The organism is Alteromonas sp. ASW11-130 (assembly GCF_026183735.1).
In the GTDB taxonomy this organism is placed as follows: domain Bacteria; phylum Pseudomonadota; class Gammaproteobacteria; order Enterobacterales; family Alteromonadaceae; genus Alteromonas.
Genome location: NZ_JAPFRE010000004.1, coordinates 1 through 57,671 on the forward strand (window position 1 = coordinate 1; position 57,671 = coordinate 57,671).

A 57,671-nucleotide genomic window follows, 5' to 3' on the forward strand; every position below is an offset into this window, starting at 1 on the left:
TTTTACAGCAAGCCAGCACAACAATCTTGTCGCAGGCGAAGCAGCGCCCACAAGCAGCCTTGTCTCTTCTAGGGTAAGAGAAAGCCCCGCTAATGCGCAGAAACTAAAGAAACTATGGCCAGGAATTTTCCTGGCCTTTTCAATTAGCATTTGTCTTACCCGAATACTCCTTGGTAATAGTTCGTGCCCATAGCTAGCCTTCTATTAGCGCAAATTGGTTTTCCTCGTTGAAAAAGCCGAAAACGAATCTACGATTCTTGCCCTTTTCATGATGCCCATGAAGCATGTTTTATAACATTCCAAATCGAAATGACATAACGCGCACTATTTTTTGAAAAAAATACGTTCTTGAGTACGGCTTTTTGTACTAAGTGTGGTTGATTTTTTTTGGTGTAAGAGAGTCAGAATCGCTGACTGGCAGGATGAAGCCAGGAGGTAGTGAGAGGTATGAGGTCTGAACTCCACACCCGCAGTCAGCTTAGGCAATAACAGTGAATTATTGCAGTATTTCGACTTCATTAGGTGTTAACAGAATGAAGTGTCAGAATTACGACTCTGACACTAAGAAAGAAGCATTGATTATGCCAACTAATGAAATTATTTATCAGCCTACGTGATATATAGCGAGTTAATGCTAATCGGATAGGTTAAGTTGAGTCTGTCAGTGGGTAATGAGGGGGCAACTTCGGGCAAAATTTTACATTTTCTTGCCAGGCAGGCGGCGATAATAGTCCCTAACCACTGCCGAAACCACGCGTAAACATGTTAGGACATGTACGTTAGCCCTCAAAAGAGAAGTGACTCTATTGAGTCACTCTTTTATTAGTGGGTGTCGACTAACGGGTTGAGAGTGTAGAAGGATGGTTGAGAGGCCAGTAAATTCTACGATTCCCGTTAGCCGACTAAAACGGATTTAGTTTCGTTAAAATAAAAAGAGTAATACCAGTGCAAAATTCAATTTAACGGCACATTTTTACGCTGAGAGCACAGGGTGACGCGTGCCATATGCTCACCCGTTCAATTTATCTTACTATTTTGGAGCAGTGTACCCTAGTTATTCTAGGCATTAATTCAGATATTATTTTAGCCTCGTTAGGCATTATCTAGGCATTATCTATGCCATCTCCCCAAAAATCACGCCAAAACTATCAAATTCAGTTTTATCACGCATACGCAGGTATTTTTAGTTATACCCTTTATTTTCCTAGGTCATCTTCGGCAAAAATCACCATAACCTATTGAAATACCTTTTTTAATAGCTATTTTTTTAAAATCAACAAATGCTTTTATTTAATAAAAACAATTAGATAGTAATTATTTGTGAATTTTAGTTAAATTTTTCTAAAGTTGCTTTAGATAGAGTCGATAACGATAGTCGAGGGGTAATTTAATTATTAAATTGTGAAGTGGATTCACTTCAACCTTGTGTGGTTCGGCCGGAGTAGTGACCGTCTGGATCAGGTGATGAAGGATGAGATGATTAATTTTACATCGTCCGTCCCCAGGAGGTAAATTATGTCAATGTTTGTTAATACTAACGTTTCAGCTTTGAACTCGCAGCGTCAATTGTTCTCTGTAAGTGAAAAGTTAAATACATCTTATGAGCGTTTGTCGTCTGGTTTTCGCATCAATAGTGCTTCTGACGATGCTGCCGGTCTACAAATTTCTAACCGCATGACGACTCAGATTCAAGGTTTGAATCAAGCAGTACGTAATGCAAACGATGCTATTTCATTGTCGCAAACCGCTGAAGGTGCGCTTGATGAAAACACCAACTCTTTACAACGTATCCGCCAATTAGCAATTCAGTCTCAAAACGGTATTAATTCCGATTCAGACCGAGCTGCGCTACAAAAAGAAGTAACGGCCCTAATTTCTGAAATGTCTCGAATTGGGACTGACACAGAATTTAATGGCGTAAACATTCTAAATGGAAGTTATTCTTCTAACTTCCAGGTAGGTGCAAATGCAGGTCAAACCATTACCGTGGACCTAACTAGAACAGGTGGTTACGGCGCTTCTGGTTTAGGCATCGGTTCGTTGGATATCAGTACATCTGCTGGTGCGGCTGCTGCATTGACATCAGTCGATTCTGCTATTTCCCAAATTGGCTCTGCACGTGCTGATTTAGGGGCATTGCAAAATCGTTTTCAATCAACAATTCGTAACTTAAGCACCGTATCAGAAAATATGTCTGCGGCCCGTTCACGGATTCGTGACACTGATTTTGCTACAGAAACCGCTGAATTAACCAGAAATCAGATCATCCAACAGGCGTCTATTTCTATGTTAAGTCAGGCGAAGCAACGCCCTCAGGCGGCGCTTTCGCTGTTAGGTTAATCGTTACCTGTATAATCTGGCTTAAAGTAAAACGGGAGCCTACGCTTAGTCGGCCCCGTTTAGTTGTTTTTAGGTAGTGGGGGTATGAGTCGTGGAACTTGTGAAAACTCAATTGGATCAATCTTTTTCATTGCTAGATAAGGCTTCGTTTAATCGATCCGAAGAGCAAAAAAGTATAAACAATAAAGCGCCAGCTGAAGGTGTTTCACCTGAAAAAACTGCGGATAAAAGTATTCAAGCTATTTCTGAATCTGCCGATAAAAAAACAGGTGAGGGGAATAAACTTGATTTTGAAGCGGCAGCGCAACAAGTTGAAGCCTTTTTGAAAGTGCAAAACCGTAACCTTTCATTTTCGGTTGATGAAGAAACTAACCGCTCGGTAGTAACAGTGAAAGACGGCGAATCTGGCGCAGTAGTCAGGCAGATACCTTCTGAAGAAGTGTTACGTTTAGCAGAACGTATTCAGGATCTCCAGCAAGATGTCGGTAAAAGCGTTGGGGTACTTTTAAATAATAAAGTTTAGTGTGAGGTAAGCTATGTCAATTTCGTCATTAGGTGTTGGTTCAGGCCTTGCGCTTGACGATTTAGTCAAGCAATTACTTGAATCTGAGCGCAAGCCCAAAAGTGATCGACTGAATGCTCGTGAAGAAAAAATCGAAGCAGAAATTTCTGGTTTAGGGGCAATCAAATCTAAATTATCGGAATTTAAAGATGCCATTAAGGCACTAAAAGAAGATAAAGATATCAATGGCCGTGAGCCAACGCTAAAACATCCTAATGAAGATGTCGAGGTGTTTTCAGCAGATGCGTCTAGTTCTGCTACACGAGGTTCATATAAAATTGCTGTTACCGAAATGGCATCTGGTAGCAGAATTGAAACAGCTGATGCAGCCTTTGCCTCAACGTCCGATTCCGTATTAAGCGCAGGTAGTGGATCACTTACATTCAAAGTTGGTTCTACCGGTGATACATTCAGTGTCAATGTGACAGCTGGAATGACCTTATCAGAACTTCGTACTGCAATTAATGATAATGCTGACAACTTCGGCGTCAGTGCCAATATTATTGACACTGGCACAGCCACAGGTGGCGCCAAGCTAGTATTTACGTCAGATGTCACTGGCGCGGGTAATGATTTGCAGATAGTAAACGACAATAACCTGGCTGAGCTAGATAAAGTATCCACCACCGATTCTTCAGAAACGGCAACCTATTTATCGCCCGTTAAAGCAGCAAGTAATGCCAAAGCGACTATTGATGGGATTTTGGTCGAGAGTGAAACCAACAAGTTTGATAACACCATCGCGAACGTTTCGTTTACCGCTAAAGAAGTGTCGCCGATGGCTGCAGATGGCGTTACGCCGCAGACATCAACACTTGAAATTGGATACGATAAAGAAGGGCTTGAAGAGAAAATTCGCAGCCTGGTTGAAAACTATAATGGTGTAGTTTCTGAAATTAAAAAGTTAACCAAATATGGTGGGTCTGAGCTGGAAGACGATGGTATTTTGGCTGGTGACTCACTTATCCGCGGTATTCAGGGCGGTTTAGGTTCAATTATGAGTAGTAATGTTTCTGCATCTGCTCTGGGCGGCCTATTCACCATAGGTGTCGAATTAAATAAAGATGGTGAATTAGAAATCGGTACAACTAACTATGGGTTAGGTACGGGCGAAGATCGCCTTGAAGAAGCGCTGGAAGATAATTTCGACGAAATTGCTAAGCTGTTTACTGATGAAAACGAAGGTATTGCAGTGAGGTTATTTGATTATATTGAGCAATATACTTCTTCAAGCGGTTTGATAAGCTCCCGCGAAAAAGCGGCAAAACAAGATCAGGACCGTGTATATGATGATCGTGAGCGTTTAGAAGTACGCATGATCAGTTATGAACAGATGTTGCGGGACCGCTATTTAGGTCTGGATCAGACCATCTCAAAGATGAACCAGACTGGTTCAGCTTTGTTCGCTATGTTAGGTTAATTTAGAAAGGTGTTGGAGTAGTTATGTCACTTAAAGGTATTAATGCATATAAAAAAGGTAACATAAAGCAGGATATTGCAAATGCAGATCCTCATCGACTGACACTGCTTCTTATGCAGGGAGCGTTAGACCGAATAGCCTTCGCTAAGGGCGCGATGGAGCGTAAAGAACATGCGGTTAAAAGTGAGTATCTTTCACGTGTATCAGCAATATTAATTAATCTTCGTGACACCTTGGATTTGGATGTGGGCGGAGAAGTTGCCCAAAATATGTATGCGCTTTACGATTATATGGTAGATCGATTGACCGATGCTTTAGTAAAGAATGACTTGAAGATTCTTGACGAAGTAACTAGTTTATTAACACCAATCCGTGACGCATGGGTACAAATTCCTCAGTCAGCAAAAGACGAGGCATATGCGGCCATGCAAGAACAACGACAAGCCGTGTGAACATAGACGAATTTAATCACTCCCTTACTCCTCCGGCGCTGCAACAGATTAATGAAAAAATTGCGGCGCTTTTATCTTCTGATGAAGATGATGATCGTGTTACCAATCTCAATCAATTAGCAGATGAACGCGATATTTTTATTCAGTCATACTTAAAATCTTTAACGCCTGAAGATGCAAAGGAATTTGCTAAACAGGAAATAGTGGTTAATGATAAACTAAAAGAAATAGCCCAGGTGATGCGAACGGCGGTGAAAGATGATATTACACACTTTATCCGCAGTCGCTCAGCTGTTAAAAAGTATGAAAAGTAATAAGTAATGCTAAAAAATGTATTTTTTCATGTAGATGAAGATAAAGAAGTACAAAATGCGATAGAGCGCCAAGCCTCGCCCCAAATTCTACAACGTGAAAGAAAAAATCTGGCAGCCTTTCAGCGATTTATGCCTCCCGTTTATGACCAGATTTTCAAAATAAATAATAACCACATTTCAATTCTATGTAACCAACATAGTGAAATGAATATTATAGATACTGCTGAAGGCAGAACGTTTTATGGCTTAAATCCCCAAGCCGAGGTCGCGCAGCAAATTGACCAGTTTAGTCAACGGGCGCTAACATTCACTTTACATGCAGATAAAGAACAGGACATCGGGGAAAGCAATATCTCTGGTATTGATAGCTCTTTAGCGCAAAAGCTGTACGCAAGCCAACCCGCTTCCTCGCATATTCCTGTCTTAGTCGTGCTTGGGATTGGGGGGGCCATGCACTTACCAGAACTGGTTAAGCGATATCAGATTGACCATCTGGTGATTTACGAGCCTGAATCTGCGTATTTTAAATGTTCTTTAGCCATTGCTGATTGGCAAAGTATGCTGACGCTGGCCGCAGAGAAAAACACCGCTATTTATATGATGCTGGGCGAGAACGGTAAAACCCTTGCTGATAATCTAACCGAGCTTTCAAGTGTTGCAAAGTTTGACCAGTTTACGCTTTATAAACACTATAACCACCCAGTGTTTGATGAACTTGTTAACATGTTGTGCGAGCTTTCATGGGAAGCATTTAAAAAACAAACCGTAAAGCCAAAGCCAATAACCCGACCAGAACAGTACTTGGTAGATTTCACTTACCCCATTAACTTATCCGAATGGTCAAGAACAAAGTTAGATATCGCGAAATTTAAGCACAATCTGGCGGCGTTTAAAAAATTCATACCGGATCTTTATGATGAGTTTCAGCACTATTATCCAGAATTTTGGTTTCCTGTAGCGAATGATGATGGGCAGGTGAACATGCTCCATGTTGAAACCATGACCCCTTTTTATAGTGATGACCCCCAGGCGGAAAACGCCAAGAGTATAGAGGTTTTTAAAAAATTTCCGAATAACGATGGCTTAGTACTGAACTTCACTGGCCAAAAACTTAAACCGTATCTGCACTATCAGATGGTGGCTGAAGTAGATGAAGTATTAAAAGAAGTAGAAGAAGAGCAGCGATCTCTACCTGAATCAGTCAAGGCTATTATATTATTTGGCATTGGTACGGGTTATGGGTTTGAACAGCTATCCAATGAAAACAGACTGGAAAAAGTATTTATTTGCGAACCCAATCGGGACTTTTTTTATGCATCGTTATTCGCTATTGATTGGCATGACATTCTCGAAAAAATAGAACGCGAAGATAAACGTATTTATTTGAATATCGGAGACGACGGTACTCATTTAATTGAAGATTTACTGACGCAATTCCATACAGTTGGCCCTTACTTACTGGCAAGTACATTCTTCTATCAGGGTTACTATAACAAATATTTAACTCGTGCTATTCAGAACTTACGAGAACAGCTTCAAGTAATTGTTTCTTTGGGTGATTATTTTGATCATTCTAAATACTGTATCGCCCACACTCGTTGGGGAATGGAAAACGAAATTCCCGTGTTAAAGAGAGACGCACAGCAGTATTTGACCGCTGATGATAAAGACACGCCTGTTTTCATCGTGGGCAATGGCCCATCTCTAGATAACTTAATTGATTTGGTTGAGGAATATAAAGATCAGGCAATCATCATTTCTTGTGGAACGGCTTTAAAAACGTTATATAAACACGGAATCACGCCAGACTTTCACGCAGAAATTGAATCAAACCGCGCCACCTATGATTGGACAGTGCGAGTAGGGGATTTAGATTATCTAAAAAGTATAACTCTGCTAAGTTGTAATGGCATTCACCCTGAAACGTGTGGATTATTTAAAGACGTATATATCGCCTTTAAAGAAGGTGAATCTGCGACGGTAGCGGTTTCAAAGCTATTCGACGAGTTTCCTTATACGAAATTACAACACGCATATCCTACGGTAACTAATTTTGTCGCGAACTTTTTCACTGAGGTTGGATTTACCCAGCTTTATTTGATTGGTGTTGATCTAGGGTTTATCGATGTTAAGCATCATCACTCAAAAATGTCGGGTTATTATTCTGAAGAAGGTGAAGAGTTATTCGATTTTGCCGCGAGTATTCACACTTCATTGCGTATAGAAGGAAACTTCAGACCATTTGTTGAAACAAAGTATGAGTTTAAGTTAGCGATAACCTTGCTTGAAAAAGCGTTAATGAAGGCCAAAGATGTCTATAACTTGAATGACGGCGCAAAAATCCGAGGCGCAAATCCGCTCATCAAGGATCATGTTCTTTTGTCTGGGGCGAAGAATGATAAAAATGCCACCTTAGCGAAAGTTTTAAAAAAATGTTTTCATATTTTACCAACGCAAACATTTATTGAATCTTTTGAATCTACGTTTAGTAAGCCGCAATTGGTTTCAGAAATGAAAGTGTTAATTGAACTTTTTGATGCACCATCAAAAGAAATAGCAGAAATCGAAAGGTTAATTGAAGTACAGAGAAATAAAGCGATATCTTCATATTTTAATAATAAATCCTTGCTATTTTACTATTTGAACGGCTCAATAAATTTTATAAGCAGCGTTTTGATGAAAACGGCAAATTTAAAGGATACTGAATCGGCGCTGCGATTAACCGAAAAAGTAAAACAATGCTGGAGAAACTATTTATCTCAGTATTTAGCAATTTTGGAGCATGCTGAAAGAGACTTTTGTCACATATCTAGTGTCGAAAATGAACGTCGGCAGATATTGTTAACCCATTACTTTGAAAATAATTCAGTATGCATCGATACTCTGCCGGCAGAAAATACGGTATTTACTGAATTCTTTTTTCGAAATATCGGTATTTCGCCGAAGTCAAAATATTCTAAAGATCAAGCGGTCACCCTGATTTGGGAGTATTCTAAGCCCTTCGTAACTTCCTTAAATTCATTAATAATAACGACATCGCAGAAAGAGTTTTTATACCAAATTGAGCGAGGGAAAAAATGCTATTTGTTGCCGGGCGATTGGAGAGAGCCGAAGTTTTCCCCTACGTGCAGTGAGATGCATCGAGCCAGTATGGCGATTATAGCTTCATTTACAAACGAAAAAATTATTGGCTTCTTATCCCCCCTTATGGTCTACGATAAGCGCCAAGTCTCTGAACATTACGACCTTTCCGCTTTGACGGGTTTCTACATGTACCAGTTCGGAGTGCATTTAATAGCTCTTTCTCGCACTACCTTAAATAACGATGAGTTGGTTTTGATTGATGGTACGAAAGCAATGTTAATCCCCAGACCTATTGAAGAAAAAGATTTGGTCAGTTATTTCGTTTCAGAAGAAGTATACTCAGCGACTAAGTGTAAAGTGTCTGATATTTATAATAGTTTGGTGAATAAGTGTGAATAATTTTGACGGTCGTTCCATCCTTATAACAGGCGGAACAGGGTCTTTCGGAAAACGATTCGTAAGATACTTATTAGCGAAGTCTGATCCCATGAAGATCATCATCTACTCTAGAGACGAACTAAAACAATACGAGATGCAACAGAAGTTCAGTGAGCCATGCATGCGCTACTTCATTGGCGACGTCAGAGATAAAGAGCGCCTCAAAACTGCCATGCAAGGTGTGGATTATGTGGTTCACGCTGCCGCCTTGAAACAAGTTCCCGCCGCTGAATATAATCCAAATGAATGTATTAAAACGAATATAAATGGTGCACAGAATGTTATTGATGCGGCCATAGCGTGCAATGTGTCAAGAGTGATTGCGTTATCTACCGACAAGGCAGCCAACCCGGTTAACTTATATGGGGCAACAAAACTTGCTTCTGACAAATTGTTCGTAGCAGCAAATAATATTTCAGGTGCCAAAGGGCCACGCTTTTCGGTAGTTCGTTATGGGAATGTAGTGGGGTCTCGCGGTTCAGTTGTTCCTCTTTATAGAAAAATGATACGGGATGGAGTTGAAAAGCTTCCTGTAACACATGCGGAAATGACACGATTCTGGATTACATTGGATGAGGGAGTTGAATTTGTGGTTAAAAATTTTGACCGCATGCAAGGTGGTGAAATCTTTGTGCCCAAGATCCCTTCAATTCGTATCTTAGATTTAGTTGAAGCGATGAGTGGTAGTCGAGAGCATGAATTAATTGGCATTCGTCCGGGTGAAAAGCTTCACGAGTTAATGGTGCCAGAAGAAATGGCTCATCATACGGTGGAATTTGACGATCATTATGTCATCACCCCAGCTATAAAGTTTTTTGATAAGAATGTAAATTACCTTAAAAACAAAGCCGGAGAAAAAGGTAGGCCAGCAACTGACAAGTTTGAATATCACTCCGGCAGGAATCCCTATTTCTTGTCAGTTAAAGAATTAAAAGAACTGGATAAAGTAACGGAATGATTCCTTACGGTAGCCATGATATTCAGCAGTCAGATATTGATGCTGTAATTGATGTTCTAAAGAATGAGTTCTTAACTCAGGGTTCACAGGTTCCTGCTTTTGAACAGGCGCTATGTGATTACACAGGCGCTCACTTTGCCGTGGCTGCTAACAGCGGCACTTCTGCATTACATATTGCGTGTTTGGCTGCGGGAGTGGGCCCAGGCGACTGGGTATGGACGTCTGTGAACTCGTTTGCCGCGTCAGCAAATTGTGCTCTTTACTGCGGTGCCCTTATTGATTTCGTGGATATAGATGCGCAAACGCGCAATATGTCTATCAGTGCGTTGAAAGAAAAACTCGCGAAAGCTGAAGATACCGGAACATTACCAAAAGCAGTTGTAGTGGTGCATTTTGCTGGAAGCAGCTGCGATATGAAAGCTATCAGCGCTATTACCGAACCCTATGGTATTGCGCTCATAGAAGATGCTGCTCATGCGTTAGGAGGCGAAGACCACCAAGGTAATAAGGTAGGACGATGTACTTATTCAGACATGACTATTTTAAGCTTTCATCCTGTTAAAGCTATTACGTCTGCTGAAGGTGGCGCTGTTACCACGAATTGCGAGGGCTTAAAGCAAAAACTCAAACTTTTTGCCTCCCATGGGATAACACGTGATTCTAAAGTGTTGAACACGGTGGATTTGGCTAAAGGCTGGTTTTATGCCCAAATCGAGTTAGGGTATAATTATCGACTAAGCGACTTACATGCTGTATTAGGTAAGAGTCAATTGGAAAGGTTGGATACTTATGTCTCAGCCCGGTTTGAAAAAGCGCAGTATTATCATCAACGACTGTCTTCGCTACCCGTTAAACTTCCAATGTTAGACGTAAAAAGTGCCTGGCATTTGTATGTGGTAGAGCTAACTGAGCACAACCGACAAACTGTTTTCAATGTTCTTCGTGAAAACGGTGTTGGGGTTAATGTGCACTATATTCCTATCCATTTGCATCCTTATTATCAAAAGCTTGGGTTTAAAAAAGGTCAATTCCCAATAGCAGAGCGGTATTATAACAATGCGTTAAGTTTGCCTTTGTATCCAACTTTATGTCAGTCAGATCAGGATTATGTAATTGCTCAGCTTGAAAAGGAATTGACATGAACATAGCCGTTATTCCAGCCCGGGGAGGCAGTAAGCGAATTAAAAATAAAAACATCAAAGCTTTTGCAGATAAACCTCTCATAGCCTATTCATTGGAAGCGGCAGTTAAATGCAAGCAATTTGATGAGATTATTGTTTCAACAGACTCGGATGATATCACTGCTATTGCCAAAGAGTGGGGGGCAACTTATATAATTAACCGCCCGACCGAACTGGCTGACGATTTCACCGGTACTACGCCCGTTGTTCAGCATGCTATAAAAGAATACGAAAGCGAACATCAAGCGGTTGAATTCGTTTGTTGTATTTATGCAACTGCACCTTTTTTAAGTGCAGAGTATTTACTGAAAGGCTTTGAACAGCTTAAACAAGATAAACAAAAACAGTTCGCATTTTCAGTGACTACCTTCGACTTTCCCATTCAAAGAGCCATAAGACTTAAAGACGGGGGAGTTGAACCTATTGACCATACACAAATAGGCAAACGCTCGCAGGATTTGGAAGAGTGCTACCACGATGCGGGGCAATTTTATTGGGGCCGCAAAGATGCATTCTTGTCAGGCGCCCATACTTTTGCACATCACAGTATACCTGTCATACTTCCTAGGTACCTTGTTCAGGATATTGATACGCCAGAAGATTGGCAGCGTGCTGAACTCATGTATAAGGCATATATTGAAGGATAACCATGGCTGAGAAGATACTCGTCATCAGAATGATGGAAAGCTACGACGTTGCGGCAATTGGTATACCAGCAGTCAGGCATATGAAACGCTGCTTTCCCGATGCTGAAATTCACTTTCTTACCTTCGCAGAAGGAAGTGAAATTATGCAGCTAGCTGAACCTGAATTGACAGTATTGGGTTTGGATAAAGCCGATTGGCCAGAGAATTTTGTTGCTGCGATGGAAGTGTTTCTTGAATTGGCTGAAATAGTTAGTTCCCACAACTATACGGAAATTATCAATCTCGATACGTGGTTTATGCCTTGTTTTTTAGCGAGATTCCTAAAAGATGCCGGTGCGCCCGTAATAGGTAATACACTTAACAGATCAGTACAAGATATTATCGATGATTTTAAGCAGCAGTCATTGTCGTCTGATTATGTCAATATCACTGAGAAGTATATCCAAAGTTCTTGGTCGGGTATGCATTCGTGGTTTGAAAACTGGTGGTTACACGGAGAACCGCCTGAAGGAGGGTATCCCGAATACTATTTACGCCGGTGCTGCGGTTTCGCCGATATAGAAATGGACAGACAAATTGACGTTACAGCAGACCCTCAAATAGCCTCGAAGCCTGGTAAAACTATAGCATTGGCGGTGGACGGTGTCTCTTCTACCGACTGTTATCCTGCTTCCACCGAGCTGGCGTCGAAGCTAGAAGAAAAGGGATTCAATGTATACAAAGAAGTTGATGGAAGTGACAGCGTTAAGCAGAAGCTTAGTAAATTAAAAGCCTGTGACTTATTAGTTTCTATCCCTTCGGGAGCGCAATGGTTCGCAGCAGCAGTCGATGTTCCCGTTTTATTGATCAGTGGTCACATAGATCCTCAGACAATTATGCCCGACTATGCGACAGATGTGAGCGACCAACCTATATCTGTGGATAATCTGGTAGAGGGCATAACTGATATTGTAGAAGGAAAGACAGATGCATGATACCCGCATAGGGAAGCGGTTTATAGGTCCTAGTGAGCCTCCGTTCATTATTGCAGAATTAAGTGGTAACCACAGTCAGGATTTTGACTTGGCAAAAAAGATGGTCGAAGCGGCGGCCAAATCGGGGGCTCATGCAATAAAATTGCAGACCTATACAGCCGATTCCATGACACTAGACATAGAAAACGATGAATTTGTCATTCAAGAAGAAGACAATTTGTGGCGCGGTGAATCGTTACACGCCTTATATAAAAAAGCGGCAACGCCTTACGAATGGCATGAGCCATTATTTAAATTGGCTAACTCGCTTGGAATGGTGGCCTTTAGTTCGCCTTTCGATGCAGACGCTGTAGATTTTTTGGATAATTTAAACGTTCCATGCTTTAAGATCGCCTCTTTTGAGTTAACCGACATTCCTTTGATAGCCTATGCCGCCAGTAAGGGAAAACCCTTAATAATGTCTACCGGGATGGCAAGTTTGCAAGAAATTGAAATGGCTGTCGCATGCGCTAAACACAATGGCTGCGATGATATTATTTTATTAAAGTGTACTAGTACCTATCCTGCCGATCCGGGTAATTCAAACTTAATGACAATACCTAACATGCGTGATGCCTTCGGCTGTCAAGTCGGGCTTAGCGATCATACCGGTGGCATTGGTGTGGCCGTTGCCTCTACGGCGTTAGGCGCTACCGTCATAGAAAAGCATTTTGTACTTGACCGTAACGCGGGAGGGGTCGATGCTGCGTTTTCTCTAGAACCCGCCGAACTGTCGCAGCTTGTCACCGAGACTGAACGCGCATGGCTGGCACTTGGGCATGTGCGCTACGGCGCAACGGGTGCAGAAGAAAAATCTAAACAATATAGACGTTCGGTGTATGTGTCTCGTGATATGGATGCGGGGGAAAGCTTTTCAGAAAAAAATCTTAAAGTAGTTCGCCCCGCATTTGGTTTAGCGCCCTGCCATTTCGCCTCCCTAATGGGAAAGAAAGCCGCGACAGCGTTAAAAAAAGGCACAGCCCTGAAGTGGGAGCAGGTTGTTTCTTGAGACCTTTGTTGTTTAGAGTATTGGCATCTGAAAAAACTGGAACCGGCCATCTTATGCGAAGTCTGGCGCTTGCTCAGGCTGCAGAAAGTTGTGATATTCCAAGTATCTTTTTATTAGACACGCATGCCAGCCTAATTGCGCGCAAAAGGCATGACTGGAATTATCAAATTATTTCGGTTCCAGCAAATTTATCAGTATCGAACGAAGGTAAATGGATTGCAGAGCAAGCTGATGAACACGATGCAGCAGCGCTTATATTCGATGGCTATACTTTTTCCCCTGATGTTTTAAAAAATAGCCATCATTCCAACCGCTGTGTGGTGTTAATGGATGATGGCATGACATCCTTGACCCATTTAGCCGATATTATCGTCGACCCGACAGCCAAAGAAAGAACATCAACCGAACAGCAAGTATTTTGTTACGGAAGTAAGTACAGGTTACTGCGAAGAGAGTTTACCACTCTTTCACCGAAGCTTATTAAAGAAAGAAATGGCATTGCGCTAAACCTTGGCGGAAGCGATCCTAAAAACCTAACAATTCACCTACTAAAAGCTATTTCTAATCGCCTTCCTGATGTGCCTATTCGAGTCGTGACAGGGCCAGCCTATTCTAGATTGACGGAGTTAGACAGTTGTGTAGCAAGCTTACCCAATCCAATTCAACATATACATAACTGTCAGGACATGAGTGAAGTGTGGAATAACGCTAAATTAGCTATTAGCGCAGCGGGTGGAAGTCAATTTGAGCTGGGGGTATGTGCCACCCCTTCAATCTTGGTAGTTGTTGCGAAAAATCAGAAACAAGCGACAAAAGCAGCCACCATGGAAGGATGGGCAACAGCGTTTGATTGCATTAAAACCATTCCCATCGATGCAATTGCTAAGCAGGTTCAAACTTTGTTGGACGCAGATCTCCAAGCCATGTCAGATAGAGCTAAGGGGTTATATGATGCCGAGGGGGCAATGAGGCTTTTAAACAATATTGCAGAATACGAAAATGATTAAGGTTTTTGACTCGGCGAAAGGCCCTGTAATTAAGGGATATCAAATTTGTTTAAGACCCGTTGTCGAAAGCGATCTAGCCACTCTTCAGGCATGGCGCAACAGCGATGCGGTTCGTCAGCAAATGCTCTCGACCGAATTAGTTTCGAGTGAACAACAGCAAGCTTGGTTTAATAAAATTCAGCGCGATGACTCACAACGACATTGGGTAGTAGAATACAAAGACCAAGCCATTGGAGCGACGAATATTAAAGCCCGTTTTCATGGCGAGACGGTAGAACATGCAACAGTTTTAGAACCTGGACTTTATATTGGCCATCCTGATTATCAAGGCAACATTATTGCTTTTGCACCTACCCTTGCATTGTATGACTATTGTTTTTCACATCTATCGGTTGAAACATTTTTTGCGGTTGTAAAGGCTGAAAACAGAGCGGCGCTTAAGTATAATCAGCAACTAGGCTATGAAGTCATCAAAAATGCAGAATTAATTGATTTAAACTTGCAAAAAGAAGAGTTTGAACGGCACACTGCGTTACTTAGGCGGCTGCTATCGAGACCGTCAAGTAAAAACCGATAAGGTCTAAATTGTGGATAATAACGAAAAACTAAAGCAAGTATTCTGTCAAGCATTGGGCATTGAGGCTGATCAGGTAACCGATAGTTTAACCTATAATACCATCGAAGAGTGGGATTCAACCGCGCACATGATCTTAGTGGCAGAGTTAGAAGATACATTTGATGTCATGCTGGATACCGACGATATCATAGACATGAGCACAGTCGGTAAAGCAAAAGAAATTTTGGCAAAATATGAAGTCCAATTCTAACGTAAGTCCCCTCTCTGGTAAGTCTGTCCTAGTAACCGGGGCAACAGGTGAAATCGGACAGGCGATTGTTGCTTCGTGTCTGAGCCTCGGTGCTGCTGTATTCGCTAACGCCCGAGATGAAGATAAACTGGCGCCGCTGCTCGAAACCTGGTCCGGTAAGGTTATACCACTTATATACGATGTGACGGATGAAAGAGTGGTGAAAGAACAGTTTCGTCAGATTCAAAAGATGCAGATGCAGTCGGATATAGGGCCATTGCATGGACTAGTAAACAACGCTGGTGTAATGTTTGAAGCGCCTATTACGGTTAGCTTAATGGATAAGCTAAAAGAGCAGTTAAATATTAACTTTTTAGCGCCGTACCAACATATGCAACTAGCCTGTCGACTAATGGCGAGACAGCGAAAAGGCTCAATTGTTAATATACTTTCACAAGTCGGCGAACTGGGGAGCTCAGGAATGAGCGCGTATGCCTCAAGTAAAGCAGCGCTAAAAGGAGCCACTGTTTCCCTCGCGAAGGAACTAGCTCCTGTGGGAATTCGTGTAAATGGTGTCGCGCCTGGTTTCATCGAAACGGCTATGACAAAACACTATGACCAAGAGAAACGCGATAATGTCACGCAGCGAATTGTAATGAAACGCACAGGTAAACCTGGGGATGTGGCTAAAGCCGTCGCGTTTTTGTTGTCGGAACAATCTTCTTACACAACAGGGCATATTTTACCTGTTGACGGAGCCTTTACTCCATAATGGCGCTACCGCTTTTTAATCGTACGCTAGATAGCTTTGGTGAACGACTTGCGTTAAAAAGTGACACTGAGTCGATATCCTACCTAAATCTGCAAAATAAAGTAAAGGATCGTATTCGAACGTGGCAATCTCACTCCGTCACTAGTAGACCGCTGATCCTGTTAAGAATGGCGAATAGCATAGAGAGCGTGGTGAATTACTTGGCCTGCCTTTATGCACATTATCCATGCATATTGATAAACCAAAGTGCACCAGAGGAAGTCATTAACAGTATTCGAAATGATTTTTCTCCTAATTTTATTGTCGTCGAACGTGACTGTCGAGTGTCATCTTTAACTCAACATACCTTAGCTGAGGACTTAGCGCTTCTACTATCTACATCAGGTTCGACAGGCAGTAAAAAATTCGTGGCGTTGTCTTATAAAAATTTAATCGCTAACACACAGTCAATATTGGGCTATCTGCCAATCGAGCAATCTGATACGACGTTAGGTTCATTGCCTTTATCTTACTCTTACGGGTTATCTATTTTACATACTCACTTAGCAGTAGGAGCCTGTATCCGCTTTACTGAACTGACCGTAATGGAAAAAGGTTTTTGGGAAGTGCTGGAGCACGAAAAAATCTCGTCATTAAACGGGGTACCGAGCTGGTATGAAATGTTGTTGCGTTTACGGTTTGAACAAAAAACCTTACCCAAGCTGCGCTATTTAACCCAGGCTGGGGGGAAGCTCAACAAGCAGTTGGTGTTAAAGTTGGCTGGTTATGCAAAAAATAATAACAAACAATTTTACGTCATGTATGGGCAGACGGAAGCTACGGCGCGCATAGCATACTTGTCACCGAAAAAACTTCACGTAAAACCAAACAGTATTGGGAAGGCGATTTCAGGCGGAGAACTTACCCTTTACGATGACAAAAATGCCAAGATTTCTCAGCCTCAAAAGGAAGGTGAATTAGTATATCGAGGGCCCAACATTATGCTGGGCTATGTAGATTCCGCAAAGGAGCTGGGTAAATTTTTCCCGCAAGAATCATTGCCTACGGGTGATTTAGGCTACTTTGATGAAGACGGTGATTTCTTTATTACCGGGAGATTAAAACGAATGATTAAGTTATTTGGCGAGCGCTGCAGTCTTGATGAAATCGAGGCCCGTCTAAATTCCGCAGGGTTTCCTGTACGATGTATTGGGGAAGATAACCTACTCGCTATTTGCACCCTCTCAGACAGTGAAAAAGAAATAAAGCAGTACGCAATTAAAATGCTTCGTACTTCCCCAAAAGCGATAATAACTTATCGATGTGAACAATGGCCGCTGTTAGAAAATGGCAAAATCGATTACACTGCATTGCAACGACAAGTGTTAGCAAAAGTCTAAGGCCTAAGTGTTTTCGTAAATATTAGAGCCAGCAACTGATCAACTTTTACTAAAAATAATTATACCAGAGTGATTGAATGTCAGAACTTTCCTACCGGCACAATCTGGACACGCTTTTTGAGGCAGGTTTTTTTTCACTAAACCAGTCGCAAAAATCCACAATCTTACTGAATTGCTTCCGCTATTTACATGTTCATCATGCCGCGCGCTGTGAAGAATATCAGCGTATTTCTGCCCTAATGTCATCAGATTTAAAGGGGTATGAAGACTTGCCATACCTTGCCGTACGATTGTTCAAGCTGCATGAATTAAAAAGCATTCCAAATATTGACGTGTTTAAAACTCTTACCTCTTCAGGTACCACGGGGCAGATACCCGCACGAATATTTCTAGATAAAGAAACCAGTGCCAGGCAGAGCAAAGTGCTAGTCAATATTATGCAGCAATTCATAGGTAAACAGCGTTTACCTATGTTAATCATCGACTCACCCAGCAGCCTAAAGAACGCAAAGTTTTCTGCCCGCAACGCCGGTATCCAAGGCATGGCGTTCTTTGGAAGGGAACATGCTTACGCTCTTCATGAAGACATGTCGCTCAATCTGGAAGTAGTCAATCAGTTTGTCGAAAAACATAAAGATAAACCTGTTTTACTTTTCGGTTTTACATTTATGGTCTGGCTGAATTTTATTCAGGCGCTAAAAAAACAAAAAGTCCAGCTATCTTTTAACGAAGGTAAACTCGTTCACAGCGGTGGCTGGAAAAAGCTAATCCAGCAACAAGTCAGTAATGACATATTCAAAGAAACCGTATATCAGGTAACACAGATTGAAAAAGTACATAATTTTTATGGAATGGCAGAGCAAGTGGGGAGTGTGTTTGTTGAATGTGAAAAAGGATATTTGCACGCCCCCCCTTTTGCTGACCTCATCATTCGCGATCCCTATACATTAAAACCTATGTTGAACGGGGAAACGGGACTCATTCAAGTGTTATCAGTGATCCCAACCAGTTACCCCGGTTACAGTTTACTAACTGAAGACGTGGGGACAGTCTTAGGGGAAGATGATTGTAAGTGCGGAAGATTGGGACGTTATTTTCGTGTTGAGGGCAGATTACCCAAAACTGAGGTGAGAGGATGTAGTGATACGGCAGGTGTTAGTCATGTCTAAATCGAAAATCTTTTATCTTGCCAATGAAAAAGACGTATCTAAATTGCCGGTAGTCGGTCAATCGTGTGACGACGTGCTAAACACTCAAGCACTTGCTTTTACTTCCGTTTTATCCCGACACCTGCTCAACGATAAATTTAAAATGCAAAGTGAGATAGTTGCCTTGGGATTTTGGCTGCGAAAATCTAATCTTGCGAAACAGTTTACATCCGCTTCCGTGGGAACAACGAAGCCAATTGGTTTAGTGGTTCATTATACGCCAGCAAATGTAGATACTATGTTTGTATACAGCTGGATATGTTCGTTAGTTATGGGAAACTGCAATGTTATCCGTTTAAATTCAACCTTGTCTGCACTGCAAAATTTTTTACTTGAGGCTATCTTTGACGTATTAAGTAAACCTGAGTTCGACGAATTAGCCCTCTCAAATATATTTGTTCAATATGACCGAAATAACGAAGTTGTGGCGAATTCATTAAGTCAATTAGCTGACGGCAGAGTCTTATGGGGAGGGGATGAAAGCGTCCTATCGATTCGTCGCCTGCCTATTAAGCCACGCTGCCGAGACATTAGCTTCGCCGACAGATATTCAGCCAGCCTTATTGACGGGGACGAGTTATCTAAAGAAGATATTCAGAAAATAGCTGAAGGATTCTATCGAGATTTACATCCATTCGAACAGCAAGCTTGTTCTTCGCCAAAGATTGTATTTTGGCTGGGAGAAAAAGAACATTTTGATTCATTCTTTATCGAAGTGGATTCCCTGTTTAAAGAAAAACCGGCCATTACACTAAAGAACGAACAACTTATCACACAACAATCATTGGCGTTAACAAACAGAGTAGAAAGTTGTGATGTCTACAATACGCTATCCGTGGTGACAGTGAATGCACAGTTTCCTCTAGATATAAACATTCATACAGGAAACTTTACCCTTTGGGTAGTCCCTATTTCTCAACTCACAGACCTTGAGCGTTATGTTGACGAGAAGCTTCAAACATTAACATATGCTGGTATTGCGCAAGAAAAATTGATTAAGTTTCTTATGAAGCCGTCGATAAAAGGAATTGATAGAGTAGTACCCATCGGAAACGCGTTAGCATTTTCGCAGATTTGGGATGGGTATGGACTAACTAATCAGTTGACACGGCGAATAGAAGTACAATGAAGTTATCCGTCTTAGTTCCAGTTTATAATTTAGAACACTATATAGGTCCTTGCCTTAAATCTATTTGCGAACAAGTTGTGAATTTTGATTATGAAGTCATCGTGTGTGATGACGCTTCGACAGATAATTCGCCGTCAATCATCAGCTCTTACGCATCCACCTACCCTCAAATTAAGCCAATATTAAAAGATAAAAACGGGGGCCTGCCCAATAATATGCGCACCCTACTTAGTGCAGCAAAAGGCGAATATATAGCGTATTTAGATGGGGATGACCTAGCGCTTCCGGGCAAACTACAAAAACAAGTTAACTATCTGCAGGAAAATCCCGATTGCTCCATGGTATATCATGAGTCGGATATGTTCGATTCAGATAGTAACGAGTCGCTCAAACTATACTCGCAGGAGTTTTATAATTGGCAATACATACCTCAACGGTCGAGTATTGAGCATCTCGTAAAATACGGTACATTCATGCAGGCAAGCAGTGTAATGTTTAAAAACCACTCTCGACTTACTGATACCGTACCGGATAACTGTAATATTATTCTGGATTACCCTTTTTATATTCTCAACGCTGGTTACCTCAACGCGCATATCGATTTTTTACCCGAAGTTTTAGGGAGATATCGTGTTCATCAGGCCAGTTTCGGGGCGCAAACTCAAAAAAGTGCCACACGGAGAGAGCAGTGTTTAGCTGATATTATGGCTGCGTGCGAATTAGCGCGCCAGTTTGGGGTAGATGAAGAAATTGTAGAAGCAGGTGTTGCTCATCATCAATTTGCCACAGCCTTGTTTTTTCTATTCAAGAAAAACTTCGATAGATTCAACCATTGGATTGTTGTTTCGGCCGCCAACCAAAAATTTTTTAATGATAAACATGCGTATTGCTGGCAATTAAGAGCACAGCCAGAACAGCTATTACGACAGTTACGTGCGGGAAAAATAACATGAGTAGTTACGACGCTATTGTTGTGGGCGCTGGTATTTCAGGAGCGGTTATCGCTGAGCGTTTAGCTTCGCAGCAAAATAAGAAAGTACTCGTATTAGAGCAACGAAACCATATTGGGGGCAATTGTTATGACTATAAAGATGAGAATGGCATAATAATTCATCAATACGGCCCACATCTTTTTCATACTAATAAACAAGAAGTCTGGAACTATTTATCTCAGTTCACAGAATGGTATCCATACGAACATAAGGTACTTAGTTCAGTGGATGGAAAGTTGGTGCCAATTCCGTTTAATTTCAGCTCTCTTGAAAAAATGTACTCTTATACAAAGTCAGAAGAACTTAAGGAATTATTGCTAGAGGAATATGGAGAAGGAGCCCGTGTAGCCATCTTGGATTTGATGAAATCTACTCACCCTCAATTGAACGAACTCGCTCAATTAATCTATGACAAGTTTTTTGTAAATTATACGACTAAGCAATGGGGTGTAAAGCCAGAAGACATATCACCGCAGGTCACTGCGCGAGTTCCGATTGTTTTATCCTACGACGATAGATATTTTCAGGATAAATGGCAAGCTGTGCCGATGAACGGCTATACCGCTATGTTTGGGAAAATGCTCAGGCATCCCAATATAACGGTTAAACTTGAAACTGATGCATTAGACTACATAACTCTCCAGCACAATCAAATATACTTTAAAAATCAACGCTTCAAAGGGTTAATGATATATACCGGAATGCTTGACCGTTTGTTTGACCTTGTTAAAGGGGAGCTTCCCTACCGCTCTTTAAAATTTCAGTATGAAACTCATGCTTACTCTCAGTACCAATCGGCGACCACGGTTAATTATCCCAATGACTATGCCTTTACACGCATTACTGAGTTTAAACATATTGTCCCTGTAGATTCTGCACATACGGTAATAGTGAAAGAGTTCCCAGGAGACTTTAATACTTCTAACGCAGATTTCAATGTTCCGTACTATCCTATGTTTAATAAAGAGAACGCTTCAAGACATGCAGAATATAACAGGTTAGCAGAGCAGTTTTCTAATCTGAAAATCCTCGGACGTCTAGCCGATTATCGCTATTACAATATGGACGATGCGGTTGCCAATGCGCTTCATATATATGAAGCGCTTAAAATATGATCGATTACTTCTTCATTTTTTAGTAACACCATAAAAAGCGCGGATATTGTTTAATAGCATAATAGGTTATTTGCAAGGAAATGGGGATTTAATCTCCAGCTGTCCTGATGCCATCAGTAAGCGGAGTAAGATAAAAATAGGCATGAGCGATAGGGCCAATTGTCTAACTGTACTGCAATATGCCGTACTTCATTTGATTAAAATAGACATACTCGAAAACGGTTCAGTATAGGTTCTGGCACCAATTAAATAAGGTGTTTTTATGAGAAAGGTCATTTCATTTAGCCCTCTTCCACTTTGTAATTATTATGTTCAACGTGAATTTTGCTCTGCCTACCCATTAAACTGATTACACAAGACAACAACTTTGTTAATTTGCTCGTCATTCAGTGTTGGATCAATTGGCAAACTAAGTATGGTAGATTGCAGCTCTACTGTTACAGGTAGATCTAAGTCACTAAACTCTGATAAAGCTTGTTGTTTATGAGGAGCTATGGGATAGTGAATGAGAGTCTGTACCCCATGAGTTGCTAGCCAATTTTGAAGCTTATCTCTGAGCGAAGTTTTGATTACGAACAAATGCCAAACGTGATCGCTCCATTTCTTTACTTTTGGTAATCTGATAAGGGGATTATTTATTTCTTTTATATATCGACTTGCAATTCCCCGTCGTAACTCAATATCAGTATCTATACGCTGAAGCTTGACCTTAAGCATGGCTGTCTGGATAGCATCTAAGCGACTGTTATACCCTTTATATTTATGGATATACTTGTTTGCTGAACCATAGTTACCTAACGCTCTTATTACATCAGCTAGCTCCGTATCATTGGTGGTTACTGCACCACCATCCCCCAGCGCTCCTAGGTTTTTTCCTGGATAAAAGCTAAAAGCCGCCGCGTGTCCTAAATTTCCCGCTCGTTTTTCCCCCTCGCCAGCTCCATGAGCTTGAGCCGAATCTTCCAGCACGAGTAGTCCAAATTTATCGGTTAATTTTTGAAATAGATTTATATCTACTAACTGTCCATAAAGGTGAACAGGTATGATCGCTTTACTTTTGCTGGTTAACGCGTTTTCGATTGCTTTCTCAGAGATTAAAAACGTGTGGGGTTCAGGTTCAACAAAGATTGGAACTAAACCTGTATCTATAATCGCCAGTATCGTAGCGATGAAAGTATTAGCGGGTACTAGGACCTCATCCCCGTTTTTTAACTTTCCTAGCGTTTTCCATGCGACAAGCGTTAATTTCAATGCATCAAGTCCGTTACCTACACAGATACAATGTCTTACGCCGCAATACTCGGCAAACGCGTTCTCGAAATCATAGCCCTCTTCACTATTTAAATACCAACCGCTCTTAATTACCCTTTTACAAGCATCGATTAACTCGTCTTCATCTCTGGCATTAATGGCCCCTAAATTTAGAAAAGGAACTTTCATTGATAATATTTCCTTGTAAGCTCTATACAGTCTACTTGTGAATTGTATTGGATCCACGGAAGGACAATACTAATACTGTTCTACATTGACCAAATTTGCCCTAGTTGGCAACCATAAGGTTGCATGTCATACTTTATTTTATCTATTGAAAACTAAATAATTTCTATAATATCACGGTAATTTCAATGCCAAAGAAATTTCTAAAGCGGCTTAGTTAATTTGGCAATATGCAGTAGGAAATATGAAAATCTTAAAAAAATGCAACAAAGAAAGAGTAGTGATATTTGGCACAGGAACTGCGGCTAAAAATTTTGTCCCATTGGTAAGGTCAAGATTTGAAATTGTTGCTTACATGGATAACGATGAGACTAAACATGGAATTTTCATTAATTCAATTCCAGTGCTACCGCCATCCGCCATTTCAACTGTTCACATTGATAGTATTATTATTGCCAGTGATTTTTTCGAAGAAATTTATCACACTCTTAAAAGCCAAGCACATTTCGAAAAAATTCCACTTATCTACTATCGTTCAATTATCATCCAAAAGCCATTGCTAAAAAACTGGTGTGATTCATTCAGTAACTGGTGTCTTACTCTTATCTGTAGGATCCCTATATTTGCTTCAGCTCTGATACGTCCGATAATACGACCTTTGGGTTATGACTTACTGCCGACAGCAAGCTTAGATGTAAGCGATTCAAACAAAGTTCAAACATTTCGACAAGCTGAAAAACAAAAAATAGCTGGACCAAAGTTTATTGATCGGCCCCAAGTATTCTCAGAAGTTATTATACCCGAAGTCGCTGCGTATCGATTTAAACAAGCCCAACTATCGCTAAACTCGAGAGCCTTTGCTATTGCTAATGAAAAGTTAGTTATTGAAAAAGTACATACGGTAAGCAAAAAGCTAGCTAAATACAGTAAAGGTCACGTGGTCCATCATTTTGAAGATAAACGCGCTTTAATAAAAACTAGTGTAAGCCGTATTGTGGATAAAGGGATTCTTATAAATGGTTATTACGATTTAAATTACTATCATTGGATTGTAGAAATACTTCCGCAACTAGAATACCTGAAAGAACTCGATGAAATATTCGCTAATTATCCGCTGATAATTTCCCACATGGCATTTAAGATTGAGTCTGTTAGAGAAATGCTTTCACTATTCAATCTTCCAAACCCAATCATCGAAATTACATCACTAGAAAGTTTGCGAGTTAATGACCTGTTAATAATCAATTCACCCAATAGATGCTGTCCAGCAATACTTGGTGCAGCATGGTCTCTGCCTGAATATATTTACTACCGCCGCGACAGCTTGTTTTACATGAGAGACCTTGTACTAGGCCGATTAGATAAAAGTTGTATAACAAAAGTGAAGCGCATATTTTTAGCACCCTCACTAAAACACAGATACTATAATCAAGAAGAAATTTTTGCCCTTTTTGATAGATACGGTTTTAAAAAAGTTAACCCAGAAAAAATGAGTATTAGTGAACAGGCTTCGATATTTAGCCAAGCTGACTATATTGTCGGTCCAACTGGGGCTACGTGGACAAACCTTCTTTTTGCAAAGCGAGGTGCTTCAGCTTTATGTTGGATGGCAGAAGAGTGGGGACACTTTTCTGCATTCTCCAATCTCGCAAATATTATTGAAGTAGACCTTAGTTATCTGACTTATAAAGCGGGAATAAATGACGATGAAAGTCTTTACAGTAAAAGCTATAGTCTCAATAGTAGCGATGTTAAATTATGGCTAGACCAACAAACTTTTAAGGCGGAGAAAGTGGATGGATATTAAACTTGTCCAATTAAAAAGTTGTGGTGATGAGCGAGGATCTCTTATTGCACTTGAAGAACAAGCGAATGTGCCCTTCAAAATTAAACGTGTGTACTACATGTTCAATACAGGAGAGAATGTACGTCGAGGCTATCATGCCCATAAAACCCTCAAACAGGTAGCGATAGCAGTGCGTGGCTCTTGTAAATTTTTACTTGATGATGGCAGTGAAAAAATTGAAGTTACACTAAATCATCCAGCCCAGGGACTCATTATTGAATCGTTTGTTTGGCGAGAAATGTTTGATTTCAGTGAGGACTGTGTGCTGATGGTGTTGGCCGATCAAATCTACGATGAATCTGATTATGTGAGAGATTATAACGATTTTTTAAAAATGGTAGAGGAAAAATGAAACCTTTCTTTCATCCAACAAGTGACGTCCAAAGTAAAAATATTGGTAACGGTACGCGAGTTTGGCAGTTTTGTGTAATTTTACCAGAGGCAAAAATCGGAGCAGATTGTAATATTTGTTCTCACTCATTGATCGAAAATAAGGTGACGATAGGCAACAGGGTGACCATCAAATCAGGCGTTTTTATTTGGGATCATATTACAATTGAAGATGACGTTTTTATTGGCCCTAACGTTACCTTTTGCAATGATAAATTTCCTCAATCCAAAAATATAAACTTTCAGGCGTTGAAGACGGTTATTAGAGCTGGAGCATCAATAGGAGCAAATGCAACGATTTTACCCGGTTTAGCAATTGGTAAGAACGCAGTTATAGGGGCGGGAGCGGTTGTAACCAAAGATGTGGAGCAAAGTTCTACCGTAGTGGGTAATCCAGCGAGAATAGTAAACATGGGAGTGTAAGAGTTTTTTTAGTTAAAGCGCGAGTGATTGAAAATTAAAATTTTATACGTTTTGAGTGTGTAGACATTCTTATTGTTTTAATATCATGAATAAGCAATTTCAGGTTTTATAGTCAATAAACAATAGACACGTAGTTCAGAAAGACTCTCTTTGGTCGGTAGCATTTTGCAAAGAAGATTTTTTAAGCTTATAGCCTATATTCTCTTTCTTATAGCAAACTACGTCTTCATCTATAATAACTGACCTCTTTTACCTTTAATTGCAGTATTTATTGGGTCACCCGTTTTATCTAATCTAAGAATAAGTTCGAAGAATTGGAGCACTGCTTCACAATTAAAAAACGATTTACGTTCCGTTTTCTTTGCAAGTCGATATTGCAGACGAATAGTTATAGTATTGTTGAATCTATGACAAAAAACGGTATGAGAGTTGTAGGCGCTATTTTTTCTGTGGTATAGAACCGGTATCAACTGTAGTCAGATTACACTATCATTAAGCGCCCAACTTGCTCTAGCATGCACAAATTGAGAGGTTAAGTTTGATTCCTTATTATGTACCAACAGTGCCGCAAATAGAGCTATTGACTATGTACCTTCAGGAAGTCCATGAACGTAGGTGGTTTACAAACTTTGGTCCCCTGAGCGAAAAGCTTGGTTTAGAACTAAGTAAATTTCTAGGACATAGCCACCTTTTACCGGTTTCAAGCTGCACTAATGGGCTAATGACTTGTTTATGGATGTTGGGTTGTAAAAAAGTTGTAACCACACCATTTAGTTTTGTTGCTACTTCCTCCTCGTTAAAATGGATGAAAATTGAGACGCACTATGTCGATATCGATCCCAAAACAAAAAATATTTGTCCAATCGCATTAGAACATTTTCTATCGAAAGGAAATGTGAATGTCGACGGAATTGTTGCGACACACGTGTATGGCAACCCTTGTGACGTTGATGCAATTAAACGAATCGCTCTTCAATATGGTATACACGTTATTTATGATGCGGCGCATGCGTTTGACGTAAATGTACGTGGAAAATCTATTTTGTCCTATGGTGATTGCTCGGCTCTAAGTTTTCACGCAACCAAGCTTTTTCATACTGTAGAAGGGGGGGCAATCGCATTAGCTGGTCACGCTGAATTCGAGGAAGCAAGAAAAGCCGTTAATTTTGGTATCGACAGAAAAGGGGAAATTGAGAATGTAGGTATCAACTCGAAAATGAGTGAATACCATGCCGCTGCAGGGCTTGCCCAGCTAGCGAACTTTCACAAAGTAAAACACCATCGTATCGCTCTCTATAATCGTTACTTGAAACATTTTGAGGGTAGAGTTGGCTTACAACAGTGGCATAATGAATCAGCGCCTAATGGAGCTTACATGCCAATTTTTCTCAATACTGTTCAGGAGCGAAAATTTGTTATTCAATCCTTAGAGCGTAATAATATAGGCTTCCGGTTATATTTCTCGAAAAATCTTAACTGTTCGTTGTATAGCTATGGAAAATCCCCCCCCACACCCAATGCGACTAATGCATGTGATACAGTTATATGTTTACCTTTATATTATGACTTAACCTTAGAACAGGTGGATGATATCGCTAAAGTCGTATTGAAGGCATTACAATGATTCTTGCGGCTTTTCAACCTTATCTCTTGCCCTATATCGGTTACTTTAAGCTTATTGAAAGCGCAGATGTCTTTGTTGTACTTGATAATGTTTCTTTTAGGAAAAGGAGCTTTATAAACAGAAACTCAGTCCTTTTGGACGAGCGAGAATACCGGTTCACTGTCCCTGTACAAAAGGTTAGCCAAAACCGAAAAATAAATGAGCACGAATATTTAAATGATGGTGGATTGGTTAAACTTCTGCAAAGGGCATATCCTAATAGTTCGAAATTTCCACAACTAACAAGACATTTAAAAGATTTAAATAAATGTAGCGTTAACACGAGCATTACAAAGAACGTGGCAGAAGTGAATACGGCATGTATTAAAGAACTTCTCTCGATTTTAAAGATTGATACAGAGGTAGTGAGCTCCTCATCACTTAATTTAAATAATACGACTGGAAGCAAACGAATTATTAATATTTGTCATCACTTCGGAGCATCTAAATATATAAATCCAGTAGGGGGAAAAGAGCTCTACAATAGTGATGACTTTGCAGCAGCAGGAATCACCTTATCACTCCAGAACTTTCATGAGAGTTTATCCCCTAGAGAATGCCTTTCGATTGTGGATTTACTATTTGAGTTTGGGGTAGGTGCCACAATAAAACGCCTCGAGGAGCTGTGATGATAAAGACATTAAAAAACTATGATGTGAATGAGCTCGAGGAAGAGATTTATGCTCTACAGCAAAAAGGCCACGTCTTACATCTTAAAGCAGGAAGTGCAGCCCATAATAGTACTGATTGGTATAATTATTTAAGTTCTCTATCATTTTTGTCTCCAGATCGCCGGCATTTTGATGAAGGTAATAAGTTGAACGAACGTGATTGGTGGGAGATTAAATATGATCCTACTAATGAGCACACCTATGCATATAGCAAGACAGCTCAGCCCTTCCACACCGATAATGCATGGTTCGCAAATCCGCCTGAAATAAATTTTTTCTTTTTGCAAAAACAGGCAAAGTCAGGTGGGCAGCAGCGAATTTATCCAATTCAACGTTTAATCGATGACCTAAATTATTACGAACCAGGCCTATTGAATGACTTGACGCAGGTCGAAGTCGTTATTCGTAAAGGCGAAGAACTTAAAGGACACAAAACGCGAATTCTAAATCGATTAAAGAATGGAACATATAAAATTTATTGGAATTACTATAGGGTGATTAGGAGCTCTGATGCAATAGACAATATGTGTAACGCGTTTTTTAGGTTTCTCGATTCTCAAATAAATTCATCATCAGTTGAAAGCATACCATCCGAAACTGGTGATGCTTTCTGTTTTAATGATAGCTTGCTGTTACACGCTCGTGACGCATTTGAAGCACACCATAAAGGTGACCGAATTCTTTTGCAGTCTATGTGGTCGATTAGTGAAAGATAACAAACGTAAAAGTTTTTTGTACCTAAATAACTAAAGCTCAAAGAGGTCCAAGCTTTGGAACAGCTTGCTAAAGCCCCGGATGTCGACCTGATTTTATTAAAATATTATTATTTCGATACGCTATATTTAACTCAGCAAAGATACTGTTTAAATTTAAATGAAAGAGTTTGCGAAGCTGATTTGCACGTTTGAACTGTTGAAACATTGTTGAGTTCTTAGCACATAGTCAAACAGTATATCTCGATCTTCTGTGATCTGAAGTCTTTTTATATCGTCAAGTTAACGAGATACTTTACGCCTATACATAACAGGCATAATTGACTCTAAGTAATTGCAGCGAAACATAACGTGATGTTTAGCGTGTGAGCTTTCTATTCGTGTAAGCAATTCGCAAGATGGCTATTTATTGAGTAGTTATGTAGAGGCTGATATTGTTTTGCAAACCGAGTAACATGATAGGCTAAAAAGTACCTAAATATTTTCTCAAAGTTCGATGTTTGCACTTTACGAAAACCTTAAACTAATAAATTTATTGTGTGAATTCGGAAAAATGTATTTTGATTACAGGTTATTATCTTAGTGAAACGCCTTTTACATATTTTTTACCATTCTCATCATCATAACCGACCTGTTTACGATATGTTTCAAAAATTCTCTGAATATGGAGAATTTACTTCGGACTATGTCTATTTCGACCGAGATGGTAACTTCCCGGAACAAGTGTTTCTTAAAAATAAGAAAGCTCGTTATTTTGAGACAAACGGCGAAATGTTACCTTGGCTGAGGAAAGTTTATAAAAATTATGAAATTTTGGTCTTCCATGGCCTCTTCAATGTAACCCTTTGGGATTTTTTTGCAACTGAACCAGAAATAGCTGGCCGTTCGGCGTGGGTCGTTTTTGGGGGAGAAATCTACGAGGGGTTAGCGAATCCTTCCGTTGAACGTTTAAGGTTAATGCGAAAAACGACCCAAAATCTCAAGTACATTCTGACGTTTACGACACAAGAAGAGCGGATTATTAAAGAGCAGCTTAATCGTAAAGGAAAAATTGGCCGTTATGTTTATTTACAAAATTGGTTAAAGGCAAGCAAGAAACTAGATAAGATGGCAGAGAATGACTCGAGACTTTCTTTATTAAAATCAAATGAAAAAATCGCACTCATAGGTAATTCGGGAACCACCTCAAATGAACATCATAAAATATTATCTGCGCTTGGTCAGAACAAATTCGAAGGGGTTCTACTTATTCCACTGGTATATGGGGCCACCGATGCGTATAGAAAGGAAGTTATAGACTATGCGAAATCAATTTTCCCAGAAAAAAAAGTTATCGCTCTTTGCTCAGCTTTGCTCAACGATGAGTATTTAACACTTTTAGCTTCTATAGATTATTATTTTTTCGGACACTTACGACAACAGGCTGGACAGCATTGGTTCGCCGCCTTGGCTTCTGGAACTCCTATTTATGGAAATCCAGAGGGGGCGAGCTTTAAACATTTTTCATCTTTAGGTTTTCATATTGGGAATGTATTCAAACCTGATTTTTCAGAAACGTTTTTAGCGTTGTTTAAACGCAACGAGATAACCTATCGAAAACAATTTAATACGCAAAGCTCTTATACTCTATGGAAACAAGCACTTTCTCTGTAAATTTTGTATGTCAGGTATTGTAGTTCACATTATTTAATATTAGCAGCGAATGCTTTAAACGTTTCCCAATATCGTTCTTGACTAAAATAATCGGTTATAGAATGAGTAGTGCTTTGAGCCTTCACTGACTCGCGTTCCCAATTCCCTAATACAAAATTAAGAACTTCATCTAATTCATCAGTATTTGAAAAAGAGAAATAGTCCAGTTCATCAGTAAATGGCCTAGGGTACGTGCCACTTTCTGAGACTAACCTAGCTCCTAGACCAATAGACTCGAACAGTCTCGCATTACTTTTATAGTTTTTAGCAAATTTTGCATAACTATTTACCACTATTTTTGAATCAGCGATTAAGTTGTACAACTTATTCGCGAATACTGGTGGCTCGATGAGATGTTGATAGGTCTTCAGCTCCTCTGGTAGTTTGTTTCCAGGAAAATCGAGGCAAACTTTGATGTTGTCATTTCCCTTACTTTTTCTCTCAAGTAAATAGATAACTATATTATCCCTTTCTAAAAATACACTCTTGGAATATTGACCATAGAATAGGATATCGATAGGCCGATCCATATTTTTCGCAAGAGATGACCAACCCGACGGAATCTGTGGTTGAAGTTCTAAAGCATGCAAATTTCTTGATTTCCAATACTTTACAAAGGGCTTGATTAGCGATATATGGCCATCGTATTCAGGGTAGGTTTCTGGATTGCTTCCATTTTGAGCAAAAGCGTTCCAACATAAGCATGTAATACGATTACCAAATCGACGTCTAATTTCTGTAATAAAGCTCTTGTCGATAAAAGGGGAGTGGTCATAGATCACATCTGGTTTTATTTTTTCTATTTGAGCAAATCGAATATCATTCATACTAGCCTGATTTGCCAGTCCATGTTCTTTTGCCCATTTACGTTGAAGCCTACGATAATCCCACAGCGTAAAAAAATTGGTATCATGCGCATGAACTGGAACAAGCACGTAAGGCGCATAAAATCCGTCAGCCAAAATTTTCTTGTGAAGCTGTACTGAATTCATCTCTGAAAGCTCAGACTTACAAATTTCCCCCTCGAACTGTCGAGGATAAGAAGGATAAACGTGAAGATTCTGATAAACGTTCATAACAAGATTTTAGCGCCCCCAAGTTTGTTAAATAGTTTTTATTTTTGCTACTCGATGCTTTTCTAAATTTTCAATAAGCCCTATCCTAATTTGAAAAATAGAAGTCAAATTATTTTAATCTACTACGTCCAGAGCTGATCTAATTGCACCATTTTTGTTACTTAGTTGATAACAAGGTACCGCTTATCAATGACATAATGAATATACCAACAAATCGGGGCCGTTAAATACCGTAAAAAAAATCGATAAATTTCACCTTACCTATCGTGAGATTTATTTTATCAGCATGTGAAAACAGGAAGATAGTAAATATTAGAAAAAATCTTTTGGATAATAAATCCACCTTACGCATCTATACGTCTTCATTAACTAGCCAAACTAAATAAATATGTAGAATTCCCTATTCAAAGGGGTAGCTATGCAACCCGCTCCTATCGTCAAATATAAAGCAATCGGTTATAGTAAGCCAAAAGCATTGAAAACCGGTCATTTCATGATGTGGAGTTTAAATTAATGCAGACGTAAGTCTATTTTTTATAGTTAGGCTAAAGGTCAATTCAATAACTAATGAGTTTTATCATTTCTATGTAGTTTTCAGAAATTCCAACGAGACACTATTGACGACCATGCCCGACAAATTAAGAAAAACCAGACAATTTATTATAAATAAAACTTTGATCATATGAAAAATATCTTTATCTATGGTACTTCAAGTGCAGCATTAAAATCGCTGCCAGCCTTGGCTTTAAACTTTAAAATACAGGGATTTGTAAATAGTGAAAAACAAAAATCTGGTGGAAACCTAATTGGCTTGCCTGTTTTCCACGTAGATGATTTGGTAAACGTGAGCTATGACTTGATTGTTATTGCTAGCTCATTTGTGGAAGAAATTGTTACGACACTTGAAGAAAAGAATATTAAAAAATATGCAGTTTTCTCAGATCTTTTAAAAGTGTGCGAACAAGGACAAGACTACGACAGGGCCATTGATAATATTGCGAGGGCCAATAAGGAGAGAGAGCTAATAGCCCTCCCGCACGTGAAATTAGAAGAAAAACACCTCTCTGGAGCTCAGTTGCTTCCACACCGTGAAGCTTTACTTAAGCGCCTTCCCAGAAATGGAGTAGTCGCTGAATTGGGCGTAGCAAATGGTGATTTCACAGCTTCAATCTTGCGGCATGCTAGTCCTAAGAAATTGTACTTAGTAGATATTTGGGGTACCGATAGGTATAGCGAGAAAATGTACGAAAGCGTTAAAAATAGATTTTCAAAAGAACTGGATAGCGGTGTTATAGAAATTATTCGGCAGCCATCACAAGATGCTGCAGATTTTTTTCACTCTAGATCATTAGACTGGGTTTATATTGATACAACGCACGCTTATCTTCAGACAAAGTGCGAGCTTGAAAGCTATTCGACGAAAATAAAGGCTGGAGGCTATCTAGCCGGGCATGATTACACACAAGGTAATTGGATTGACAACTTTAAATACGGGGTGATAGAAGCAGTGCATGAGTTTTGTACAAATTTCGATTACAGAATTGCTTATTTAACTATGGATCAAGCTGAATGCCAAAGCTTTGCAATTAACAAGCTTTAGTTTTTTTTGGCGATCATGGTCCCCATTAAAATTTATATCAAGATATTCTTTTTGTAAGAAAATAAATCCAAATTTTAAGGTTATATTTCGAATTGATAAAGCGAGAGGTCGAGCTATTCAATTAGTAGGTGTATTGGGTGCTATATGTACATCATCTTCAAAGGTGCCAAAAGATGCGATATTAATATGGGCATTCCGCTAGCCATCAAGAGGTCGTTCGTTATTTTCAGTTATCCAATGTTCGTCGCGACCCTTATATGCGGGTGATTTCAATAAAACATATCGCAAATTTGGCTAATCTATCAGGATCAATTCCCTGCAAAATTCTAACAATCAAGCTTCTTATGGGGATTCGTTTTCATTTGAAGTTTTCCTACTTTAGCTTTGTTTTCGCTGTAAAACTAAAAAAAGTACATTAATTTTTGGAGGGAGGCCAAAAGTCGCAAAAGAAGAGCCTAAAACTGTTTGACTCAAAGGAGCAAAGCTTCCTAACGTATCATTATTTATTCTTCGCAATGCAAAAGTATACCTTCGTTAACTAGTTCGCCTCGCTAGCATCCGCTCCCCTCGTGGCAATATTATTAGCATTTAAAATCAGTCTGTTATTCAGTTTTTACAAACACTGAGATTGGCTATCTCAATGATGTTTTTCTTTTTTTCTGAATATTCCTCGGTGAATGACCAATCTTGATAATGCAACTTAATCACGTGCCTGCTAAACTCTGTTTTATTAAGATTGGAGTAAGTACAATGATTAATTTCGATCCCAGCCCAAATATGAACATGCTTCAGCAGATTCAGGAAAAGCAAACGAACCTGATGGAGAAGCTTGCTTCGGGCAAGAAAGTAAATAGTGCTGCTGATGGCGCAGCTGCCCAGCAGATCATTGACCGCCTTACTTCTCAGGTTGAAGGTAATCGGCAGGCTATCAATAACGTTTACGACGGCATTTCATTGTCCCAGGTGGCTGAAGGTGGTGTAGCGAACATTAATGATGATGTTCAGCGTATCCGCGAGTTGAGTATGCAATCGGGTAGCGGCATATTGAATGATGCTGACCGTAAAGCTATCCAATCTGAAATCACCCAGTTGCAAGACAACATCACGCAAACCACAGAACAAACTAATTTTGCTGGTAAGCCATTGTTAACTTCAGACAGTGACAACAATTTCCAAGTCGGAGCCAATAGTGAGCAAAGCATTAGTGTGCGCTCGCAGGATATCTCTGCGCAGTTGAGTGATGTACTTAATATTGATGTGTCAACGCAAGCTGGCGCATCTGCCGCATTAGATACAACTGATGCTGCTATAGAAAATTTGAACGATTACCGTGCAGAATTAGGTGCAACGCAAAATATGTTGGAAGGCACTGCGCGTAATTTGGGTAGAGCAGATGTGAATGCCGCAGAAGCACGTAGCCGCATTCAGGATACTGACTATGCACAAGTTGCAGCTGAAGCTGCATCAAATGATATACGTGGTCAGGCTGCACTCTCCGTTCAGGCCCAAGCTAATCAGCAACAAGGTCAGGTTCTGGCTTTGTTAAGTTAAGATAGAGCTTAAGCAGAAAAGCAGGGCGACCTGCTTTTTTTATGCCTTACGAATAGTACTTTTGTTGGGCGATTTATCTTTATTTTATTTGTAATGAAAACTACCTTTTATATTATTATCGAGAATTTGTTCAAATCTTCAGCGGTGTACACATAAGACAGTTGTGTTTGGAACTTTTGCCGCTACAATCATGAAGATGCGCTAAACTGTTAATAATAAAAACGCGTTGTTGGGGAATTGATGAAGGATATTTTGCTCGTTAGTGATAACGGCGACCTTTTAACAAGCTTTGAAACTATCGTTACCTTCATTGGCGAAACCAGTCGACAATGTAGTTTGGCGGAGTGTAAGAAAACATTGCACAATCAAACGCCGCCAGCCGTTTTGATAGATTGCACTGATCCCGATAAAATTGAAAATTTAATTAAGCAATACCCGCATACTCCTTTTATCGCTGTGACTGATAAGGGGGGCGAAATTTCAGATCACCAAAACTTAGTTAGCGTGATTAGTTTACCTATAACGTATCCCTTACTGACTCAGGCGATCCATCGTTGTCAGGAATACACTCGCGGTAAACCATTTCAAACCAAAACACCTGGAACGAAAACGCGTCTTTTCAGAAGTCTGGTCGGAAGAAGCGAGCAAATCCAATACGTGCGGCGATTGGTGGAACAAGTTGCGCCTACTGGCGCTACCGTACTCATTTTAGGCGAATCGGGGACCGGCAAAGAAGTGGTGGCGCGTAACGTTCATTTTTTGTCAGATCGTAAAGACGGGCCGTTTATCCCTGTTAACTGCGGGGCCATTCCGGGTGAACTGTTAGAGAGTGAATTATTCGGGCATGAAAAAGGCGCGTTTACGGGGGCCATCGGTGCCCGTAAAGGACGCTTCGAATTAGCCGAGTCAGGTACGCTGTTTTTAGATGAAATAGGCGACATGCCGTTGCAAATGCAGGTCAAATTACTAAGAGTTTTGCAAGAGAAAACGTTCGAGCGGGTAGGGGGAAATTCTCCAATTCAGTGCAATGTCAGAATAATCGCGGCGACCCACCGCGACCTTGAAGAGATGATAAAAGAAGAACGTTTCCGCGAGGATTTATATTACCGTCTGAATGTCTTTCCTATCGATAGCCCGGCCTTGCGTGAAAGAAAAGACGATATCCCTTTGCTTCTTCAAGAGTTAATCAGCCGCATTCAAGGCGATGGGGTTAAAGGCGTGCATTTTACTGAACAGGCTATTGCGTCGTTAATGGAACATCCATGGAGCGGTAACGTACGTGAACTTTCTAATCTGGTAGAAAGGTTGAGCATCCTCTATCCAGGTCAGGTGGTCGACGTACAGGATTTACCCCCAAAATATCAGTATGGCGATGTGGAGCCTTATCAACCTGATTACCCTGAAGAGTTACTTGAGAGAGACGCATTTAATGCACTATTCGCAGAAGCGGCCCATGCGGAAGATGGCGAGTATTCAGACGACGATACGCAATCCGCTGGAACTGTTCTGCCTGAACCCACCGGTTTACCAGAGGATGGGGTCAATTTAAAAGAATACCTTTCCGACCTCGAAATCAATCTGATAAAACAAGCTTTAGACCAACAAGATTGGGTCGTCGCTAGAGCGGCCGACAAACTCGGTATGCGTAGAACTACGTTGGTGGAAAAAATGCGCAAATATGAAATAAGCCGTGAAGAGCATCTTTCGTCAGATAATTGACAGTTTATCCATCATTCAAAATTCGTAACTACCTAATTATTAACATATAAATAATGGCATAGCTCCTGCTATATACATCCTGACGCATTTTGCGTCTGCAATTTGACGAGGATGGCATGGCATACGAAAGCAGTTTTTTCGGCACCCCACTACATGAGCAGCATTCGCTCACCCAACGCTTTTATTCGGTTGATGATGCAACTGAACACGCAGACGAACTTTCTGCTGTGGAAGAGGTTGAGGCACTCCGTCAACAGGCGAATCGTTTGTCCCACTTGTTGCAGGTCTTACCCGCTGGCGTGGTCGTACTGGACGGGAAAGGTATTGTTAGACAAGTTAATAGTCAAGCAGTGTCTTTGCTGGGGGAACCTCTAGAAGGGGAACTTTGGCGCACTATTATTAGCCGTTCGTTTAAACCTCAACCTGACGATGGTCATGAAGTATCACTTATTGACGGTAAACGCGTGAAACTTTCAATTACGCCGTTGGTAGACGAACCCGGACAGCTTATTGTTATCACCGATCTAACGGAAACCCGTCAACTGCAATCTCGTGTCAGTCATATGCAAAGGTTGAGTGCGTTAGGAAAAATGGTAGCGTCTTTAGCCCATCAGATAAGAACGCCACTTTCTGCGGCAATGCTTTATGCCTCTAATTTAACGCGCAAAGGTTTACCTGAAGAATCACGTATACAGTTTGCGTTGAAGCTAAATGCGCGTTTAAAAGAATTGGAAAGTCAGGTAAACGATATGCTGCTTTTCGCTAAATCTGGGGAAGAGCAAGTTGTTGCACCGATTTTACTATCAGACTTGATGCAGGCCATACAGCCAACCGCAACGACTATCACTGATACAGCATCTCAAGATTTACGTTTCGCAGGTTTTGAACAACGCATTCAGATAACGGGAAACCTGACAGCGCTGCAAGGAGCATTGTTAAATTTGATTGAAAATGCCAGCCAGGTATCACCCAAACAAAGCCGTATCAAAGTCTATGCAAACATTGACAAAACAATGCTGAATATTTGTATCGAAGATGAAGGGAAGGGGGTCCCTAAGTCGCTTTTTAACCGAATTTTTGAACCCTTCTTTACCACCAAGAGTCATGGTACCGGGTTGGGATTAGCCGTTGTGAAATCAGTAACCACCGCTCATAAAGGTCAGTTATCAGTTGAAAATACAGAATCCGGTGGAGCACGTTTCACTGTGTCGCTGCCTTTCGCATACATTGAACAAGCGCAATTCAACCGTCTTACAGGAGAACAAGTATGAGTTATAGTACTGTCCTAATCGTCGAGGACGATGCCGGTTTACGTGAAGCATTAATGGATACACTGCAATTAGCGGGGTATAACTTGGTTTGTGCGGAAAGTGCTGAACAAGCCATGATTGAATTGAGTAGTCAGCCCATTGATTTAGTGGTCAGTGATATCCAAATGGGTGGAATGAACGGACTGAAGTTACTAAAAAATATTAAAGCAAAATTTCCGCAAATGCCGGTTTTATTGATGACCGCTTATGCAACTATCGATGATGCAGTCCAAGCCATGCGCGATGGAGCAACAGACTATTTATCAAAGCCATTCGCGCCAGAAGTGCTCATTAATTTGGTTAGCCGCTATGCTCCTGCTGAAAAAATAGAATCCCGTACACCTGTCGCTGCCGATCCAACCAGCTTAGAATTATTGAGCTTATCACGCAAGGTCGCTAAGTCTGAAGCAACAGTAATGGTGCTGGGTCCAAGTGGCTCAGGTAAAGAAGTGCTATCGCGCTATATTCACGACCAATCACCCCGCAGTGAGGCCCCGTTTGTTGCCATTAACTGTGCCGCTATCCCCGAAAATATGCTGGAAGCCACTTTGTTCGGATACGAAAAAGGTGCATTTACAGGTGCGGTTCAAGCGTGTCCGGGTAAATTTGAACAAGCCCAAAATGGCACCTTGTTACTCGATGAAATTACCGAAATGGATTTATCGTTGCAAGCTAAGCTTTTACGCGTGTTACAAGAAAAAGAGGTTGAGCGCCTCGGTGCACGTAAGACGGTTAAACTCGATGTCAGAGTTATTGCCACCAGTAACCGCGACTTGCGCCAGGCAGTCGCTGCCGGTGAATTCAGAGAAGATTTGTACTACCGCTTAAATGTATTTCCTATCGTATGGAAGCACCTGAGTGGAAGGCCAGGTGACATTGTGCCGCTGGCCGAACACTTGATACAACGACATACGCAAAATCAGGGGGGCGGAAAAATCAAACTGAGCGCCGCGGCAAGAAATAAACTAATGCAATATACCTGGCCCGGAAATGTCAGAGAGTTGGAAAACGTTATCCAAAGGGCATTGATACTTTGTGAAAGCGATACTATCGACTCTTCACATCTAATGCTGGAAATGGCGGCATCTTTAGCCAGCCACACTCCAGACAATCTTAATCCGATTGACGACGATGCCAGCCGCTTAGGTAACGAACTTCGTCACCAGGAGCATCAGATTATTCTTGATACTCTGGAGTTATGTAATGGTAAACGTAAGGATGTGGCTGAAAAGCTTGGTATCAGCCCGCGAACGCTTCGCTACAAGCTAGCGCGTATGCGAGAAGAAGGTATTGATGTACCCGCCTAACTAGGGCTTAAAGACAATGGATGTCGGAAAACCTACTATTCCCCATTCGCCGCGCTAATCGCGGCTCTTTTTTTGTTTTGGATAAATACTGCACACGCCGTCATTTTTTTGGCTTAATTTAAACGTTTTGGGTGGAAATTAATTTTAATCTTGGCCTGGTAATTGCTGAACTTGTACTAACTACCGTAATTTCGCCAAACGGCAGTCACAGCAGTGACAGTTAAATCTTCAGGAGTGGTCATGGACATTAAAGCAAACAGTTTGTATCAAGAAATGCAGGCAATGATTTCTCAGGCACAACTTCCCGTACATGAAGCCCCCAATATTGTTAAGCAGCCCGAAAGTGAATTTGGCGCTATGTTAAAAAATGCGCTCGAGGGCGTTAACGATGCGCAGATGCAATCACGAAATATGCAAAAGCGCTTCGAAATGGGTGACCCATCGTTGAGTTTGGCAGAAGTGATGATAGCGAAAGAAAAGTCGAGCATCGCTTTTGAAGCGACCTTGCAAGTACGCAACAAGTTGCTCGATGCTTACAAAACCATTTCTAACATGCCAGTTTAAAATAATTTAAGGTAGTAATAAGATGGCTGAAGCAACTGGCACCAACCTCGCCGTCCCCGACGAAACGGGCGGGGGTAATAACGAACCGGAGAACAAGTCCGGTTTCATGGACACTCTTGGCAGCGCAGATATGATGCGACAAATCGCGCTGGTGGTGGTGTTGGTAATCTGCGTAGCTATTGCCGTATTCATTTTGATTTGGGCACAAGAGCCTGACTACCGCCCTATGGCAAAGATGGAAACAGAGGAGTTAATTGAAACCCTCGACTACATGGATGCCAACCAAATCGATTACAAACTTGAAGGCAATTTGATCTTGGTGCGCAACGACGAATACCAGGATATTCGTTTGGGTATGGCTCGCCAAGGTCTGGTTCGTTCCAATGACACTGGCACTGATATTATTATGCAGGACATGGGCTTTGGGGTAAGCCAGCGGCTGGAAATGGAGCGTTTAAAACACGCCCGCGAACAGCAAATCGCCTCCACTATTCAGGATATGGATAGTATACAAAAAGTGCGCGTCTTACTTGCCATGCCAAAAGAAAATGTGTTTTCTCGTCGAGAGAAAAAAGCCAGTGCTACTGTGGTGTTAACTGCTAAACGCGGTTCAGTGATCACGGGCGAAGAAGTGGATGCTGTGGTCGATATTGTAGCGTCCGCTGTACAAGGGATGGAGCCAAGCAAGGTTACCGTTACTGACAGTAATGGACGTTTGCTTAACTCAGGTTCGCAAGACTCAATGAGTGCCAGAGCCCGTAAAGAATATGAAATCGAACGTAAGCGTGAAGCTGAATACTTAGAAAAAATTGACGCTATTCTTATACCAGTCCTTGGTATCGGTAATTACACCGCACAAGCTGATGTCACCATGGATTTTACCGCCATGGAGCAAACACAACGTACCTATAACCCCGACCTTCCAGCAGTCAGAAGCGAAATGACGGTTGAGCAAAACAGTACGGGAGGAGGGGCCGTCGGGATTCCAGGAGCACTGAGCAATCAACCACCTGCAGCTTCTCAAATTCCTGAAGATGTCACGGGGCAAAGCGCAAATCAATACGTCGCTTCCGGCCGAAACAGCAAAGAGTCTACTCGTAACTATGAACTGGATACCACGATCAGTCATACCAAAAAACAGACTGGCATTATCCGTCGATTAAGTGTTTCAGTTGCGGTAGATCATGTTCGCACAACTACTGAAGATGGCACAGTGACCAGTGAACCACGTCCGCAAGAAGAAGTGATCAAAATTCGACGGTTACTTCAGGGAGGAATTGGTTTCGATGTCGCTCGTGGGGACTCACTGGAAGTGGTCAGCGTACCCTTTACGCGTCTTGAAACCGGTGAAGTTGAAAAAATACCTTTCTGGGAAGACCCCAACTTATTACCTATAATTAAACTGGTAATGGGAGGGCTGGTAATCATCGTGCTGATCCTCGCGGTTATTCGTCCAATGCTTAGAAGACTAATAAACCCTGAATCAGTTAAAAGTTCGGAAGACTTTGATGCTGATGAACGTCTTGACCTGGGCGATGATACCATCAGTATGTTGACGCAAGAGTTTGACGAAGGTCAGGTAGGATTTGCTGCTGACGGCTCTCTCATGTTACCAGATTTGCATAAAGATGAAGATGTACTCAAAGCCGTTCGGGCACTAGTAGCCAATGAACCTGAGCTATCAGCTCAGGTTGTGAAAGGCTGGTTATTGCAGGACGAGTAGGAGAATAACGTGGCAGAAGAATTAGCTTCTCAGCAAGAACCGCAAGGTTATGATGTCAGTAAATTAGAAGGACTGGAAAAAGCCGCTATTTTGCTGCTTAGTCTTTCAGAAGAAGATGCTGCACAGATACTGAAACACCTTGAACCAAAACAAGTTCAAAAACTTGGTTCAGAAATGGCTAAAGTCGATGATATGACACAAGCCAAAATCACCGCTGTTCACAAGCATTTTATCGAAGAGATTCAAAATTATAGTACCATCGGCTTCCAAAGCCAGGACTTTGTAAAACGTGCGCTGACCGCAGCATTGGGTGAAGATAAAGCGGCTAACCTGATTGATCAAATCATGATGGGAACAGGGGCGAAAGGTCTTGATTCACTCAAATGGATGGATTCAAAACAAGTCGCCAGCATTATTCGCAACGAACACCCGCAGATCCAAACGATTGTTCTATCCTATCTAGAACCAGAGCAAAGTGCCGAGATTTTGGCTCAGTTTCCCGAAAAAGTGCGTCTTGATTTATTAATGCGTATCGCGAACCTGGAAGAGGTTCAGCCAGCAGCCTTACAAGAGTTAAACGAAATTATGGAAAAACAATTTGCTGGCCAAGCCGGTACACAAGCAGCCAAGATGGGCGGCTTAAAATCAGCTGCTGATATTATGAACTATTTGGATACTGCTATCGAAGGGCAGTTAATGGATGCTATTCGCGAGCAAGACGAAGAAATGAGTCAGCAAATCCAAGATTTGATGTTTGTATTCGATAATTTAGTGGATGTAGATGACCGTGGAATACAAGCCATTCTTCGTGAGGTGCAACAAGATGCCCTGCTTAAAGCTATTAAAGGGGCAGATGAAGAGCTTAAAAATAAAATCACGAAGAATATGTCCAAACGTGCGGCTGAAATGCTCGTTGATGACCTTGAAGCCATGGGCCCAGTACGTATTTCCGAAGTGGAAACAGCCCAGAAAGAGATTCTTTCTGTCGCCCGTCGCTTGGCAGACTCAGGCGAAATCATGCTTGGTGGCGGCGGAGGAGAAGAGTTCTTATAAAGGAACACGCTTAACTTATGCCAAAACCTAATCCGTTCGCCACGCAATCTTCTGACGCAGTAAAGAAATGGGACTTACCTTTCGTAGAAAGTACTAAAACCGAAGAGGAAGAGAAACGCACCAATGCGTTAAACCGAAGATCCGACTGGAAGTATGAGCCACCCGAGGAAGTTGAAGAAGAAGAAATTAAACCACCCACTGCCGAGGAAATCGAAGCTATCAGGCAGGCTGCCTACGATGAGGGTCATCAGGAAGGAAAGCAAATCGGGTTCGATGAAGGCAAATCTGAAGGCTTAGAGGCTGGTCAAAAACAAGGTTATGATGAAGGTTTCGCAGCGGGTGAAAATGAGGGACTGGAAAGTGGTAAACAACAAATTGACGCTCAAGCTAATGCTTGGCAACAGTTAATTGAACAGCTAAATTCACCGCTAGGGCAGGTAAACGAAGACGTCCGTAAACAACTGGTAAACCTGGCCCTGACCTTGGCACGTTCAGTTATACGCACCGAAATTAAAACCAACGACGACGTTATTTTTCAAGCGCTTTCAGAAGGTTTGAAAGCGCTGCCGATTAACGAAAAGCAATACCAATTACAGATGCATCCCGATGATATTGCTCGTGTTAAGTCCCACTATTCTGACGAAGAAATTACCAGCAAAAACTGGCAGCTAGTTGAATCACCTTCAATGCAACCCGGCGGTTGTGAAATCATCACCACGCAAAATGCCGTAGATGTGTCAATCGATCGTCGGGTGCGTGATGTTATTGAAAAGTTCATGTTCGAGCAGGGTATCAATAGTGAGTGAAAACCTGGCTGACTATTTTTCTGCGCTGTCGAAACAGGTGCCTCACCCTCCGATTGTGGCGGCGGGGAAGCTAGTCCGAGGTATTGGTTTAACTCTGGAAGCGATCGGCTGTCAGCTACCAGTAGGTAGTCAATGTAAAGTGCAAACAGTCGATGGCGAAATAGAAGCTGAAGTCGTCGGCTTTGGCGACGATATTACCTATCTAATGCCCACCGAGCCCGTGAGGGGAATCGTACCTGGCTCTCGGGTTGCGCCGTTAAATCGAGAAAGCGGGCTTGCTGTGGGAATGGGCTTGCTAGGCAGAGTGGTAGATGGCAACGGACAACCAATGGATGGATTAGGTCCAATAGAAGCTGAAGCTCGCGTACCCACTATTAAACCAGCGATGAATCCGCTTAATCGCCGTCCTATTGAAAACCCAATGGATGTCGGTGTGCGTTCAATCAATGCATTAAACACTGTCGGCATGGGCCAGCGGATGGGCCTGTTCGCGGGAAGTGGTGTGGGGAAAAGCGTATTGTTAGGTATGATGACCCGAGGCAGTAAAGCCGACGTAGTCGTTGTAGGCTTGGTGGGAGAACGGGGACGCGAAGTAAAAGAGTTTATTCACGAAATACTGGGTGATGAAGAACGTAAGCGAGCTGTGGTGGTCGCTGCGCCAGCGGATACGTCACCGTTAATGCGGCTAAAAGGATGCGAAACCGCCGTTACAATTGCGGAGTATTTTCGTGATCAGGGTTTGAACGTATTGTTACTTATCGATTCGCTTACTCGTTATGCTATGGCGCAGCGCGAAATTGCGCTGGCTGTGGGCGAACCGCCCGCGACCAAGGGGTATCCACCATCGGTTTTTGCAAAGCTACCTGCATTAGTGGAGCGGGCAGGTAACGGAGGCGAACATCAAGGATCGATTACGGCCTTCTACACCGTATTAACTGAAGGTGACGATTTACAGGATCCCATTGCCGACGCCGCCAGAGCCATTCTTGATGGGCATATTGTACTGTCTCGGGCACTGGCTGATAGCGGACATTACCCGGCCATTGATATTGAAGCTTCAATCAGCCGTGTAATGCCAATGGTTGTCAGTGATGAGCATCTACTGCTGGCAAGAAGGATTAGACAGGTTTATTCAACGTATAAACAGAACAAAGATTTAATTGCGATCGGCGCGTATGCAAAAGGCTCCGATCCCCGCATTGATTTAGCTATTCAGGCAGAACCGGTAATCAATACGTTTTTACAACAAGGTCATAAAGAAGTTATTTCTTATGATGAGTGTTTACAGGGGATGATGGCACTTGCTAAAGGACTGGGACAATCTCAGTAAGTGACGAGTAATCTATGAGTCAACTTAAACTCGTTGTGCAAATTGAAGAAGAAAGAGAGCAAAAAGCCGCTCAAGCATTTCAGCTTGCCCAGCAGAATGTCAATGCGCAAAAACAAAAACTGCAGAATCTCCAACAGTACCGAATGGAATATTTACGTCAAATCCAAAATAATGGCAAAGGTGGCGTAACCGCTCAAAAGTATCACCAGCACCTTTCATTTATCGGTAAGCTTGATAAAGCATGCGAACAACAACTTGGTGTTATATCTAGAGCTTCTTTGGTAGCAGACGATCGAAAAAAACAGTGGGTAGAACAACAAAAACGCCGTAAAGCAGTGGAAATGGTGATTGAGAACCAACGTATAGTTGCCGAAAGAAAAGAAATGCGTAAACAGCAAAACACCATGGATGAATACGCTGCGCAGAAGTTTTACCGTGCGCAGCGGGAAAAGTACTGAGGTTCCAAATCTTAAGTGAGCTAACGTGTTCGTGTAAGACTATGCGTTTTATCGTGTAGGTATTGATATAGAAACCAGCTAAATTACAGGGCAAATTCGTTTTTAAAATTTCAACGGGGTTTCCGTAAAGAAGGATGGGAATCTTGTAGGAAGGAGATTTTTTTGTGCTTCTAAATGCATAAGCTGGGGTTAACACTAGCGCAGGAAAACACCGAGCAATAAGATGCTTTTTCAGCAGCGTTCCCTATGGAATAATACGATACCTACGTTTCCTGTGTTCATAGAACGCCACAGGGGAACGCTTGTCGTGCTTTATAACACAATGAATTCTAGCCATTTTCTGCTCTAAAAATCTATCTTAAAGAATTGTTCTTTATTAACACTTTAGCCATGTGGAACAAATCTTGCCATTCATATGGAGGTATCGTCATTTTTAGTTGATTAACCTTTGTTTTAAAAGGTAATCAAGAGGTGTGAAAGGAAATATTATGCAACAAGTTGCCACTAAAGGTTCACAAATTGCCGCTTTGCCGATTGACCTGGAAGTGCAGTCTTCGCAACGGGTCAATAACAATGATCACTTCAGGCAGGCACTTGAACAGTCGGCTAACCGGAATGCTGAAAAAGATAAAAAAGGCGAAGTAACACCTATCTGGAAGGCTCCGGAACAAAAACCACGTGCTTCAAAAACGGATCAAATTGTTTCTGAACGACCCGAAGTCTCCAAAGCAACTATCGACTCGCATAAAAAAGTCGAAACTAAATCAATTACCCCGCCTAACGCTGAGCAGGTGAATGCTAAGCCTAAAAAGAACGAATTAGAAGATGAAAACAATGATACCAATTGGCTTGAGTTGGTTGAATCGGTGAAAGAATATAATGACAACCCGGATAAAGCGGCATTAGCAAATGTCGCTGATACAGTGTCGGGCGATGATATTATTCTCTCTGACGAACTGGCAGCAAAGATCGAAGCTTTATTAGCGACTTTAGGAGAAGATAGCGCTATTTCAAATGACGAAATGTCTATTCTTTCAGTTATTCAACAACAGTTGAATGCGAGGGATACGGAAGCTGAAAACCCCGTCACTTTACCGTCACTGTTAAATAATATATCGCAAAGCTTAAATGAGATGGTTACCAAAGCAGTGGACGCAGGGAATAATACGGAGTCGCCTAAATTAACATCGCTAGCCGCAGCTATGTTGGCCTTGCAGTCTTCTCAACCCGAAACCGCTGACGATCCTAAAGCTGTTTTAGCACCTCAGGATGGGGTTAAATCCGCGGCCGATTTGGAAGAAACCGCTAAATTATTGATTTCGCTAATGCAGTCAGAAAAAAATAATGCGGCTAATACATCACCCAAAACCAATGATCTGTCTTATGAGAAGATGACCTTGTCGCAGAATGCAGAAAAGCTTTTACAGAACATGCAAAAGCTTTCTGATAAAGGTCAGGGTGAAACCGTAGAGGCTATAGCTGATAGAGTATTAAAGCTGCTACCTCCCAATGCGTCTGAGCAACAGCAGCAAACTGTTAAAAATGCCGTTATCGCCGGCCTTAACGAAATGAACGCTCAATTAGCGCAAGGACGTGAACCTGGTATTAGCTTACAAGATATGATTGCCGGTGCGCTGAGTGAAGCTAATATCCAGTTTGATAATTCGGTGAAGCAACAGCTGGAAGGCCAGTTTACGTTACTAAACAATGCCATGCAAACCGCCCAACAAACCATGGTCCAGGATACTGACAGACAGACAATAGCGTCTATCGATACCTCGCTTCGAGAAAACAGCCAAATTCGCAGCGAAATGTCTAAAGCACAGCAAGCGGCCGATGGATTCGATAAACCAGTCAATTTACAACGCGCAGAAGGTCAGCAACAGCTAAGTGAAAAAATTCGCTGGATGATTAACAGTAGAAGTAGTTTGGCAGAAATACGTCTAGATCCCCCTGAGTTAGGAAGCATGCAGGTTCGGGTAAATATTTCTGGTGACACTGCCAACGTAAACTTTGTAGTGCAGTCGCAACACGCAAAAGATACGTTAACGGAGGCAGAGAATAGATTGCGCGATATGTTGGCTGAGCAGGGTATTACATTAGGTGAATCATTTGTCCAGCAGCAGGGTTCTCAGCAAGAAAATGCAGAAGGGGAGCATGGCGGTAGCGGGCACCGGGGTGAGTCATCTGAAGATGAAGAGCAGTCATCGGCCGTGGAAATGAACGTACGAAAGCGCGACACGAACGGTATTGACGACTATGCTTAATAAAACTTTCTCGATTCAATGATTGCCATTTACTGGTGAAACTTGATAATACGCCCTATGAAATTTAATGAGTAAAAAGCATGGCGGAAGAAGAATTACAAATTGAAGAAAGCGGTGGCAAGAGCAAAAAGATGATAATTATCATCATTGCTGTGGTGGTTATTTTAGGTGGCGGAGCAGCTTATTTTTTCTTGTTCGCAGGTTCGGATGCGCCAGTGCAGGAACAACCTGATATGGCACAACTGCAGAACGGTCAACCGGCAGCACCAAAAGCCAATATCGGCACCGCGCTTTATGTGGCCATGCCCAGACCGTTTGTTTTTAATGTACCAGGCAGTGGCCGCGACCGTTTAGTGCAAATCAAAGTGCAACTAATGGTTAGAGGTTCAGACAATGAAGAAGTAGCGAAGTCTCATATTCCATTAATCGAGGGAACACTTCTTCAGGTATTTAGCAATAGCAGCGCTGATGATTTGGTCACTGAAGCTGGAAAGATTACGCTGCGCGAAGATGCGTTGAGCGAAGTTCAGCGAGTAATGAACGATATATCAGGCACGAATGTGGTTGAACAGGTGTTGTTTACCGGTTTCGTAATGCAGTAAAAAGGGTATTAAGTGAGCGATTTATTATCCCAAGACGAGATCGACGCCCTATTACACGGCGTTGATGACGTTGAAGAAGAGGACGTTAGCGAAGGCGAAGGCGGTGATGCGTCTGCGCTTGAATACGACTTCTCATCACAGGATAGGATTGTGCGTGGCCGCATGCCTACGCTGGAAATCGTTAATGAACGTTTTGCCCGACATATGCGAGTCAGCCTGTTTAATATGATGCGGCGCTCAGCTGAAGTGTCAATTAATGGTATCCAAATGATTAAGTTTGGTGAGTACATACATACGCTGTTTGTACCGACCAGTCTTAACATGGTACGTTTTCGTCCACTCAAAGGAACCGGTCTGATCACCATGGAAGCACGTTTAGTGTTTATTCTGGTAGATAATTTTTTTGGGGGCGACGGGCGTTATCATGCCAAAATTGAAGGACGTGAATTTACCCCGACGGAACGGCGTATTATCCAAATGCTACTGAAGATAATCTTTGAGGATTATAAAGAAGCATGGGCCCCTGTAATGGACGTATCATTTGAATATTTAGACTCTGAAGTAAACCCCGCCATGGCGAATATTGTCAGCCCTACCGAAGTGGTGGTAATCAGCTCGTTCCATATTGAGCTAGATGGCGGGGGGGGCGACTTTCACGTGTCGTTGCCCTATTCAATGCTTGAACCTATCAGGGAATTGTTAGATGCAGGTGTTCAAAGCGATAAAGAAGACACCGATCTACGGTGGAGTAAAGCGCTTCGGGATGAAATTATGGATGTGGAAGTGGCGTTAACCACTCACATGCTGGATACAGACGTATCGCTGAAACAAATAATGGAATTTAAACCGGGTGATATTATTCCAGTTGAAATGCCCGAATATATCACCGTATTAATCGAGGATTTACCTACTTTCCGCGCTAAGTTGGGTCGCTCACGTGATAATCTTGCGCTAAAAATTACGGATAAAATCCCAAGACCTACTTCGGTTAAATCTGAACTTCAGCTTTTAACTCGTGGGGGTCGTGTTATTGATAATGACGCTGAGTTGCAGGTGCTGGAAGAAGATCTCTGAGCACGAGACATATGAATGAGGTACTCCTATGAGTGAAGAAGATGGCATGGACGACTGGGCAGCCGCGATGGCTGAACAGGCGGAATCTGAAGATGAGCAGGAAGGTGAAGGCGATAATGTTCAGGTAGCCGAACTGGATGAACTTAAAGAAGATGCGCCGATTACCCAGGAAGAAAAAAAGAAACTGGATACCATCTTAGATATTCCCGTTACTATTTCGATGGAAGTCGGGCGTAGTCAAATTAGTATTCGAAATTTATTGCAACTGAACCAGGGGTCAGTTGTGGAATTAGATCGGGTCGCCGGTGAGCCATTAGATGTATTAGTTAATGGCACGTTGATTGCTCATGGAGAAGTAGTAGTAGTCAACGACAAATTCGGGATTCGGTTAACAGATGTCATTAGTCAAATCGAAAGAATCAAAAAGCTCCGGTAAAAATCATTTCCTATCAAGAGGTTGCGTATTGCTGCCTCTTGGTTTTTCTTCAACAGCTGTTGCGCAAAGCACGCAATCCATTACCAATCCCACTTCGGTACTGTCAATTTTTCTATCACTTTTATTGGTCGTCGCAATTATTTTTGCGCTGGCGTATGTGATGCGACGGTTTAATGTCACTCATTCCAGCAATGGTCAGTTAAAAGTGGTCGCTAGTATGATGGCGGGAGCAAAAGAACGTATCATGGTAATAGAAGTGGGCGATGAACAACATCTTGTTGGCATCACCTCACAATCAATTTCGCATCTGAGCAAGTTAGAAAACAGTATTCAGAGTCAGCAGCCGGCTGATAACCCGGGCGCGTTATTTAAGCAGAAACTGGTCAGCGCCATGGCCGGTAAATTAAACACCTCGTTGAAAGAGGAAAAGCATCATGGCTAATGTGCGTTTCTGGTTCGGCTTTGGACTTTTCAGTTGTTTGTTGTTCTTTGCAGATTCAGTATCGGCACAACAAGGTATTTCTGCGGTAACCGTTACCACTAATCCCGATGGTACTCAGGATTATTCGATGACGCTGCAAGCGGTGTTCATTATGACCGCGCTCAGTTTGATTCCTGCGTTTATCATGATGATGACCTCTTTCACGCGCATAATCGTGGTATTGTCAATTTTGCGGCAGGCGATAGGCCTGCAACAGTCACCTTCAAATCAAATCTTAATTGGTGTAAGCCTGTTCTTGTCATTATTTATAATGTCACCTGTATTTGAGGAAATTAATGAACGCGCATTACAGCCATATTTGGATGAGGTAATGACATCTAAAGAGGCATTCGAGCAAGCTAAAGGGCCTATGCGGGCTTTTATGCTTTCGCAAACTCGTGTCAGGGACTTGGAAACTTTTGTACGCATTGCTGGTGATGAAGATAAATATGAAGAACCTGCTGATGTACCCTTAACCATCCTTATCCCAGCATTTGTCACCAGTGAACTGAAAACAGCCTTTCAAATTGGCTTTATGCTATTCATCCCCTTTCTGATTATTGACTTAGTGGTCGCATCTATATTGATGGCAATGGGGATGATGATGTTATCACCTATGATTGTTTCACTGCCTTTTAAACTCATGTTATTCGTTCTGGTCGATGGCTGGAACCTGATTTTCGGCACCCTGGCAACCAGCTTTGGTATGGGTGTATAGGAGGCGACTATGTCACCAGAGGTCTTTGTACAAATTCTTCGAGAAGCCATGTTTATGGTGATTATGTTGGTTTCAGCGGTGATTGTGCCTAGTTTGATCGTGGGCTTAATTGTCGCTGTCTTCCAAGCGGCTACGTCTATTAATGAACAAACCATGAGCTTTTTGCCACGCTTGCTGGTTACTCTACTGGCGCTAAGTTGGGGCGGAAACTGGTTAGTACAACAGCTAATGGACTTTACTTTCCATATGGTTGATCAGATACCGCAAGTAGTCGGTTAGTGAAGAGTTAAGCGTCATGGTCTATGAATTAGCAGTAATTAACCAGTTTTTAGCAGATATGACGCTTCCTTTCATGCGCATCAGCGGTATGTTTGCCACCATGATAGGCATGAGTGCCAAGTCAATTTCTCCGACAGTTCGCGGCTTACTAACCATATTAATCGCATTCATTATTATGCCGGTCGTCCCCCCTGTGCCGATAGAAAATCTGGTTAGCGTAAGTACCTTCATCATCATTGCAAAAGAAATTTTAATAGGAATTGGAATCGGTTTTGTTTCGATGATGGTATTGAATACATTTGTTCTAGCCGGTCAGATTATCGCCATGCAAACCGGCCTGGGGTTCGCTTCTATTGTCGATCCGGTAAACGGGATCAATGTGCCAGCAGTGGGTCAGTTTTATCTTATTTTAGCCACCTTGCTGTTTTGGACCCTCGACGGCCATCTGGCAATGATTGAGATGGTTGTTATCAGCTTTGAAGCCTTCCCGATAGTAGGCTCATGGTGGACAGGGCAACAGTTGCTCGACATTGTCCATTGGGGGAGTTGGATGTTTATTGCTTCAGTAACGTTGTCACTCGCGCCTATTGTTTCACTACTTATTGTTAATCTGGCTTTCGGTATTATGACCAAAGCCGCACCGCAACTGAATATTTTCAGCATCGGTTTTTCTATCGCGCAGATGATGGGATTGACCATTATCTGGATCACCTTGTCGAACTTCACCATGCACTTTAACGAATTATGGGAACGGGCGTTGCAATTCATGTGTGAATTGCTTGCTGTATGCCCGACTTAAAAGGAGGCAGCCATGGCTGATACCGACGATAAAACGGAAGAACCCACACAGAAAAAAATTGACGATGCCCGTGAAAAAGGGCAGATAGCGCGTTCGAAGGAACTATCGACCACATTAGTTTTAATTTTTAGTGGTGCGATGTTTTTAGTCATTGGCGGACAGCTCGCGGCTTCTCTTTATTCCGTTGCTCTGCGTATGTTCACCCTATCCAGAGATGAAACCTATGATACCACTCATATGTTCGGCGCATGGGGCGATGCACTGACAGCAGTAGCCTTCCCGGTTATTATGTTTCAAATAGTCGCGATGATTGGCGGTATCTACGGTAGCATCGGGGTAGGCGGATTCAATTTTTCCTGGCAATCTGCCGCACCTAAGTTCAATAAGCTTAATCCGCTGAACGGTTTGAAACGCATGTTCGGACCAAATGGGTTGGTAGAGTTACTTAAGTCTATTGCTAAGGTTTTTGTTATTGGCGGGTTAGCGTTGATAGCCATGTTGTATTACGAGGAGGAGGCTATCCACCTGGACATGGAAGCATATCCGGGAAATTTTTTTCATGCAATGGAGATGATTGCATGGGCTTTTTTCATTATGACACTCGGTATGATACCTATTTCTCTTATTGATGTGCCATATCAAAAGCACAAACATAATAAAGAATTAAAAATGACCAAGCAGGAGATCAAGGACGAGCACAAAAACGCTGAAGGGGACCCCCAAACAAAAGGTCGTATTCGCCGATTACAATTCCAGGCTTCAGCGAAACGGATGATGCAAGATGTACCTCAGGCTGATGTGGTTGTCACTAACCCGACTCACTATTCTGTTGCGTTGAAATATGACGAAGAGGGCACCCGTGCGCCAGTTGTTGTTGCCAAAGGTGCCGATGAATTAGCTATGCATATTCGTAAAATTGCGACGGCTAACGATGTACCTTTGATTCCCACCCCTATGCTAACGCGAGCAATATATTACTCCACAGAGGTCAATGCCGAGATTCCACAAAAGCTGTTTATGGCAGTCGCACAGGTACTCGCCTACGTGTTCCAGTTAAAAGCATTCAAAGCTGGAAAAGGTAAACGACCTAAACCGCTTAAGCGAGACTTACCAATCCCTACTGAACTACGCAGATAATGTTTAGATCAGGGGATAACATGGCACAGTAGTTGAAGAGTCATTTGCACACCGACAGTAAGTGTCAAAATTCTGATAGCAAAAAAGTGAGAAGTCAGTTCGATGGAGTTATCCGGTTATCTGCAACGGTTTAACAAAAACCAAATGCAGCAATTCGCCAGTGGTCTAGGCGCCCCAGTCGTTCTTCTGGCTATTATGGGTATGGTTATTTTGCCCATGCCGCCCTTCCTTCTGGATGTACTGTTCAGTTTTAATATTGCGCTTTCATTGGTCATCATCTTAGTAGCGGTACTCACCAAACGTCCAGTGGACTTTGGTATATTTCCGCTGGTCTTATTAATCGCAACGGTACTTCGCTTAGCCCTGAATGTCGCCTCGACCCGGGTCGTACTGCTATATGGTCACGAAGGGGGGGATGCTGCGGGTAAGGTAATCGAAGCGTTTGGTGAAGTTGTAATTGGTGGCAATTTTGCTGTGGGTATCGTGGTCTTTGCTATCTTACTTATTATCAACTTTAAGGTCGTTACCGCAGGTGCTGGCCGTATTTCGGAAGTAAGCGCACGCTTTACGCTTGATGCCATGCCCGGAAAGCAAATGGCTATTGATGCAGACTTGAATGCTGGTTATATCGATCAAGACCAGGCCCGCCAACGGCGAGAAGAAATTACCGCGGAAGCAGATTTTTACGGTTCCATGGATGGTGCCTCCAAATTTGTGAAAGGCGATGCCATCGCCGGCTTATTCATTATGTTAATTAATATTGTGGGTGGATTATTTATTGGCATGATTCAGCACGGTTTGAGCTTTGGCAATGCCCTTGAAGTTTATACCATCATGACGATAGGGGATGGTTTGGTCGCGCAAATCCCGTCGTTGTTACTATCGGTAGCCACTGCCATTATCGTGACGCGGGAAAACGAAGACCAGCAAATGGGTGATGAAATCAGAACCCAGTTAGGCAACCCGCAGGCTTTAAGTATTGCTGCTGTGATTTTGTTTGTGATGGGTATTGTACCAGGCATGCCACATTTAGCTTTTCTCAGTTTCGCAGCCATTGCGGGTGGCTACGCGTTTTGGCAATCCAAACGTATAGGTGCGGAGGAAGCAGAGAAAACGGGTAAAAATACGCCGGCAGCTAAGGCTGGTAGCGTTAATACCGATGACTATATCGCGCCAGAAGTAAAAGAGTTGGGATGGCATGATGTACAACAAGTAGACACTATCGGCTTAGAAGTGGGTTATCGTCTTATACCTTTGGTTGATAAGTCTCAGGGCGGCGAGTTACTGACACGTATTAAAGGCGTCAGGAAAAAACTTTCACAAGAGCTGGGTTTCTTAATTCCGCCAGTGCACATCAGGGATAATTTAGATCTGGACCCTAATGCCTACAATATTGCTATGCTCGGTGTGACCATTGGCGAAGCACAAATAAGTCATGATGAAGAAATGGCCATTAATCCAGGTCAGGTGTTTGGTAAATTGGAAGGGCGTACTACTCAAGATCCAGCATTTGGTTTAGATGCAGTATGGATTAAGCCTAATCAACGTGAACATGCCCAAACACTCGGGTATACCGTAGTTGATGCCGCTACGGTGGTGGCGACGCATCTTAGTCAATTGCTTACCAATAACGCATACCAGTTGCTGGGCCATGAAGAAGTGCAGCAATTATTAGATATACTGGCAAAAAATAATCCCAAACTGGTTGAAGGTTTAGTTCCTGATTTATTGCCATTAAGCACTGTAGTTAAAGTGTTGCAAACCTTGCTATTCGAAGGTGTACCTATCCGTGATATGCGCACCATTGTACAAACCTTAAGTGAGTTTGCACCCAAGAGCCAGGACCCTGACGTACTGGTATCAGCCGTGCGCATTTCGCTCAAGCGGTTAATCGTACAAGAAATTTGCGATGGCAAGCAGGAAATACCTGTCATAACTCTGGCGCCAGAACTGGAACAGATGTTGCACCAGTCATTACAAGCCGGAGGAGAAGATGGCGCAGGCATTGAACCAGGACTGGCTGACAGGATTCAGCAGTCGTTGCAACAAGCCAGTCAGCAACAGGAGTTAGCAGGGGAACCATCAGTTCTGCTGACGTCTGGAATGCTACGTCCAGTCTTATCTCGCTTCTTGAAGTACTCAGTTGAAGGACTACATGTATTGTCCTATCAGGAAGTGCCGGATGATAAACAAATTAAAATTGTTAGCTCTGTGGGTCAATAATATGACGCCATTAAAGAGGCGAGGTTGCAGTGAAAATTAGACGGTTTTATGGCAAAGACATGCGCGAAGCGCTAAATAAAGTTAAAGATGAGCTGGGTAGTGACGCCGTTATCATGTCCAATCGTAAGGTGGCTGATGGGGTAGAATTAGTGGCCGCTTACGACAAAGAACCAGATGTCAAGTTAGGTAATGTAAGACGCCGTAACGATGATACGTCCGCTAAAAAAGGTAAACCAACACCTTCTCTTAGCGAAATTATCGGTGATGATGGTCCCGATAGTTTACGAGCCTTACTGGAAAAGCAGCAATCGGGTGCATCAGAGTCAATTAAAACCCACCAGCCAGATACAAGTTCGGTGGCTCCGGAACAACCGCGTCCAATTTCAGCTTCTTCAAAAACAGTAGCGAAAGAAAATTATTTAAAATTTGATAATGATTTAATTGATACTATGCCTGAACGCGATAGTAGCTTTGGTCAAAGAACTGCAGATAGTGCAGATTTGGCAGGTATCAAGGATGAGATTGAATCTTTACGAAATATTCTTCAGTATCAGCTGGCCGAACTCAAGCAAGAAAAGAAGAGCCGCCATCTACCCACCCATCAATATTTACTACACAGCCTCACGCAGATGGGGCTTAGTGAATCATTGGCCGAACAATTGATTAATTTTACTCCGGCAGAATACAGTGAGCGTGAGTCCTGGGTCTATTTACTCAATTTACTTGCCAACAGATTACAAATAGCTGGGAATGATATTTTACGCCAAACAGGTATTGTTGCTCTTGTTGGCCCTACAGGTACAGGGAAAACTACCACAGTGGCGAAGCTGGCAGCGCGGTATGCACAGCGCCACGGCAGCGATCAGGTGGCCATGATTACAGTGGATACTTATCGTATTGCCGCATATGAACAATTGGCGACTTATGGCAAAATCATAGGGTGCACCGTACGCAAAGCTCAATCTAGTGAAGAATTAGCCGAGCAGTTATTTCAGTTACGCCATAAGCGACTAATCTTGATTGATACGGCTGGCTTTAGTCAGCGCGACAGTCGATTAATTAAGCAGCTTGCTCAATTTGATAATGGCCAGATGCAGCCTGTGAGAAAATATTTGGTCGCGCAAGCCAATACTCAATACGCCGCCATGCAGCGGATTGTCGATGCATATCGTAGAATTAAACTGGACGGTTGTATATTTACTAAACTAGACGAATGTTACAGTTTGGGAGAAATATTAAGTATTGCTGTGGAAAATCAGTTGGCGGTGAGCTATGTTACTGATGGACAACAAGTTCCTGAAGATATTAAAATTGCCGATGCAAAATCTCTCGTATCTGCTGCCGCAAAGCTTTATAAAAAGTATGGTTTGAATCATACTACAAGTAATCAAGTGGTTAACGCAGCACGAGCAGTATGATCGACGATCAAGCGAGTAGCTTACGAAAGATGAATCAATCTCGACTTATAAAAGTGATAGCCGTAACCGGCGGCAAGGGAGGGGTAGGTAAAACTAACATTACCCTTAACACAGCCATTGCGATGGCCAAGCAAGGTAAACGTGTCATGGTACTTGACGCGGACCTTGGCCTGGCTAATGTGGATGTGATGCTAGGGTTACGGGTAGAAAAAAACTTATCCCATGTTTTATCAGGTGAATGTACGCTTGATGAAGTGTTAGTGACCGGCCCTTACGGCATTAAAATTGCGCCCGCAACTTCGGGTACTCAGGCAATGACAGAATTATCGCCTACTGAACATGCCGGTTTAATTCGCGCGTTTAGTGAATTGCGTTCGCAAATCGATATTTTAATAGTCGATACGGCGGCCGGTATCTCTGACATGGTTTTAAGCTTTTCCAGAGCTTCACAAGACATTATGGTGGTCGTGTGTGACGAGCCCACTTCATTGACTGATGCCTACGCCCTTATCAAGATCCTCAACCGCGAGCATGGCGTATTCAAATTCAAGATTGTCGCTAATATGGTGAGAGACATTAGAGAAGGTCAGGAATTATTCAGTAAACTTTCAAAAGTAACCGGGCGGTTCTTAGATGTTGCATTAGAGCTGGTAGCGACCGTACCGTTTGATGAAAATATCCGCCGCGCGGTGCGCAAACAAACCGCGATTGTTGATGCTTTCCCAAGTTCACCAGCGGCGCTGGCTATTTCGCAACTGGCGACAAAAGCATCGAAATGGCCCATCCCTGAACAGCCGGGTGGACATCTAGAGTTTTTCATTGAACAATTAATTTCAAAAAAAGTAGCGGGTAGTTAACGTTGAATAGTAAAGCCGCAGCCTATCGACAGCAAAATGACAAAGCGCAGCTGGTTGAACAGCATGCTACGCTGGTAAAGCGTATTGCTCATCATTTAATGGCAAGACTTCCACCCAGCGTATTGGTGGATGATCTTATACAGGCTGGCATGATTGGTTTACTAGAGGCCGCCAAAAACTTTGACGGTTCTAAAGGCGCAAGTTTCGAAACGTTCGCAGGTA

Annotated in this window: 53 protein-coding genes (1 of these 53 running past the window's edge); 51 read left to right on the forward strand and 2 right to left on the reverse strand. The window is 42.0% G+C overall.

Annotated elements, in window-relative coordinates:
* Positions 1-1,515 precede the first annotated feature (1,515 nt).
* The 20 genes from OPS28_RS00660 to glf all read left to right on the forward strand — a co-directional run bounded on the left by OPS28_RS00660 (position 1,516) and on the right by glf (position 21,826).
* Entirely contained in the window at positions 1,516-2,340 is an 825-nt protein-coding gene (locus OPS28_RS00660) for a flagellin N-terminal helical domain-containing protein (RefSeq protein WP_265607477.1), read from the forward strand.
* A gap of 91 nt (positions 2,341-2,431) precedes the next feature.
* Positions 2,432-2,863: a flagellar protein FlaG gene (locus tag OPS28_RS00665; protein ID WP_265607478.1), complete on the forward strand. Its 432-nt coding sequence runs from the start codon at positions 2,432-2,434 to the stop codon at positions 2,861-2,863.
* Between the two features lie 13 nt (positions 2,864-2,876).
* Positions 2,877-4,322 (forward strand): flagellar filament capping protein FliD, encoded by a 1,446-nt coding sequence (gene fliD, locus OPS28_RS00670; protein ID WP_265607479.1) that lies wholly within the window; start codon positions 2,877-2,879, stop codon positions 4,320-4,322.
* Positions 4,323-4,345: 23 nt separating this feature from the next.
* Complete coding sequence (fliS, locus tag OPS28_RS00675; RefSeq protein WP_265607480.1) at positions 4,346-4,774, forward strand: flagellar export chaperone FliS; 429 nt, start codon at positions 4,346-4,348, stop codon at positions 4,772-4,774.
* Positions 4,771-5,088: a hypothetical protein gene (locus tag OPS28_RS00680; protein WP_265607481.1), complete on the forward strand. Its 318-nt coding sequence runs from the start codon at positions 4,771-4,773 to the stop codon at positions 5,086-5,088. The genes fliS and OPS28_RS00680 overlap by 4 nt, the downstream gene beginning before the upstream one ends.
* Before the next feature lie 6 nt (positions 5,089-5,094).
* Positions 5,095-8,571: a motility associated factor glycosyltransferase family protein gene (locus OPS28_RS00685; RefSeq protein ID WP_265607482.1), complete on the forward strand. Its 3,477-nt coding sequence runs from the start codon at positions 5,095-5,097 to the stop codon at positions 8,569-8,571.
* Positions 8,564-9,568, forward strand: coding sequence for a UDP-N-acetylglucosamine 4,6-dehydratase (inverting) (gene pseB, locus OPS28_RS00690; RefSeq protein ID WP_265607483.1), 1,005 nt, complete (start codon positions 8,564-8,566; stop codon positions 9,566-9,568). Before OPS28_RS00685 ends, pseB begins: the two co-directional genes overlap by 8 nt.
* A complete protein-coding gene (pseC, locus tag OPS28_RS00695) occupies positions 9,565-10,710 on the forward strand; it encodes a UDP-4-amino-4,6-dideoxy-N-acetyl-beta-L-altrosamine transaminase (RefSeq protein WP_265607484.1) in 1,146 nt (381 codons plus the stop codon). The genes pseB and pseC overlap by 4 nt, the downstream gene beginning before the upstream one ends.
* On the forward strand, positions 10,707-11,396 hold the full coding sequence (gene pseF, locus OPS28_RS00700) for a pseudaminic acid cytidylyltransferase (protein WP_265607485.1): 690 nt from the start codon (positions 10,707-10,709) through the stop codon (positions 11,394-11,396). Before pseC ends, pseF begins: the two co-directional genes overlap by 4 nt.
* Before the next feature lie 2 nt (positions 11,397-11,398).
* A complete protein-coding gene (locus tag OPS28_RS00705) occupies positions 11,399-12,370 on the forward strand; it encodes a glycosyltransferase family 9 protein (RefSeq protein WP_265607486.1) in 972 nt (323 codons plus the stop codon).
* A complete protein-coding gene (gene pseI, locus OPS28_RS00710; protein ID WP_265607487.1) occupies positions 12,363-13,418 on the forward strand; it encodes a pseudaminic acid synthase in 1,056 nt (351 codons plus the stop codon). Before OPS28_RS00705 ends, pseI begins: the two co-directional genes overlap by 8 nt.
* Entirely contained in the window at positions 13,415-14,425 is a 1,011-nt protein-coding gene (pseG, locus tag OPS28_RS00715; RefSeq protein ID WP_265607488.1) for a UDP-2,4-diacetamido-2,4,6-trideoxy-beta-L-altropyranose hydrolase, read from the forward strand. Before pseI ends, pseG begins: the two co-directional genes overlap by 4 nt.
* Positions 14,418-15,002 (forward strand): GNAT family N-acetyltransferase, encoded by a 585-nt coding sequence (locus OPS28_RS00720; protein ID WP_265607489.1) that lies wholly within the window; start codon positions 14,418-14,420, stop codon positions 15,000-15,002. Before pseG ends, OPS28_RS00720 begins: the two co-directional genes overlap by 8 nt.
* A gap of 10 nt (positions 15,003-15,012) precedes the next feature.
* Positions 15,013-15,252, forward strand: coding sequence for an acyl carrier protein (locus OPS28_RS00725; protein ID WP_265607490.1), 240 nt, complete (start codon positions 15,013-15,015; stop codon positions 15,250-15,252).
* On the forward strand, positions 15,236-16,003 hold the full coding sequence (locus OPS28_RS00730; RefSeq protein WP_265607491.1) for an SDR family NAD(P)-dependent oxidoreductase: 768 nt from the start codon (positions 15,236-15,238) through the stop codon (positions 16,001-16,003). The genes OPS28_RS00725 and OPS28_RS00730 overlap by 17 nt, the downstream gene beginning before the upstream one ends.
* On the forward strand, positions 16,003-17,382 hold the full coding sequence (locus OPS28_RS00735; RefSeq protein ID WP_265607492.1) for an AMP-binding protein: 1,380 nt from the start codon (positions 16,003-16,005) through the stop codon (positions 17,380-17,382). The genes OPS28_RS00730 and OPS28_RS00735 overlap by 1 nt, the downstream gene beginning before the upstream one ends.
* A 77-nt stretch (positions 17,383-17,459) precedes the next feature.
* Entirely contained in the window at positions 17,460-18,551 is a 1,092-nt protein-coding gene (locus tag OPS28_RS00740; protein WP_265607493.1) for a LuxE/PaaK family acyltransferase, read from the forward strand.
* Positions 18,544-19,719 (forward strand): acyl-CoA reductase, encoded by a 1,176-nt coding sequence (locus OPS28_RS00745; RefSeq protein ID WP_265607494.1) that lies wholly within the window; start codon positions 18,544-18,546, stop codon positions 19,717-19,719. The genes OPS28_RS00740 and OPS28_RS00745 overlap by 8 nt, the downstream gene beginning before the upstream one ends.
* The gene (locus OPS28_RS00750) at positions 19,716-20,672 is read left to right on the forward strand and encodes a glycosyltransferase family 2 protein (protein WP_265607496.1); all 957 of its coding nucleotides are present in this window, start codon (positions 19,716-19,718) and stop codon (positions 20,670-20,672) included. The genes OPS28_RS00745 and OPS28_RS00750 overlap by 4 nt, the downstream gene beginning before the upstream one ends.
* A complete protein-coding gene (gene glf, locus OPS28_RS00755; protein ID WP_265607497.1) occupies positions 20,669-21,826 on the forward strand; it encodes a UDP-galactopyranose mutase in 1,158 nt (385 codons plus the stop codon). The genes OPS28_RS00750 and glf overlap by 4 nt, the downstream gene beginning before the upstream one ends.
* Positions 21,827-22,159: 333 nt before the next feature.
* Here glf and OPS28_RS00760 read toward each other — a convergent pair whose 3' ends face one another.
* A complete protein-coding gene (locus OPS28_RS00760) occupies positions 22,160-23,266 on the reverse strand; it encodes a DegT/DnrJ/EryC1/StrS family aminotransferase (protein WP_265607498.1) in 1,107 nt (368 codons plus the stop codon).
* 241 nt (positions 23,267-23,507) lie between these two features.
* On the opposite strand from OPS28_RS00760, the gene OPS28_RS00765 reads away from it, so the two are divergent.
* From OPS28_RS00765 to OPS28_RS00800, 7 genes are all read left to right on the forward strand, one after another.
* Positions 23,508-25,070, forward strand: a complete 1,563-nt coding sequence (locus OPS28_RS00765; RefSeq protein ID WP_265607499.1) for a glycosyltransferase family 61 protein — start codon at positions 23,508-23,510, stop codon at positions 25,068-25,070.
* Entirely contained in the window at positions 25,060-25,461 is a 402-nt protein-coding gene (locus OPS28_RS00770) for a sugar 3,4-ketoisomerase (protein ID WP_265607500.1), read from the forward strand. The genes OPS28_RS00765 and OPS28_RS00770 overlap by 11 nt, the downstream gene beginning before the upstream one ends.
* Positions 25,458-25,922 carry an acyltransferase gene (locus tag OPS28_RS16945; protein ID WP_269468548.1) on the forward strand — a complete coding sequence of 155 codons (465 nt, stop codon included), beginning with the start codon at positions 25,458-25,460 and terminating at the stop codon, positions 25,920-25,922. The genes OPS28_RS00770 and OPS28_RS16945 overlap by 4 nt, the downstream gene beginning before the upstream one ends.
* Before the next feature lie 538 nt (positions 25,923-26,460).
* Positions 26,461-27,546, forward strand: a complete 1,086-nt coding sequence (locus tag OPS28_RS00785; RefSeq protein ID WP_265607501.1) for a DegT/DnrJ/EryC1/StrS family aminotransferase — start codon at positions 26,461-26,463, stop codon at positions 27,544-27,546.
* Positions 27,543-28,214, forward strand: a complete 672-nt coding sequence (locus OPS28_RS00790; protein ID WP_265607502.1) for a WbqC family protein — start codon at positions 27,543-27,545, stop codon at positions 28,212-28,214. The genes OPS28_RS00785 and OPS28_RS00790 overlap by 4 nt, the downstream gene beginning before the upstream one ends.
* Positions 28,214-28,972: a TauD/TfdA family dioxygenase gene (locus tag OPS28_RS00795; protein WP_265607503.1), complete on the forward strand. Its 759-nt coding sequence runs from the start codon at positions 28,214-28,216 to the stop codon at positions 28,970-28,972. Before OPS28_RS00790 ends, OPS28_RS00795 begins: the two co-directional genes overlap by 1 nt.
* Positions 28,973-29,551: 579 nt before the next feature.
* Positions 29,552-30,622, forward strand: a complete 1,071-nt coding sequence (locus OPS28_RS00800; RefSeq protein ID WP_265607504.1) for a TDP-N-acetylfucosamine:lipid II N-acetylfucosaminyltransferase — start codon at positions 29,552-29,554, stop codon at positions 30,620-30,622.
* A 29-nt stretch (positions 30,623-30,651) separates the two neighbouring features.
* On the opposite strand, the gene OPS28_RS00805 is transcribed toward OPS28_RS00800, so the two are convergent.
* Positions 30,652-31,623, reverse strand: coding sequence for a glycosyltransferase family protein (locus OPS28_RS00805; protein ID WP_265607505.1), 972 nt, complete (start codon positions 31,621-31,623; stop codon positions 30,652-30,654).
* 796 nt (positions 31,624-32,419) lie between these two features.
* Here OPS28_RS00805 and OPS28_RS00810 point away from each other — a divergent pair.
* The 24 genes from OPS28_RS00810 to OPS28_RS00925 form a co-directional block, all read left to right on the forward strand.
* Positions 32,420-33,337 (forward strand): class I SAM-dependent methyltransferase, encoded by a 918-nt coding sequence (locus tag OPS28_RS00810; RefSeq protein WP_265607506.1) that lies wholly within the window; start codon positions 32,420-32,422, stop codon positions 33,335-33,337.
* 750 nt (positions 33,338-34,087) lie between these two features.
* Positions 34,088-34,888 carry a flagellin N-terminal helical domain-containing protein gene (locus tag OPS28_RS00815; protein WP_265607507.1) on the forward strand — a complete coding sequence of 267 codons (801 nt, stop codon included), beginning with the start codon at positions 34,088-34,090 and terminating at the stop codon, positions 34,886-34,888.
* Positions 34,889-35,128: 240 nt separating this feature from the next.
* Entirely contained in the window at positions 35,129-36,607 is a 1,479-nt protein-coding gene (locus OPS28_RS00820; RefSeq protein ID WP_265607508.1) for a sigma-54 dependent transcriptional regulator, read from the forward strand.
* Between the two features lie 116 nt (positions 36,608-36,723).
* Positions 36,724-37,878 carry a sensor histidine kinase gene (locus tag OPS28_RS00825; protein WP_265607509.1) on the forward strand — a complete coding sequence of 385 codons (1,155 nt, stop codon included), beginning with the start codon at positions 36,724-36,726 and terminating at the stop codon, positions 37,876-37,878.
* Entirely contained in the window at positions 37,875-39,224 is a 1,350-nt protein-coding gene (locus OPS28_RS00830; RefSeq protein WP_265607510.1) for a sigma-54-dependent transcriptional regulator, read from the forward strand. Before OPS28_RS00825 ends, OPS28_RS00830 begins: the two co-directional genes overlap by 4 nt.
* A gap of 240 nt (positions 39,225-39,464) precedes the next feature.
* On the forward strand, positions 39,465-39,788 hold the full coding sequence (gene fliE, locus OPS28_RS00835; protein ID WP_265607512.1) for a flagellar hook-basal body complex protein FliE: 324 nt from the start codon (positions 39,465-39,467) through the stop codon (positions 39,786-39,788).
* A gap of 22 nt (positions 39,789-39,810) precedes the next feature.
* Complete coding sequence (gene fliF / locus OPS28_RS00840; protein WP_265607513.1) at positions 39,811-41,511, forward strand: flagellar basal-body MS-ring/collar protein FliF; 1,701 nt, start codon at positions 39,811-39,813, stop codon at positions 41,509-41,511.
* Positions 41,512-41,520: 9 nt separating this feature from the next.
* The gene (gene fliG / locus OPS28_RS00845) at positions 41,521-42,564 is read left to right on the forward strand and encodes a flagellar motor switch protein FliG (RefSeq protein ID WP_265607514.1); all 1,044 of its coding nucleotides are present in this window, start codon (positions 41,521-41,523) and stop codon (positions 42,562-42,564) included.
* 17 nt (positions 42,565-42,581) lie between these two features.
* A complete protein-coding gene (fliH, locus tag OPS28_RS00850; protein ID WP_265607515.1) occupies positions 42,582-43,370 on the forward strand; it encodes a flagellar assembly protein FliH in 789 nt (262 codons plus the stop codon).
* On the forward strand, positions 43,363-44,700 hold the full coding sequence (fliI, locus tag OPS28_RS00855) for a flagellar protein export ATPase FliI (protein ID WP_332017545.1): 1,338 nt from the start codon (positions 43,363-43,365) through the stop codon (positions 44,698-44,700). The genes fliH and fliI overlap by 8 nt, the downstream gene beginning before the upstream one ends.
* Positions 44,701-44,714: 14 nt before the next feature.
* Complete coding sequence (fliJ, locus tag OPS28_RS00860; RefSeq protein ID WP_265607516.1) at positions 44,715-45,158, forward strand: flagellar export protein FliJ; 444 nt, start codon at positions 44,715-44,717, stop codon at positions 45,156-45,158.
* Positions 45,159-45,646: 488 nt separating this feature from the next.
* Complete coding sequence (locus OPS28_RS00865) at positions 45,647-47,425, forward strand: flagellar hook-length control protein FliK (RefSeq protein WP_265607517.1); 1,779 nt, start codon at positions 45,647-45,649, stop codon at positions 47,423-47,425.
* 80 nt (positions 47,426-47,505) lie between these two features.
* Positions 47,506-48,027, forward strand: a complete 522-nt coding sequence (gene fliL, locus OPS28_RS00870; protein WP_265607518.1) for a flagellar basal body-associated protein FliL — start codon at positions 47,506-47,508, stop codon at positions 48,025-48,027.
* A gap of 12 nt (positions 48,028-48,039) precedes the next feature.
* The gene (fliM, locus tag OPS28_RS00875) at positions 48,040-49,101 is read left to right on the forward strand and encodes a flagellar motor switch protein FliM (RefSeq protein ID WP_265607519.1); all 1,062 of its coding nucleotides are present in this window, start codon (positions 48,040-48,042) and stop codon (positions 49,099-49,101) included.
* Between the two features lie 28 nt (positions 49,102-49,129).
* Positions 49,130-49,537, forward strand: coding sequence for a flagellar motor switch protein FliN (gene fliN, locus OPS28_RS00880; RefSeq protein WP_265607520.1), 408 nt, complete (start codon positions 49,130-49,132; stop codon positions 49,535-49,537).
* 28 nt (positions 49,538-49,565) lie between these two features.
* The gene (gene fliO, locus OPS28_RS00885; protein WP_265607540.1) at positions 49,566-49,979 is read left to right on the forward strand and encodes a flagellar biosynthetic protein FliO; all 414 of its coding nucleotides are present in this window, start codon (positions 49,566-49,568) and stop codon (positions 49,977-49,979) included.
* On the forward strand, positions 49,972-50,736 hold the full coding sequence (gene fliP, locus OPS28_RS00890) for a flagellar type III secretion system pore protein FliP (protein ID WP_265607521.1): 765 nt from the start codon (positions 49,972-49,974) through the stop codon (positions 50,734-50,736). The genes fliO and fliP overlap by 8 nt, the downstream gene beginning before the upstream one ends.
* Positions 50,737-50,745: 9 nt before the next feature.
* Positions 50,746-51,015 (forward strand): flagellar biosynthesis protein FliQ, encoded by a 270-nt coding sequence (fliQ, locus tag OPS28_RS00895; RefSeq protein ID WP_169210179.1) that lies wholly within the window; start codon positions 50,746-50,748, stop codon positions 51,013-51,015.
* A 16-nt stretch (positions 51,016-51,031) separates the two neighbouring features.
* The gene (fliR, locus tag OPS28_RS00900; RefSeq protein ID WP_265607522.1) at positions 51,032-51,814 is read left to right on the forward strand and encodes a flagellar biosynthetic protein FliR; all 783 of its coding nucleotides are present in this window, start codon (positions 51,032-51,034) and stop codon (positions 51,812-51,814) included.
* Between the two features lie 12 nt (positions 51,815-51,826).
* A complete protein-coding gene (gene flhB / locus OPS28_RS00905; RefSeq protein WP_265607523.1) occupies positions 51,827-52,951 on the forward strand; it encodes a flagellar biosynthesis protein FlhB in 1,125 nt (374 codons plus the stop codon).
* Between the two features lie 102 nt (positions 52,952-53,053).
* Positions 53,054-55,174 (forward strand): flagellar biosynthesis protein FlhA, encoded by a 2,121-nt coding sequence (gene flhA / locus OPS28_RS00910; protein WP_265607524.1) that lies wholly within the window; start codon positions 53,054-53,056, stop codon positions 55,172-55,174.
* A gap of 29 nt (positions 55,175-55,203) precedes the next feature.
* Positions 55,204-56,592, forward strand: coding sequence for a flagellar biosynthesis protein FlhF (gene flhF / locus OPS28_RS00915; protein ID WP_265607525.1), 1,389 nt, complete (start codon positions 55,204-55,206; stop codon positions 56,590-56,592).
* On the forward strand, positions 56,589-57,449 hold the full coding sequence (locus OPS28_RS00920; RefSeq protein WP_265607526.1) for a MinD/ParA family ATP-binding protein: 861 nt from the start codon (positions 56,589-56,591) through the stop codon (positions 57,447-57,449). The genes flhF and OPS28_RS00920 overlap by 4 nt, the downstream gene beginning before the upstream one ends.
* A gap of 2 nt (positions 57,450-57,451) precedes the next feature.
* Positions 57,452-57,671, forward strand: partial view of an RNA polymerase sigma factor FliA gene (locus OPS28_RS00925; RefSeq protein WP_265607527.1) — the beginning only. It continues 509 nt past the right edge of the window; the window shows 220 of its 729 coding nt (coding positions 1-220); the start codon lies at positions 57,452-57,454; its stop codon lies off the right edge, out of view.

Coding starts and splice junctions, on each gene's coding strand:
- OPS28_RS00790 (WP_265607502.1), top strand. CDS start 27,543: ATGATTCTTGCGGCTTTTCAACCTTATCTCTTGCCCTATATCGGTTAC.
- OPS28_RS00740 (WP_265607493.1), top strand. CDS start 17,460: ATGTCAGAACTTTCCTACCGGCACAATCTGGACACGCTTTTTGAGGCA.
- OPS28_RS00830 (WP_265607510.1), top strand. CDS start 37,875: ATGAGTTATAGTACTGTCCTAATCGTCGAGGACGATGCCGGTTTACGT.
- fliL (WP_265607518.1), top strand. CDS start 47,506: ATGGCGGAAGAAGAATTACAAATTGAAGAAAGCGGTGGCAAGAGCAAA.
- glf (WP_265607497.1), top strand. CDS start 20,669: ATGAGTAGTTACGACGCTATTGTTGTGGGCGCTGGTATTTCAGGAGCG.
- pseF (WP_265607485.1), top strand. CDS start 10,707: ATGAACATAGCCGTTATTCCAGCCCGGGGAGGCAGTAAGCGAATTAAA.
- OPS28_RS00720 (WP_265607489.1), top strand. CDS start 14,418: ATGATTAAGGTTTTTGACTCGGCGAAAGGCCCTGTAATTAAGGGATAT.
- pseI (WP_265607487.1), top strand. CDS start 12,363: ATGCATGATACCCGCATAGGGAAGCGGTTTATAGGTCCTAGTGAGCCT.
- OPS28_RS16945 (WP_269468548.1), top strand. CDS start 25,458: ATGAAACCTTTCTTTCATCCAACAAGTGACGTCCAAAGTAAAAATATT.
- OPS28_RS00730 (WP_265607491.1), top strand. CDS start 15,236: ATGAAGTCCAATTCTAACGTAAGTCCCCTCTCTGGTAAGTCTGTCCTA.
- OPS28_RS00750 (WP_265607496.1), top strand. CDS start 19,716: ATGAAGTTATCCGTCTTAGTTCCAGTTTATAATTTAGAACACTATATA.
- OPS28_RS00920 (WP_265607526.1), top strand. CDS start 56,589: ATGATCGACGATCAAGCGAGTAGCTTACGAAAGATGAATCAATCTCGA.
- fliE (WP_265607512.1), top strand. CDS start 39,465: ATGGACATTAAAGCAAACAGTTTGTATCAAGAAATGCAGGCAATGATT.
- OPS28_RS00825 (WP_265607509.1), top strand. CDS start 36,724: ATGGCATACGAAAGCAGTTTTTTCGGCACCCCACTACATGAGCAGCAT.
- OPS28_RS00810 (WP_265607506.1), top strand. CDS start 32,420: ATGAAAAATATCTTTATCTATGGTACTTCAAGTGCAGCATTAAAATCG.
- pseC (WP_265607484.1), top strand. CDS start 9,565: ATGATTCCTTACGGTAGCCATGATATTCAGCAGTCAGATATTGATGCT.
- OPS28_RS00705 (WP_265607486.1), top strand. CDS start 11,399: ATGGCTGAGAAGATACTCGTCATCAGAATGATGGAAAGCTACGACGTT.
- fliN (WP_265607520.1), top strand. CDS start 49,130: ATGAGTGAAGAAGATGGCATGGACGACTGGGCAGCCGCGATGGCTGAA.
- OPS28_RS00765 (WP_265607499.1), top strand. CDS start 23,508: ATGAAAATCTTAAAAAAATGCAACAAAGAAAGAGTAGTGATATTTGGC.
- fliQ (WP_169210179.1), top strand. CDS start 50,746: ATGTCACCAGAGGTCTTTGTACAAATTCTTCGAGAAGCCATGTTTATG.
- OPS28_RS00685 (WP_265607482.1), top strand. CDS start 5,095: ATGCTAAAAAATGTATTTTTTCATGTAGATGAAGATAAAGAAGTACAA.
- fliP (WP_265607521.1), top strand. CDS start 49,972: ATGGCTAATGTGCGTTTCTGGTTCGGCTTTGGACTTTTCAGTTGTTTG.
- fliS (WP_265607480.1), top strand. CDS start 4,346: ATGTCACTTAAAGGTATTAATGCATATAAAAAAGGTAACATAAAGCAG.
- fliD (WP_265607479.1), top strand. CDS start 2,877: ATGTCAATTTCGTCATTAGGTGTTGGTTCAGGCCTTGCGCTTGACGAT.
- OPS28_RS00795 (WP_265607503.1), top strand. CDS start 28,214: ATGATAAAGACATTAAAAAACTATGATGTGAATGAGCTCGAGGAAGAG.
- OPS28_RS00660 (WP_265607477.1), top strand. CDS start 1,516: ATGTCAATGTTTGTTAATACTAACGTTTCAGCTTTGAACTCGCAGCGT.
- OPS28_RS00745 (WP_265607494.1), top strand. CDS start 18,544: ATGTCTAAATCGAAAATCTTTTATCTTGCCAATGAAAAAGACGTATCT.
- flhA (WP_265607524.1), top strand. CDS start 53,054: ATGGAGTTATCCGGTTATCTGCAACGGTTTAACAAAAACCAAATGCAG.
- OPS28_RS00815 (WP_265607507.1), top strand. CDS start 34,088: ATGATTAATTTCGATCCCAGCCCAAATATGAACATGCTTCAGCAGATT.
- flhB (WP_265607523.1), top strand. CDS start 51,827: ATGGCTGATACCGACGATAAAACGGAAGAACCCACACAGAAAAAAATT.
- fliF (WP_265607513.1), top strand. CDS start 39,811: ATGGCTGAAGCAACTGGCACCAACCTCGCCGTCCCCGACGAAACGGGC.
- fliH (WP_265607515.1), top strand. CDS start 42,582: ATGCCAAAACCTAATCCGTTCGCCACGCAATCTTCTGACGCAGTAAAG.
- OPS28_RS00820 (WP_265607508.1), top strand. CDS start 35,129: ATGAAGGATATTTTGCTCGTTAGTGATAACGGCGACCTTTTAACAAGC.
- OPS28_RS00865 (WP_265607517.1), top strand. CDS start 45,647: ATGCAACAAGTTGCCACTAAAGGTTCACAAATTGCCGCTTTGCCGATT.
- OPS28_RS00770 (WP_265607500.1), top strand. CDS start 25,060: ATGGATATTAAACTTGTCCAATTAAAAAGTTGTGGTGATGAGCGAGGA.
- fliR (WP_265607522.1), top strand. CDS start 51,032: ATGGTCTATGAATTAGCAGTAATTAACCAGTTTTTAGCAGATATGACG.
- OPS28_RS00760 (WP_265607498.1), bottom strand. CDS start 23,266: ATGAAAGTTCCTTTTCTAAATTTAGGGGCCATTAATGCCAGAGATGAA.
- fliJ (WP_265607516.1), top strand. CDS start 44,715: ATGAGTCAACTTAAACTCGTTGTGCAAATTGAAGAAGAAAGAGAGCAA.
- OPS28_RS00735 (WP_265607492.1), top strand. CDS start 16,003: ATGGCGCTACCGCTTTTTAATCGTACGCTAGATAGCTTTGGTGAACGA.